53 protein-coding genes and 1 pseudogene (2 of these 54 running past the window's edge) are annotated in these 56,351 nt (G+C 61.2%); 26 read left to right on the top strand and 28 right to left on the bottom strand.

Annotated elements, in window-relative coordinates; all coding sequences use genetic code 11:
- The 4 genes from V1T76_RS22785 to V1T76_RS22770 form a co-directional block, all read right to left on the bottom strand.
- Positions 1-322, bottom strand: the 5' portion of a protein-coding gene (locus V1T76_RS22785) for a CopG family transcriptional regulator (RefSeq protein ID WP_330562982.1). The gene continues 95 nt to the left of window position 1, outside the view; only the first 322 of its 417 coding nucleotides appear in the window; its start codon is at positions 320-322; the stop codon falls past the left edge of the window.
- Between the two features lie 680 nt (positions 323-1,002).
- Positions 1,003-2,901 carry a TRAP transporter permease gene (locus V1T76_RS22780; protein WP_330562981.1) on the bottom strand — a complete coding sequence of 633 codons (1,899 nt, stop codon included), beginning with the start codon at positions 2,899-2,901 and terminating at the stop codon, positions 1,003-1,005.
- Positions 2,902-2,976: 75 nt separating this feature from the next.
- Positions 2,977-3,978: a TAXI family TRAP transporter solute-binding subunit gene (locus tag V1T76_RS22775; RefSeq protein ID WP_330562980.1), complete on the bottom strand. Its 1,002-nt coding sequence runs from the start codon at positions 3,976-3,978 to the stop codon at positions 2,977-2,979.
- Between the two features lie 63 nt (positions 3,979-4,041).
- A complete protein-coding gene (locus V1T76_RS22770; protein WP_330562979.1) occupies positions 4,042-4,983 on the bottom strand; it encodes a dihydrodipicolinate synthase family protein in 942 nt (313 codons plus the stop codon).
- A 157-nt stretch (positions 4,984-5,140) separates the two neighbouring features.
- Between V1T76_RS22770 and V1T76_RS22765 the strand changes: the two genes are divergently transcribed.
- The gene (locus V1T76_RS22765) at positions 5,141-6,160 is read left to right on the top strand and encodes a LacI family DNA-binding transcriptional regulator (RefSeq protein WP_330562978.1); all 1,020 of its coding nucleotides are present in this window, start codon (positions 5,141-5,143) and stop codon (positions 6,158-6,160) included.
- 404 nt (positions 6,161-6,564) lie between these two features.
- Positions 6,565-6,800: pseudogene (locus V1T76_RS22760) on the top strand (IS6 family transposase); the annotation flags it as partial.
- Between the two features lie 378 nt (positions 6,801-7,178).
- Here the strand turns inward: V1T76_RS22760 and V1T76_RS22755 are convergent.
- The 5 genes from V1T76_RS22755 to V1T76_RS22735 all read right to left on the bottom strand — a co-directional run bounded on the left by V1T76_RS22755 (position 7,179) and on the right by V1T76_RS22735 (position 12,501).
- Positions 7,179-7,859: an SGNH/GDSL hydrolase family protein gene (locus V1T76_RS22755; protein ID WP_330562977.1), complete on the bottom strand. Its 681-nt coding sequence runs from the start codon at positions 7,857-7,859 to the stop codon at positions 7,179-7,181.
- A 29-nt stretch (positions 7,860-7,888) separates the two neighbouring features.
- A complete protein-coding gene (locus V1T76_RS22750; RefSeq protein ID WP_330562976.1) occupies positions 7,889-8,845 on the bottom strand; it encodes an ABC transporter permease in 957 nt (318 codons plus the stop codon).
- A 2-nt stretch (positions 8,846-8,847) separates the two neighbouring features.
- Entirely contained in the window at positions 8,848-9,810 is a 963-nt protein-coding gene (locus V1T76_RS22745) for an ABC transporter permease (RefSeq protein ID WP_330562975.1), read from the bottom strand.
- 25 nt (positions 9,811-9,835) lie between these two features.
- On the bottom strand, positions 9,836-11,329 hold the full coding sequence (locus V1T76_RS22740; RefSeq protein WP_330562974.1) for a sugar ABC transporter ATP-binding protein: 1,494 nt from the start codon (positions 11,327-11,329) through the stop codon (positions 9,836-9,838).
- A gap of 98 nt (positions 11,330-11,427) precedes the next feature.
- Positions 11,428-12,501, bottom strand: a complete 1,074-nt coding sequence (locus V1T76_RS22735) for a substrate-binding domain-containing protein (RefSeq protein WP_330562973.1) — start codon at positions 12,499-12,501, stop codon at positions 11,428-11,430.
- Between the two features lie 379 nt (positions 12,502-12,880).
- On the opposite strand from V1T76_RS22735, the gene V1T76_RS22730 reads away from it, so the two are divergent.
- Together V1T76_RS22730 and V1T76_RS22725 are read left to right on the top strand one after the other, a co-directional pair.
- Positions 12,881-13,522 (top strand): SGNH/GDSL hydrolase family protein, encoded by a 642-nt coding sequence (locus V1T76_RS22730; protein ID WP_330562972.1) that lies wholly within the window; start codon positions 12,881-12,883, stop codon positions 13,520-13,522.
- 60 nt (positions 13,523-13,582) lie between these two features.
- On the top strand, positions 13,583-14,674 hold the full coding sequence (locus tag V1T76_RS22725; RefSeq protein WP_330562971.1) for an ROK family transcriptional regulator: 1,092 nt from the start codon (positions 13,583-13,585) through the stop codon (positions 14,672-14,674).
- Between the two features lie 121 nt (positions 14,675-14,795).
- On the opposite strand, the gene V1T76_RS22720 is transcribed toward V1T76_RS22725, so the two are convergent.
- Positions 14,796-15,749, bottom strand: a complete 954-nt coding sequence (locus V1T76_RS22720) for a LysR family transcriptional regulator (protein ID WP_330562970.1) — start codon at positions 15,747-15,749, stop codon at positions 14,796-14,798.
- 104 nt (positions 15,750-15,853) lie between these two features.
- Here V1T76_RS22720 and uraD point away from each other — a divergent pair, with 104 nt between their 5' ends.
- The gene (gene uraD / locus V1T76_RS22715; RefSeq protein WP_330562969.1) at positions 15,854-16,462 is read left to right on the top strand and encodes a 2-oxo-4-hydroxy-4-carboxy-5-ureidoimidazoline decarboxylase; all 609 of its coding nucleotides are present in this window, start codon (positions 15,854-15,856) and stop codon (positions 16,460-16,462) included.
- Positions 16,463-16,499: 37 nt separating this feature from the next.
- On the opposite strand, the gene V1T76_RS22710 is transcribed toward uraD, so the two are convergent.
- Complete coding sequence (locus V1T76_RS22710) at positions 16,500-16,880, bottom strand: hydroxyisourate hydrolase (protein WP_330562968.1); 381 nt, start codon at positions 16,878-16,880, stop codon at positions 16,500-16,502.
- A 128-nt stretch (positions 16,881-17,008) separates the two neighbouring features.
- On the opposite strand from V1T76_RS22710, the gene V1T76_RS22705 reads away from it, so the two are divergent.
- The 3 genes from V1T76_RS22705 to V1T76_RS22695 are packed head-to-tail and all read left to right on the top strand — an operon-like array spanning position 17,009 to position 20,016.
- A complete protein-coding gene (locus V1T76_RS22705) occupies positions 17,009-17,515 on the top strand; it encodes a tripartite tricarboxylate transporter TctB family protein (protein ID WP_330562967.1) in 507 nt (168 codons plus the stop codon).
- A gap of 1 nt (position 17,516) precedes the next feature.
- Positions 17,517-19,055 carry a tripartite tricarboxylate transporter permease gene (locus V1T76_RS22700; protein ID WP_330562966.1) on the top strand — a complete coding sequence of 513 codons (1,539 nt, stop codon included), beginning with the start codon at positions 17,517-17,519 and terminating at the stop codon, positions 19,053-19,055.
- Positions 19,045-20,016 carry a Bug family tripartite tricarboxylate transporter substrate binding protein gene (locus tag V1T76_RS22695; protein ID WP_330562965.1) on the top strand — a complete coding sequence of 324 codons (972 nt, stop codon included), beginning with the start codon at positions 19,045-19,047 and terminating at the stop codon, positions 20,014-20,016. The genes V1T76_RS22700 and V1T76_RS22695 overlap by 11 nt, the downstream gene beginning before the upstream one ends.
- Before the next feature lie 80 nt (positions 20,017-20,096).
- On the opposite strand, the gene V1T76_RS22690 is transcribed toward V1T76_RS22695, so the two are convergent.
- Positions 20,097-20,585, bottom strand: a complete 489-nt coding sequence (locus tag V1T76_RS22690; protein WP_330562964.1) for a nucleoside deaminase — start codon at positions 20,583-20,585, stop codon at positions 20,097-20,099.
- Between the two features lie 746 nt (positions 20,586-21,331).
- Between V1T76_RS22690 and bchI the strand changes: the two genes are divergently transcribed.
- Genes bchI through V1T76_RS22660 form a run of 6 tightly spaced genes read left to right on the top strand, consistent with a single transcriptional unit; the run spans position 21,332 to position 28,053 of the window.
- On the top strand, positions 21,332-22,381 hold the full coding sequence (gene bchI, locus V1T76_RS22685; protein WP_330562963.1) for a magnesium chelatase ATPase subunit I: 1,050 nt from the start codon (positions 21,332-21,334) through the stop codon (positions 22,379-22,381).
- Complete coding sequence (locus V1T76_RS22680; protein WP_330562962.1) at positions 22,374-24,254, top strand: VWA domain-containing protein; 1,881 nt, start codon at positions 22,374-22,376, stop codon at positions 24,252-24,254. The genes bchI and V1T76_RS22680 overlap by 8 nt, the downstream gene beginning before the upstream one ends.
- Complete coding sequence (gene bchO / locus V1T76_RS22675; protein ID WP_330562961.1) at positions 24,251-25,168, top strand: alpha/beta fold hydrolase BchO; 918 nt, start codon at positions 24,251-24,253, stop codon at positions 25,166-25,168. The genes V1T76_RS22680 and bchO overlap by 4 nt, the downstream gene beginning before the upstream one ends.
- A complete protein-coding gene (locus V1T76_RS22670) occupies positions 25,165-26,739 on the top strand; it encodes a phytoene desaturase (RefSeq protein ID WP_330562960.1) in 1,575 nt (524 codons plus the stop codon). Before bchO ends, V1T76_RS22670 begins: the two co-directional genes overlap by 4 nt.
- On the top strand, positions 26,736-27,902 hold the full coding sequence (locus V1T76_RS22665; protein WP_330562959.1) for a phytoene/squalene synthase family protein: 1,167 nt from the start codon (positions 26,736-26,738) through the stop codon (positions 27,900-27,902). Before V1T76_RS22670 ends, V1T76_RS22665 begins: the two co-directional genes overlap by 4 nt.
- A complete protein-coding gene (locus V1T76_RS22660) occupies positions 27,895-28,053 on the top strand; it encodes a hypothetical protein (protein ID WP_330562958.1) in 159 nt (52 codons plus the stop codon). Before V1T76_RS22665 ends, V1T76_RS22660 begins: the two co-directional genes overlap by 8 nt.
- On the opposite strand, the gene V1T76_RS22655 is transcribed toward V1T76_RS22660, so the two are convergent.
- Entirely contained in the window at positions 28,050-28,907 is an 858-nt protein-coding gene (locus V1T76_RS22655; RefSeq protein ID WP_330562957.1) for a carotenoid 1,2-hydratase, read from the bottom strand. The two genes, V1T76_RS22660 and V1T76_RS22655, sit on opposite strands and share 4 nt — an antisense overlap.
- A gap of 2 nt (positions 28,908-28,909) precedes the next feature.
- Complete coding sequence (crtD, locus tag V1T76_RS22650) at positions 28,910-30,478, bottom strand: 1-hydroxycarotenoid 3,4-desaturase CrtD (RefSeq protein ID WP_330562956.1); 1,569 nt, start codon at positions 30,476-30,478, stop codon at positions 28,910-28,912.
- 101 nt (positions 30,479-30,579) lie between these two features.
- Here crtD and V1T76_RS22645 point away from each other — a divergent pair, with 101 nt between their 5' ends.
- The 12 genes from V1T76_RS22645 to pufC all read left to right on the top strand — a co-directional run bounded on the left by V1T76_RS22645 (position 30,580) and on the right by pufC (position 41,666).
- A complete protein-coding gene (locus V1T76_RS22645; protein WP_330562955.1) occupies positions 30,580-31,449 on the top strand; it encodes a polyprenyl synthetase family protein in 870 nt (289 codons plus the stop codon).
- A gap of 2 nt (positions 31,450-31,451) precedes the next feature.
- Complete coding sequence (locus tag V1T76_RS22640; RefSeq protein ID WP_330562954.1) at positions 31,452-32,648, top strand: methyltransferase; 1,197 nt, start codon at positions 31,452-31,454, stop codon at positions 32,646-32,648.
- A 142-nt stretch (positions 32,649-32,790) separates the two neighbouring features.
- Positions 32,791-33,732 carry a chlorophyll synthesis pathway protein BchC gene (gene bchC, locus V1T76_RS22635; RefSeq protein ID WP_330562953.1) on the top strand — a complete coding sequence of 314 codons (942 nt, stop codon included), beginning with the start codon at positions 32,791-32,793 and terminating at the stop codon, positions 33,730-33,732.
- Positions 33,729-34,736, top strand: a complete 1,008-nt coding sequence (locus V1T76_RS22630; RefSeq protein ID WP_330562952.1) for a chlorophyllide a reductase iron protein subunit X — start codon at positions 33,729-33,731, stop codon at positions 34,734-34,736. Before bchC ends, V1T76_RS22630 begins: the two co-directional genes overlap by 4 nt.
- 15 nt (positions 34,737-34,751) lie before the next feature.
- Positions 34,752-36,329: a chlorophyllide a reductase subunit Y gene (gene bchY, locus V1T76_RS22625; protein ID WP_330562951.1), complete on the top strand. Its 1,578-nt coding sequence runs from the start codon at positions 34,752-34,754 to the stop codon at positions 36,327-36,329.
- A complete protein-coding gene (gene bchZ, locus V1T76_RS22620; protein ID WP_330562950.1) occupies positions 36,323-37,768 on the top strand; it encodes a chlorophyllide a reductase subunit Z in 1,446 nt (481 codons plus the stop codon). The genes bchY and bchZ overlap by 7 nt, the downstream gene beginning before the upstream one ends.
- Positions 37,769-37,812: 44 nt before the next feature.
- Positions 37,813-38,046, top strand: coding sequence for a hypothetical protein (locus tag V1T76_RS22615; RefSeq protein ID WP_330562949.1), 234 nt, complete (start codon positions 37,813-37,815; stop codon positions 38,044-38,046).
- Between the two features lie 119 nt (positions 38,047-38,165).
- Complete coding sequence (gene pufB, locus V1T76_RS22610; RefSeq protein WP_330562948.1) at positions 38,166-38,387, top strand: light-harvesting antenna LH1, beta subunit; 222 nt, start codon at positions 38,166-38,168, stop codon at positions 38,385-38,387.
- A gap of 12 nt (positions 38,388-38,399) precedes the next feature.
- Entirely contained in the window at positions 38,400-38,597 is a 198-nt protein-coding gene (pufA, locus tag V1T76_RS22605) for a light-harvesting antenna LH1, alpha subunit (RefSeq protein WP_330562947.1), read from the top strand.
- A 98-nt stretch (positions 38,598-38,695) separates the two neighbouring features.
- Positions 38,696-39,541 (top strand): photosynthetic reaction center subunit L, encoded by an 846-nt coding sequence (pufL, locus tag V1T76_RS22600; protein WP_330562946.1) that lies wholly within the window; start codon positions 38,696-38,698, stop codon positions 39,539-39,541.
- 11 nt (positions 39,542-39,552) lie between these two features.
- Positions 39,553-40,518, top strand: a complete 966-nt coding sequence (pufM, locus tag V1T76_RS22595) for a photosynthetic reaction center subunit M (RefSeq protein WP_330562945.1) — start codon at positions 39,553-39,555, stop codon at positions 40,516-40,518.
- A gap of 11 nt (positions 40,519-40,529) precedes the next feature.
- Positions 40,530-41,666 carry a photosynthetic reaction center cytochrome PufC gene (gene pufC / locus V1T76_RS22590; protein ID WP_330562944.1) on the top strand — a complete coding sequence of 379 codons (1,137 nt, stop codon included), beginning with the start codon at positions 40,530-40,532 and terminating at the stop codon, positions 41,664-41,666.
- A 115-nt stretch (positions 41,667-41,781) separates the two neighbouring features.
- On the opposite strand, the gene idi is transcribed toward pufC, so the two are convergent.
- The 14 genes in view from idi to V1T76_RS22520 are tightly spaced (at most 36 nt apart) and all read right to left on the bottom strand, a layout consistent with a single transcriptional unit that may run on beyond the window.
- Positions 41,782-42,306: an isopentenyl-diphosphate Delta-isomerase gene (gene idi / locus V1T76_RS22585; protein ID WP_330562943.1), complete on the bottom strand. Its 525-nt coding sequence runs from the start codon at positions 42,304-42,306 to the stop codon at positions 41,782-41,784.
- A 29-nt stretch (positions 42,307-42,335) separates the two neighbouring features.
- Positions 42,336-43,553 (bottom strand): 5-aminolevulinate synthase, encoded by a 1,218-nt coding sequence (gene hemA / locus V1T76_RS22580; protein WP_330562942.1) that lies wholly within the window; start codon positions 43,551-43,553, stop codon positions 42,336-42,338.
- 29 nt (positions 43,554-43,582) lie between these two features.
- Positions 43,583-44,434, bottom strand: coding sequence for a putative photosynthetic complex assembly protein PuhE (puhE, locus tag V1T76_RS22575; protein ID WP_330562941.1), 852 nt, complete (start codon positions 44,432-44,434; stop codon positions 43,583-43,585).
- 10 nt (positions 44,435-44,444) lie between these two features.
- Positions 44,445-45,554, bottom strand: coding sequence for a magnesium-protoporphyrin IX monomethyl ester (oxidative) cyclase (gene acsF / locus V1T76_RS22570; protein WP_330562940.1), 1,110 nt, complete (start codon positions 45,552-45,554; stop codon positions 44,445-44,447).
- Positions 45,551-45,856, bottom strand: coding sequence for a hypothetical protein (locus V1T76_RS22565; RefSeq protein ID WP_330562939.1), 306 nt, complete (start codon positions 45,854-45,856; stop codon positions 45,551-45,553). The genes acsF and V1T76_RS22565 overlap by 4 nt, the downstream gene beginning before the upstream one ends.
- Positions 45,853-46,347: a photosynthetic complex assembly protein PuhC gene (gene puhC, locus V1T76_RS22560; protein WP_330562938.1), complete on the bottom strand. Its 495-nt coding sequence runs from the start codon at positions 46,345-46,347 to the stop codon at positions 45,853-45,855. Before puhC ends, V1T76_RS22565 begins: the two co-directional genes overlap by 4 nt.
- Positions 46,348-46,356: 9 nt before the next feature.
- Positions 46,357-47,031 (bottom strand): photosynthetic complex putative assembly protein PuhB, encoded by a 675-nt coding sequence (gene puhB / locus V1T76_RS22555; RefSeq protein WP_330562937.1) that lies wholly within the window; start codon positions 47,029-47,031, stop codon positions 46,357-46,359.
- Positions 47,028-47,807, bottom strand: coding sequence for a photosynthetic reaction center subunit H (gene puhA / locus V1T76_RS22550; RefSeq protein ID WP_330562936.1), 780 nt, complete (start codon positions 47,805-47,807; stop codon positions 47,028-47,030). The genes puhB and puhA overlap by 4 nt, the downstream gene beginning before the upstream one ends.
- A gap of 36 nt (positions 47,808-47,843) precedes the next feature.
- A complete protein-coding gene (locus V1T76_RS22545) occupies positions 47,844-49,283 on the bottom strand; it encodes a BCD family MFS transporter (RefSeq protein WP_330562935.1) in 1,440 nt (479 codons plus the stop codon).
- Positions 49,280-49,999, bottom strand: coding sequence for a magnesium protoporphyrin IX methyltransferase (gene bchM / locus V1T76_RS22540; protein WP_330562934.1), 720 nt, complete (start codon positions 49,997-49,999; stop codon positions 49,280-49,282). The genes V1T76_RS22545 and bchM overlap by 4 nt, the downstream gene beginning before the upstream one ends.
- Before the next feature lie 16 nt (positions 50,000-50,015).
- The gene (gene bchL / locus V1T76_RS22535; protein ID WP_330562933.1) at positions 50,016-50,945 is read right to left on the bottom strand and encodes a ferredoxin:protochlorophyllide reductase (ATP-dependent) iron-sulfur ATP-binding protein; all 930 of its coding nucleotides are present in this window, start codon (positions 50,943-50,945) and stop codon (positions 50,016-50,018) included.
- Positions 50,942-54,712, bottom strand: a complete 3,771-nt coding sequence (locus V1T76_RS22530) for a magnesium chelatase subunit H (protein WP_330562932.1) — start codon at positions 54,710-54,712, stop codon at positions 50,942-50,944. The genes bchL and V1T76_RS22530 overlap by 4 nt, the downstream gene beginning before the upstream one ends.
- On the bottom strand, positions 54,687-56,234 hold the full coding sequence (gene bchB, locus V1T76_RS22525; RefSeq protein WP_330562931.1) for a ferredoxin:protochlorophyllide reductase (ATP-dependent) subunit B: 1,548 nt from the start codon (positions 56,232-56,234) through the stop codon (positions 54,687-54,689). The genes V1T76_RS22530 and bchB overlap by 26 nt, the downstream gene beginning before the upstream one ends.
- A protein-coding gene (locus V1T76_RS22520) for a ferredoxin:protochlorophyllide reductase (ATP-dependent) subunit N (RefSeq protein ID WP_330562930.1) crosses the window boundary here: on the bottom strand, positions 56,225-56,351 show its 3' end. 1,181 nt of this gene lie beyond the right edge of the window; the window shows 127 of its 1,308 coding nt (coding positions 1,182-1,308); the start codon falls outside the window, past its right edge; its stop codon occupies positions 56,225-56,227. Before V1T76_RS22520 ends, bchB begins: the two co-directional genes overlap by 10 nt.

The raw sequence follows: 56,351 nt of genomic DNA, 5'->3' as shown, positions 1-56,351 counted from the left end.
CCGGGGTGACGTCGGGAGCGATCCGGGCAAGTCCCACGACTTTGACGTGGAGCATCTCTCCGGCATCGCGGACAGCTTCAAGGTCGGACTGGCTGTAGTTTCGGAGACCCAATTCCATCGTATGGCGCTCGATCACTTTGTTTACCGTCTCGCCGTGGCCGTCGAGGTGGTTGCGGATCGCGGTTCGAATGAAGTCGCTGCGGTTGGAATAGAACCCTTCTTGAACAAGGAGGTCGATCCTGCCGAGATCGACATAGCCCAGATTGATCGTGACCTTCTCACTGTCCGGGGTCGTTGCGCGCAGCTGCCGAATGCTATTCATCTTCCATACTCCATCCAGATGGATGGTATATGGAGGTCGACAGGCCTCCGTACAAGTCATCAAAAATCTTTTTCAGGGGAGCGCGATCTGTTCGGCCGGCCATGGCTTGCGGTGCCGCAAAGGGCCGCTTCGTCCCGCGCAGCCGGCATCTGGCAGCAACGAAATTTCCCGTCGCAAGGAATAGCGGCTTCGACGGGCCGCATCGGAGCATCCTGTCAGCGGGCGAATGCCCGCTTTAGGCCGTTTCTGACTGGCACAGCCCAGTAGCGTGCGCTGGCAGACAGGGAGGTTGTGCCCGTGGCAGCACCAACCGTTCCCGCCTTGCGCATTTGCGCGCTGCCGAAAGCGCCAGGGTTTCCACCGTGCCGTCCAGCGGTGAACCCCGTTTACCCGACGAGTAGGTTCACGCACCGTCCTTTGACGGGATCACGGACCATTCTGCAACGGACGGTTCGTCGGTCAGCTGCATAAAATCGGCACCGAGCTATGGCTCGATGTAGATCTGAGCCTTTCCGGTCCGATGCGAGACGAGGCGCAGAAAACTCTGCGCCTCGTCCCTTGCGTTCACAAAGAAGAACGGATGACGGTGGTGCGACGGGAGGTTGTCACCTGCCGGACAAATACCCCGTTTGCGCCCTGGATGATGTTCGCTTCGGTTTTGTGAGCGATTGTTGCCACGGCTATTCCGCAGGATTGGTGATTGATTGACCAGACCCGCGGCGGGCGACGACCACCACGGCGGCAACAAGGCTCCAGCCGATGGCAAGCGCTGCCAGCCAGATGGTGGAACCGGAAGGGGCAATCACAGCGATCAACCCCGCTGCGCCGATGGGAAGGCGCGCTCCCCAACCGAGAGGCCGGCCGGCCCACCCCCCGAACGCAACGGCCCACAGCGCGGTAGAAACCAGTAGCGATGCCGCGCTGAACGCGATCTCCGCCGGGAGGCCTTGGGCCAGGATGCCTGAATCGAAGACAAACGAGAACGGAATGAAGAAGGCCACAAGACTGAGGCCGAAGGCAGACAGGCTTGTGCGCACCGACGAAGCCTGCCCCACCGCTGCGGCGGCGAACGAGGCCAAGGCGACAGGCGGCGTTACCATGGAAAGGACACAGTAATAGAAGATGAAGAAATGCGCTGCCAGCGGCGGAATGCCGAGATCCTCGATCGCCGGTACGAACAGGACGGCTCCGATGATATAGGCGGCCACCGTCGGCAGCCCCATGCCCATGACGATACAACCGACCATGGCCATGGCGAGAGACGCGTAGATCGATCCCTCGGACAGCGACAGCAGAGACCCTGCGAATTTCAGCGCAAGATTGGACTGAACCGCCACGGCAATGACGATGCCGATGGCCGCGATTGGCACCGCGACTTCCGCCACCTGTTTCGGTGCGTCTCTGAGCGCGACAACCAGTTCTTTCCGGCCAATCCGGGTGCCGGACCTCAGGAACGGCACGATCAGGCACGAAATGGACGCGATGACGGCTGCATAGGCTGCGGAGAACCCGTTGACCAGCATTGCGATCAGAATGAGCGGCGGCAGGATCAGGTGAAGCCGCGGGCCGATGGGGCTGACTTTTTCGAACTCCTGTGCCGTCATCGGACGAATGCCGTCCCGCCGAGCCGTCAGGTCCACCACAAGCATGAGCGCAAGATAGAAGGCGATCGCCGGTATCAGTCCGGCCAAGGCGATGTCCCCGTAGGGAATGCCCAGAAGTTCCGCCATGATGAATGCGGCAACCCCCATGACCGGCGGCATGAGCTGTCCGCCAGTGGAGGCAATGGCCTCGATCCCGGCTGCACGGTGCGCTGGTACGCCTGTGCGCTTCATCAGAGGGATCGTGAACACACCGGTGGAAACCACGTTCGCAACGGCGGAGCCAGATATCGAGCCCATGAGCGAGGAACCTACGATAGCAGCTTTTGCAGTGCCCCCGGTGGCACGGCCAGCAGCCCGAATTGCGAGGTCGATAAAGAGCTGACCACCCCCGACCGCTGCATAGAACGCTCCGAAGAGAACGAAGTAGAAGATGAAACTGACCGAGGTGGACGTGGTGATACCCAGGACCCCTGCCGTCGTCATAGTGGTGATTTCGATGGCGGCATCCAGATCGAAGCCGCGAAAGTTAAGCCAGCCCGGCAGAATGTTGCCCCAGAAAGCATAGGCGATGAAGGCCAGAAGCACCCAGACTAGGACCCAGCCGACTGCTCGTCGTGCACCCTCCAGAAGCAGGAATACCAGCAGCGCCCCGAACAGGATGTCCAGATCGAAAACCGGTGAAACGTTTTCCATCCGCGTCGTCAGCCGCTCGTAGCCGATCAGATAGTAGCCGAGAACCGCCAGGGAGCCGGCAATCATCAGCACATCAATTGCGATCCGCGCCACTTTCGGAAGCCTTTCGGCTCTCAGCGGCTTGTAGAGAAACAAGAGCACCAGCGCCGCACACAGATGAACCGGGCGCTCGAACAGGGGTTGCTGCGGATCGAACAGAAGCCAGACCTGAAACGCGATAAACGCCAGACCGATTACGAATGCCAGAATCTGGACCGGATCGCGGGTTTGTGAGGGTGTCATGATCATATCCCGGAGAACTGGTGGCAGCGAAAAACGAAGGGTGGCGCCGCCGGTCTTTGCAGCGGCGCCAACGGCTTACATCAGTCCGGCTTCCCGGTAATAGCGAGCCGCTCCAGGGTGAAGCTCGATGCCGGTGTTCTCCGGCGTCATCGCGGTTTTGGGGTCGAACCCCGACCAGGCCGCATGCGATCCCTTGATCTTGTAGGCGTTCTCGAGAATTGCCTTGGTGATCTTGTATGCGGTTTCCTCGTCAAGCGAGGCGTTTGCGATCAGAACCGTACCGAGATTGGCTCCCTTGGTGCTGCCCGTCTGTCCCTTGAACCATTCAGGGCCGTAGGTTCCCGGGGTCAGACCATTCTTTTCAAGCAGGGCCATCGCCTCATCGGGTACGTCGAGGAAGACGGCATCGGAGGTTACGGAAACTTCGGTGATCGTCGGATGACCCTTGATCATCGTATCGATGTAGATATCCGCGTTCGCGTTTCGAATCTGGTCGGGGATCTGCCCGGTTCCGACCTGGATGATGTCGCCGCCGTTCTTCTTGATCTGTTCGGCCGATGTGCCGAGGCCTTCGAAGATCATCTCCGCGACTGGAACCGCCGAGGACCCGACCGGCTTCATGAGAACACGCACCGGTTTTCCCGAATTCAATATCTCGGCAAGGTCGCTTGTGCCCATCTCTTCGACGAAGGCCTTGCGTGCGATCACGCCGACATAGACCTTGTTCAAACCTCCGACCAGGGCACGAATGTCGGGCGCTTTCATGCCGTTGTAGATATCGTCTCCGTTCTTGGCCCAGACAGCCGATGCCACGTTGGAAAGAGCAATCTCCGCCTTGCCGCCCTGAACGACCATCGGATTGGCAACACCACCACCGCGCGCGATGACCTCGACGGAGTTCTCGCCGATGATAGGCTCGATGATCTGTTCGAGGGTCGCTGCGAAGACATACCAGGACGATCCTTCGCGCATTGCACCGATGCGGATATCCTGTGCGGCGACCGGCGACGCTGACATCAGTCCGGCAACGACTGCCGTAACAGCAAGAGACAGCCGCGAAAATGCAAAGTTGAACATGATTTCCTCCCTGGGGTTCAAGATGCCCCCGGTCCTCCACCGGGGGCAATCAGATTCTGACGCTTATTCGGCAGCCATCGCCAGACTGACGCGGCCTATGCCGGCAGCTTCGAACGCCGCTTCGATCTCCCGTTCGGCGGCTTCGCCAAGATCCTTGAGCGGCTCGCGGATCGTCGCATGCTCCAGAAGGCCGCGATAACGCAGGCCAATCTTCAGGGCAACGGTGCCTTCCATGTGCGATCCGCGGTGATAGACCGCCCGCGTAACCGGAAGAAGCTGTTCGAACACTTTGCGGGCTGCAGGATAATCCTGGGCCTTGCCGGCGGCGATAAGATCAATCAGTAGCTCGGGCGTGATATTTCCGTAGCCGACCAACAGGCCGTCGACGTCGAACATCGTCGGCAGCAGCCATTCGTCGTGGCAGGAAAGGATCTGAAGGTCGGGCTGGGCCTTCTTCAGTTCCGGAATTTCAACGTACCAGCGCTTCATGTTGCGCACGCCGTTTTTGGTGGCGAAGCACCCCGGCTGGGCAGCGATCTCCAGCTGTGTATCGAGATCGTAGGACGCCTTGGTCGCATCCGGATACTGGAACAGGATGGTCTGAAGGCCACCTTCTTCGTAGATCGCCTTGTAGCGATCCTGCGGAGCCCCTTTCTGAAACCCGAAACGCAGCCAGCCGTGATTGGGGTAGACCAGTGCGCCGGTCGCTCCCGCGTCGAGCGAGCGTTTGGCTTCTTCCGCCGCAACCATCGTGCCTTCGCCGGTGATGCCGGCGATGATCGGCACATCGACAGCATCCTTGTACGCACGGATCAGTTCAAGGCGTTCGTCGGCCGTGAGAAATGTGCCTTCGCCGGCATGGCCGAGAATAACGAGCGATTTCACCTCGTCGAAGCTTGCCAGCCATCTGGCAATGCGCACGTTGGCCTCGATATCGAGCGAACCGTCCCGATTGAAAGCGGTGACCGGGGCCGGATTGAGGCCGCGAAGATCCATGGGTTGCATGTCGAAAACTCCTCCAGATGCGTGATTTGATCGGTTCACACACGCCCGATCCATAAAATGGGAACGATTGCGGGAACGTTCCCAAAAATACGTTGCCAGCCTCCCATGTCAAGTGATAGTTTTCGTCGCACAAAGAAACGGGACTGGAGAAATGGCTATGTCGGGCGACGAAAGCTCTACTAAATCAAGAGCTCGGGTGACACTTCACGACGTCGCACGGGAAGCCGGGGTTTCGAAATCCACGGTATCCAGAATGCTGGACGAGCGTCTGCCAAGTTCCGCTTCACCTAAGGCGCGGAAAGTGCAGGAGGTGGCCAGGCGCCTCGGTTATGTGCGAGACGTATCCGCTGCCAGTCTCAGGCGTGGCTCCACCGGAACGATTGGTGTGATCGTGCCCCGCCTGACGGATACGGTAATGGCCATGTTCTACGAAGAAGTCAGCAAAGCCGCCGCCCGTGAAGGCCGCTTCGCTATTGTCGCCACGACGGACGATAATCCCGATGCCAGCCGGAAAGCCGCCGAAATGCTGATCCGCCGCGGGGTCGATGGCCTCATCCTCACGACTGCGCGCGAAAACGACCATTTCGCGGATGAGCTGCGGGACTGGGGCATTCCGTTCGTATTTGCCCTCCGGCACAACGGATCGAGCGCGGCCTCGGTTGGTGACGATCAGTTAGGCGGTTACCTGGCAACACGGCATTTAATCGATCTCGGCCATCGCCGGATCGGAATCATTGCCGGGCCGGATTATGCAACCAGTTCGCTTGGACGCCTCTCAGGGTATCTCCAGGCGCTCGAAGAGGCAGGGATCGACAAAGAGCCCGAGTTGGTCGTGCCTTCCAGTTTCAGCATTGAATCAGGAGAGACGGCTGCGGATGCTCTCCTGGCGCTGAGTGAACCGCCAACCGCGATTTTCGCGATCAACGACAACACTGCGATAGGCAGCATGTCAGCTATCGCCCGAAAGGGTCTCTCCGTTCCTAACGACATCTCGCTGGTGGGATACAATGACATCCCAATAGTTAGCCACCTCCCTGTCCCCATGACCACCGTCAGGGTGCCCTTCGACCGTGTTGCGGAGGTTGCGCTACAGCTATTGTTTGATGAGCAGATCCCCAAATCCATTCACAAAATCACCCCAAGTCTAATCCCCCGGAAGTCGACAAAAGGGGTGTGAGCGATATCTGAGGTGCGAGTTCTGCGGTTTGCAAGGGTAGGGGGGCCTACCAACATCTCTCAGCCATGTTTTCCAATGACTGCTTTGCACCGCCATTTGGGACTTTCGCAGGATTTCGGCAACACCGGCAACCCGAGAGAGGCAAGCAACGGCGTTATCAATTTGCTCGCGACGCCGGAGGGGGCCCACCTGCAAAACAAGCTCAACGAGTTGCATTGACAGCCCACGCGCTGCGAATACCAAATTTTAATGGGTAGTCTCTGACCAACAACCTCGCCAGCGCCTGCGGCCGCTGATGGGGTTTCATTTTGTTCAAGTGCCTAGCGACTTTCCTGGTGTTGCGCTTCGTTTTCGCATTTTTCCAACATGCTCTCGTGCACATCGATGATGTCGAGCAACGGTAAGTCAATCAGCTTATCCGGCCGGTACGCGGCTTCAAGACCATGAGGTCCACCTATGAAACCATCAAGTGTTTTGAGGTCATGCGTGCCCTGCGCGAGGTCCAGGCTGGTATCTTCAACTTCTCGAACGCTGTCCTCGGTGAGGCCGCATTGTCGAGAGGGCGTTCGACATCAGTCCGTGCGCGCTCACCGATGCGATGGCTATGCTCCAAATCCATCCTCAGGATGCCAGAACCTGAGCAGACGACCCGGCAAAGGTTAGAAACTGCCCGATCTCAATAGTCGCAACAGAGCCAAGAACCAAGTCATTTGGCCGAATTACCGGTCAAATGATCCGCTTATCCTGATACTGCAAACAGAAGAACCTAGGACGGTAAGTGCGTTTGCGGTCGACGGGTTTATCGAAAGGCATAACTGCCACTATTGAGGAATCCGCTGGCATAACTCTGCGATTCCGACTTGCAACCAAGGTGCGGCCATTTTTGGCCGCTCCTCAGCTCAAGCAAAAACGTATTGATTTTCAGCTGCCGGCTCGTTGGGTTTGGCTTTCGACCGAAATATCTTTCTATCCGAAAGCTAATTCTCGTCGACACTTATTACAGCGTGAAAGCCGGCATTCAGGCCGCTTCGGCCTTCTGCCGGCTCAGGATCTCCCGAACCTTTCCGGCAATGGCCTTGCCCAGGTCGATGTTGTTCTGGGCAGTGAAATGAATGCCGTCGCAGCCGTCAGTGGTGATATAGTCAGCCGCGCTGAGGAAATCGACCTTCATGAAATCGGCCATGTTCCGGTATTGCTCGGCCAGCGCCGCCGACTTTTCGTGGGCCCCGCCGAACATGCCCTGGAAATAGGGATGCGGCATAGGCGTCAGGGGCGGCGGTGCGACGACCAGGCACTTTGGCGCCGGATAAGACGTGCCGATGCCGCCACCGCTTGTCAGCACCTGCGCGACCAGTTTCGACATGCCATAGGCAATGTCGTAGGGCGTGCGATTGAAGAACGGCTTGGTGTCGTTGGTTCCCAGAAGGATGATCGCGAGGTCGAGCGGCAAGTGGCTGGCCAGGGCCGACGGCAGGTACTGGCTTCCGTTCAGACGGGGGTCGTTGGGATCGTCCGCGCTCGTCGTGCGGGCACTGAGGCCTTCCTCGATGACGCGGTACCCTTCGCCCAGCTCGGCGGCCATTGCTCCCGTCCAGCGCTGTTCATACGGATAGCGCAGGGTCGGGGCCCCTTCGACGACGGGGATCCAGCCCCATGTCAGCGAATCCCCAAAGCAAAGTATCGATTTTTCGTTTGCCATTGTTTCCTCCTCAAATTTTACGGAAAGGCTCAATTGGATCTGGACGTTCTGATGCCGTAGAAGATGGCGGCGAGCAGGATGATCAGCCCCTGGGCAATGAGTTTGCCCGGGTCATCGATGCCGAAGGTGGTCATCACGACGAACAAGAGAGCGAAGGACAGAACCCCGAAGAACGGGCCCCAGACACCGCCTTCGCCCCGGCCGAAGACGACACCGCCGAGAATGGTTGCCGCCACCGCCAGAATGGGCAGGTCGAGACCGACGCGGACACTGCCGACCGCGATGGACGCGGTTTGCACAAGGGCTGCGACTGCCGCGATGAAACCGGCCAGCGTGTGGGCAAGAATGACGGTTCGCTCGACCGGAACACCCGAAAAATGTGCCGCTTCCGGGTTTTCGCCGACCGAGGTGACATACCTGCCGAACACCGTCTTTGAGAGAAACAGCGCCATCGCCACGGTCAGCGCAAACCAGAACAGCACCGGAACCGGAGCCGGGCCCCATTTGATGTTGTAGATGTCGTTCAGATAGGAAGGCACATCACCGGGTGGCTTGCCGCTTGAAAGATACTGCACGAACCCGACCAGAATGATGCTGACGGCCAGCGTAACGATGACTGCGGAAACCCGGCGCTTGCCGATCATCCAGCCGTTGAAGAGACCGATTGCGGTACCGATCGCCAGACTGAGTCCGATGAAGAACGGCATCGACGCTCCGGGAAAGATGCCCGAGGAGATGACGTAGTTGACCAGGAGGATGATGCCGCCGCCAGACAGGTCGATACTCTTCACGCGCATCACCAGAAGCTGCGCCAGAACCAGTACGCCGAGCGGCGCCACCTGGCGTATGAAGATGCCCATGATATTGGCGTTGAGCATGTGCGGCCTGGCGATCCAGAGCGTTATCAGCAGGATGGCGAACACGTAATACGCCGGCGGAACGCGCAGCAGGCGCTGCAGGAAAGGATGCTTCACGATCACTGACATGATCAAAGCCCTATCTTCTTGCGGGTCTGGAGCCCCACGACCAGAAGCAGGAGACCGCCTTTGATCGCGGTCTGGATGAAGGGCGACACATTAGTGAGGTTCATGCCGTTGGACAGGAGCGCCAGAACCAGCGCGCCGATCACCGTGCCCTGCAGGCTGCCGATCCCACCGGAAAGCTGGGTTCCGCCGACGGCGACAGCGGTAATCGCATCCAGTTCGAACAAAAGACCGACATTGGGATCGCCCGAAACAATCCGGCCGGCCAGGAAGACACCGGCAAGGGCCGCGAAACACGAACAGGCGACATAGGCGAGCAGAATGTTGCGGCGGTCCGGAACGCCGAAGTTGCGTGCAGCATCCGGCGTACCGTTTGCAACGCCGCCACCGATGGCGAACAGATGCAGGCCGAAACGCGATCCATGCAGCAGCTTCCAGGCTACCAGAACAACCGCAATGCCCCAGAAAACGGGCATCGGCACTCCGAAAAGCGAACCGCCAACCGACTGGATAACGATATCGGGCACAGTGCCTCCGGAGACCGGACGCAGGATGCGCGTGATGCCCAGAATGATATACTGCATTGCCAGCGTTGCGATGATCGGGTGGACATTGAGACGTGTGATCACCAGGCCATTGCTGAGGCCGACCAACACGGCGAACAGGAATACTGCCGGTATCGTCACATAGCCCGGTGCATCGAGCGCCAGAATGGCCGTCGTGAAGCTGATCAGGGACCCGACCGACAGATCGAGGCCGCCCACCACAACCACAAACATCTGGCCGATGGCCGTGATGACCAGCGGCATCGCCTGAGCAATCAGGTTGAAGAGGTTTTCAGAACCGAGGAACTGATCGGTTCTAAGACCGAGATAAACGCTGATGACGATGGCGATCAGCAAGGGCAGCGTCCACAAACCCTGCCGGCCTTTCGACTGCGTCAATCTCGCGAGAAATGCTTGTGTCATGATCACTTCAATCTTGAGGGCAGGGTCAGGCGCTCAGGGCGGCGTTGAGGATCTGGTGCTCCGTCGCAGTCGCGGCGGGCAACTCAGCGACAATCGCCTTGCCATGAACGACATAGATGCGGTCGCACAGGCCGATGAGCTCAACAGTCTCGCGGGAAAGGACCAGAACCGCGCCGCCCCCGTCCGTAAAACTGCGCAACAACTTGTAGATTTCCGCCTTCGCCCCGATGTCCACACCGCGGGTCGGTTCCTCGATGAGCAGCAGATCCAGACCGGCCGCCAGATAACGCCCCAGAAGAACCTTCTGCTGGTTCCCTCCAGAAAGCGTGCCGACCGGTGCGGACGGGCCGGACGCCTTGATGTTCATGCTGGTCATCGTCTCGGCAATCGCCTCGCGAAAATCGCGTGCGATGGAAAGTTCGCCATGCACGGAAGACAGGCCGACGGCAATGTTATGAGCTATGGAAAGCCCCAGAAAGAGACCCTCTTCCTTTCGGTCCTCGGGAACGAAGCCGACTTTTCTGGCCTGAAGCTGCCGGATGCCGGATGTTTTCGGCACGGGGAGTGGCAAGGCCTTGCCCTTGATGGACACGGTGCCGATCGAAGCCTTGTTAAGTCCGGCGAGCGATCTGAGCAATTGCTGCTGCCCCTGACCTTCCAGTCCTGCAAGGGCAACAATCTCGCCCTTGTTGACATGAAGCGACAGCGGTGTGCTGTCCGGATCGATCCTGAAGTCTTCAAGTTCGAGGACTTTCTGAGATGTTGCGGTTCCACGTACCGGAAAAAGATCCTGCAGCTCGCGGCCGACCATCAGGGCAATCAGGCTGTCCGGTGTCATACCGCTCAAGGGCCTGGTTTCCACCAGCTTGCCGTCCTTGAGAACCGTCACCGTGTCGCAGATGCCGAATATCTCGTCCATGCGGTGCGAAATATAGACAATCGTCTTGCCTTCATCGCGCAAGCGCCTGATCTGGGCATTCATCACCTCGACATCGGCCGCATTCAGCGCGGCTGTCGGTTCGTCCAGAATGAACACCGAGGCATCCGCCTTGATGCCATGCGCGATTTCGACGAACTGGCGCTCTGCAATCGACAGCTCGGAAACCAGAATATCGGGGTTCAGTTCCAGCCCCAACGCGGCAAGGGCCTTTCTGGTTTCACGCCGCATCCGTGCCCTGTCGATGGTTCCGAACGCTGTAACTGGTTCCCTGCCGAGGAACATGTTTTCCGCAATTGACAGGTTGGCGAGCAGAGACAGCTCCTGAAACACGGTGGATATGCCTGCTTCAAGAGCTTCCCTCGGCGTCTCGAAATCGACTTTCCGCCCATCGCGGAAGATCTCTCCGGCGTCCGGCTGGTGAACACCGGCAAGGATCTTCATCAGCGTCGACTTGCCGGCACCGTTCTCACCCATCAGGGCATGGACCGTGCCGGGCATGAGTTTGAGCGATACGCCGTCGACTGCTTTGCTTCCGCCGAACGACTTGGAAACATTCGACATTTCAACGAGGCAAGTCATTGCCTTCTCCCCCGGATCAAATGCTGGATCTATGCTGTCGGCGACCAGCCGGTGCGCGAAACTGCGACACCGGCAGGTCTTCCGGCCTCGGGAGGAGGCTATTTCTTGCCGTAGAGCTCCTGGAGCTTTTCCTCCTGCAGCTCGGTCGGCCACCAGACGTTGGCGGACAGGTCTTCGCGGTAATATTGCTTTGCCTTTTCGACGTCCCAGCCTGCCGGGTTGTAGTCGTAATGTTTCTTCAGCTCCTTGCCTTCCAGCAGGGCGACGGCAGCACGCACACCAGCAGCTCCCTGGGCAGGCGCGTATTCCGCGGAGACGGATTTAAAACCGTCCCGGATCCACTGACCGAAGAAGCCATTGTTGCCTTCACCGGAAATCGGCGGAATTTCAGCGCCAAACTGCTTGAACACGTCAACACAGGCACGAGTCATGTCGGCACCGGAAGACCAGATACCGTCGACAGAAGGGTTGTTCAGATAAAGCGTCTCACACAGGTTCTTGGCCTTGTCGTACTGCCAGTCGCCATGTTCCTCGGCAATGATCTCGACATTCGTGCCTTCCAGAGACTGCAGCAAGCCGTTGTAACGGTTGGTGTCTTCGGGGTGTCCGGCGAGACCGCGCAGAACCCAGATCTTGCCGTTATTGCCGACCTCGTTGACGAGCCAGTCGCCCATCACCTTGCCGAAGTGTTCAGCGCCGCCCTGGATCTCGGTCGTATAGGCATCGCTCTCGATACGACCGGTGTGCAGGACAACCGGAATGCCGGCGGCCACAGCCTTGGCAATCGACGCGTCCGCGGACGTTGACGTAACCGGCTGGACGATGATCGCATCGACGTTCTGTGCTACCAGATCCTCGATATCGGCCACCTGTTTTTTCTGGTCGAAACCGGCGTCGAGCAGAATGAACTTGGTGATGCAGTCGTTCTTGGCAGCTGCCGCTTCGGATTCATGCGCCACCTGAACGGTCCATGTATTGGCGTTCACGCCGAAATGGCTCATGCCGATGGTCCAGGGGCAATCCTTCTTGTATTTGCCCGCTTCGACAACCGGATTGTCGCCATCCCTGGCCGTAACGCCATCCATCAGGAAGGTGTCTTCGGCGAACGCCGGGTATGACGAGATGGCGACGGCCAGGCAGCCCGCCAGCGTGGCAGGTTTGAAATAAGTCATCGAAATTCCTCCTCCAAGGTCAGGCCTTTTATCTGCTTGCAGGATGACTGCCGAGCGCCTGACCTCGGCGAACAGCCTTCCTTTTCGCATAGGTCCGCCGTTCCGGCAGCGACAACGGGTTGCCGGCCGACAGACAAGGCGATGCCGTTCGCCGAAACGCATTCCGGCGGCGGGTAAACGCAACTGCGATGGGTGGGACCTCCTCCCAGGACCATAAAAAAATCATGGCGAGACTTGGCTGTCAATAGTTATTCATATTGAATGATTAATTCTAGAACTTGTCAGATCTGGTGAGCGATGCAATGTATGGCGCTAACGCTTTCGGTCGGCCTTCGGGTCAACCGACTGTTTTCAATGATTAAATCTGGATGCTGCCAACATGCGCACGATCTTGTGTTACGGCGACTCTAACACGCACGGACAAATTCCAGGCGGGACACCACTGGATCGCTACACCCTGATGCAGCGGTGGCCGGGTGTCCTTGCGCGTGAACTCGGTACCGGCTGGCACATCATCGAAGAAGGGCTTAGTGGCCGGACAACGGTGCGTGACGACCCTATCGAAGGCGCATTGAAAAACGGCCGCACCTATTTGCGCCCCTGCCTCATGAGCCATGCTCCGCTGGACCTTGTCATCATCATGCTGGGCACGAACGACCTGAAGGCCCGGTTCGGCCAGCCCGCGTCCGAAGTGGCAATGGGCATCGGCTGCCTGATCCATGACATCAAGGAACTCTCGCCCGGACCTGGCGGCACCGTTCCCGAAATCATGGTGGTTTCGCCGCCACCGATGCTGGACGACATCAAGGAATGGGAAAACATCTTCAAGGCTGCCCAGCAGAAGTCCCATGAACTTGCCCTTCAGTTTGAGATCATGTCGGATTCGCTTGAAGTGCATTTCTTCGACGCAGGATCTGTCTCGACCTGTGATCCGCTGGACGGATTCCACATCAACGCGGAAGCGCACGAAAATCTCGGTGTCGCGCTGGCGCGGGAAGTGGAGGCGATCGGGTGGAAATGATCTCGCAGCGCGCAGACCTGCCGGCTGCACTTTGTGCGGCAGCGTACCGGAGGGGTGCCCATGCCTGACATGAGGTTCGCTCCGCCCAATCCGTTGCGCATAGCCGACCGTGCGTCCGGTCTGAACGCTGTCAGCGTGCGAAGCTACAATGAACGGTTGGTGCTTTCTCTGCTCCTCCAGCATTCTTCGACAACACGGCTGGAAATCGGCGAACAGACAGGCCTGTCGGCGCAGACTGTGTCCGTCCTCGTCAGGTCGCTGGAGCAGGAAGGGCTGGTGGCAAAGGGAGAAGCGCAGAAGGGCCGCGTGGGCCCGCCGACCGTGCCGCTGACCCTCAACCCCGAAGGCGCCTACTCCATCGGCATCAGTGTCGGCAACCGGCACACCGATATCGTCCTTATCGACTTTGTCGGCAAGATCCGCTTTCACAAGACCTTGCCCAATCCGCAGCTCGCCCATGGCAGCAATCATTCGGAATTTCTGGAGACGATTGCGAGCGCAGTGAAGCTGCTGCCGGATGCGGAACGCGAACGTCTGGCGGGCGTCGGTCTCGCCCTGCCTCGCCGACTTTCGGGGGGCATGGACGAAGAGGCCTATTTCAAGGCCTTGCAGGCGGAGATCGAGGAACAGCTCGGCATCGCGGTTTTTGTCCAGAACGACATCACCGCAGCCGCCAGCGGTGAAAGCATGTTCGGTGCTGCCAAGACGCTTTCGGACTATATGTTCTTCTACCTCGGCGCCGACCTGCACGGTCGCCTTGTCCTCAATCACCAGATCTACAACGGCAATTCCGAAGTCAGTTTCGATGTCGGCATTGCGGCACTGGAGAGGGACCTGTCGGCACAGGGCAAAGAGGTCGATCCGCTCTGGGACCGGTCGGGATCCTGGCCAGATTACGGGGCTCCGGTGACCGATTGGGAAGAACGGCTGATTTCCCAGATGCGCGCCTCCCTGCATGGGGTCGGTCAATTCGTGGAAATCGAAACGGTCATCCTGTCGTCCTATGCGCCGGAAAGCATTTGCCAGGATATCTGCCGGAAACTGGAAGCAGCCACCCCCGACATCAAGGCAATCGCCGGCAACATCGTGCCGGCACCGAAGGCGATCGGCGCGGCCAGTCTGCCGTTCAGCTCCAGGTTCATGGTCAGCTAAACCGGCAGGCTCTGCTTAACAGACTGAATACCATGGCGATTTTGGAGCGAAATAAAACTCTGAATGAAGCAGTAGCCGTTTGAAGAAGTCAGCATTATTTCTGTCGGAATTCGGGTAGGTTTTATCTGGAAATGTCTGCCCGGGGTTCGCCGATTGCCCGGACCGCTGCAAGGGTCCTGGACGCTTCTTCTGCGAGGCAGTTTGCGACTTCGTTTGCAATACGTGGAAGGGTCCTGCGTGCACTGACGGCAACGCTGATTGACTGCGCGGCAATTCCCCTTGCCTTGACCTCAAGCGCGATCATGCTGCCGTTCATCAGTTCAGGGGCAGCGTCCATTTCGGAGGTCAGGGCAACATGGCTTCCCCCGATCACGAGCTGCTTAAGAAGCTGAAGCGAATTGGTGACGACGGGGGGAGGGCCGTCCTCGAAGACCCAGGCATGCTGCTCATCCAGCATACGGCGGATCGAAAGGGCCCTGCTCTGAACGACGATGGCCTGTTTGCGCACGTCCGCAAGCTTCACGGAGCGCTGTTCCGCCAGCGCATGTCCAGGTGCAACGACGCAATAGAGCGGCAGGTCGGCAGTCCAGATGACGTGCACGTCCCGGAGCCGGCGAAGATTGAAGGCGAGGATCAGATCGCATTGACCGTCGTCCAGAAGCTCCGCGGCGCCGTCAGGGGTCGCAACTTCCACATCGACGCGCACGCGCGGGTACCTTTCGCCGATGACTTCAAGAAAACGCGGTATGACGCCGTTCACCTGGCTGTCCATTGTCGCAAGGCGGATGTGGCCGAAGTCGACACCCTGCATGCGCTTCACATCGGACTGGATGCGGGTTTCGTCGGCGCGCCACCTCTGCGCCAGGAGGACGAACATTTCACCCGCGGGGGACAGCTGCATGCCCCGCGTCTGGCGGTCGAACAGCTGAACACCGATCCGGTCCTCGAGCAGCTTGATCTGCCTGTCGATCGCCGAGGCGGAAATGCCGATGGCGCGGGCCGCCGCCTGAATCGACCCGTGTTCCGCGACAGCCTCGATGTAGTGCAGGCTGCGGGGCACAAGATGGAGGTGCATCGTGCATCATCCTAATTTTTAGAATGCAATGTTGCCTATTCCATCATGGATTGCAACGGAAACGCCGAGTAGCCTGACTTGGACAGCCACGGAGAACGAACCGAATGTCCAAGGCCGGAAGCCTTCAGGAACTGAACGTCGCGCCACGGGAGACAGCGCTCCGGATGCTGGAGCGGATTGTCGAAAGGTCGTCCTGGGTGGCGGAAATCGTGGTCGATCAACGCCCCTTCGCTTCCGACCAGGAAGTTGCCCGGCGCTTGGTCGAAACGATCCTGTCGTCAGGGTTCGACAAACAGGTCCAGCTCTTCCGTGCCCATCCGGAACTTGCCGGCCGAGAGGCCACCGAAGGCACGATGACCGAGGCCTCGACGGACGAACAGGGCCGTCTCGGGCTGACGGCATTGGCGACCGAAGACGCGGCGCGCCTCAAACGCATGAATGCGGCCTATGCGGCACGTTTCGGCCACCCGTTCATCCTGGCGCTGCACCGCATGCCTGATCTGGAGGCGGTGTTCGACACCTATGAGCGCCGGCTGGCTGCTTCGCCGGTGGAAGAGCACGTGTCGACGCTGGCGGAAATCGCTTCGGTTATCGGGAACCGTGCCGCGCAAGCCTTCGGATTGCAGTCAGGGCAAGACCCGGTGGAAACGCAGGCTTCCGCGGTGGAGACCGACAGTTTGCGGACAAAAACCAGCGAGGCGCGCAATGTCTGAACGCCATCTTTCCGGAACGTTGAGGCCTTTGTCGCGTCTAGGCTCCACCTCTGAAGAGCGAAAAGCCCCAGGGGGTGAACTTGAACGGCAGATGGAAATGTTCGTGAACGGCATCGATGCCGAAGCGAAACACCGCGACGTCCAGAAAAGACGGGTCGGGAAGGGAAACGCCGCCCGCCCTGAAATACGCGCCGACGTCGAACTCCACCTCGTAGGTGCCGCGCAGGACGCCTGTTCCTTCCGCGACAGGATGAATGAAATGCCCCGTCGCCGTGCAAGCGCCTTCCGCGACCAAGGCCGGGTCTGGCGACAGGCGCCGCAACCGGACCGTCAGGCCGGACGCGGGTATGCCGCGCGCAACGTCAACCGCGTGGATGGAGATGCCCCCGGCCTGTGCTGCGGTTTTTTCATCTGTCATCCTGATGCCTCATCTGATCTCGCGGTGTCACGTCTTCGGGCAAACTTTGTCACGCCGCATCAAACGATGCAAAGGCCACCTCAGCGGCATTTCGAACGCAGGTATCCCTGCGTGAAAGCGAGGCAAGGATGAACCAACACTCCAACGACCCCGAAGATAATGGTCAGGCCGAACTGGCTATCGAAAGTCCGGCCGGGGCTTTGGGCTGGGGTGGTGAAATTGGCGGGGTGCTTCTTCTTGTCCTCAGCATCATCTTTATGGTGGGCGGATGGCAACTGGGCCTTGGCGTTCCGACACGTCTTGGGACCGGCGCCTTTCCCTTTGCAACGGGCGCCGTATTAGCCGTGCTCGCGCTGGCCATCGTGATTGCGGAGCGAAAGGGCGACGGACTTGCGGAAACGCCGGACTGGATCGGGCTGCTGGCCATCTCCGCATCGCTGGCCGTCTTCGCGATCGTCGTGGACCGGCTGGGTCTGGTGCCTGGGGTCTTTGCGACTGTCGTCGTCGCAAGCCTTCCCGACCGCAACCTTTCCCTGCGGGGCAAGGCTCTTCTGGGGATCATCGTCGCCTTGGGATGCTGGGGCGTCTTCATTGAGCTCCTGAACTTGCCCATCAAGCCTTTTCTGGAGTTCTAGCATGGACATTCTTGCCAACTTCAGCCAAGGCCTGCTCGTCGTGCTGCAGCCCGAAAACCTGATGTACTGCTTCATCGGGGTCTTTCTCGGCACGTTCATTGGCGTCCTGCCTGGAATCGGCTCCATGGCGGCGATCGCGATGATCCTGCCGATCACCTTCTATCTCGATCCCACGCCGGCGCTGGTGATGATTGCCGGTGTCTTCTACGGCGCCGAATACGGCGGCTCGACGGCGTCGATCCTGCTGAACGTTCCCGGTACGCCGGCGGCCTCCATCACGGCAATCGAGGGGCATCAGCTGGCCAAGAAGGGCCGTGCGGGTGTTGCCCTGTTCTCAACGGCGACGGCCTCCTTCGGCGGCGGTATCATCGGCATGGTCGTCATCGCTCTCTTGTCGCCGTTCCTGGCAAAGCTCGCCTTGTCCTTTGCTCCGGCAGACTACTTCGCCGTCATTCTGCTTGGTCTGATTGCAGCCTCCGCCGTCAGCAACGGCGGTGCCCTGAAGGGGATTGCGATGGTCATCACGGGGTTGATGCTGGGCACCATCGGGATCGATCTCACCACCGGGGTCACACGGTTCACCATGGGTGTTCCCGAGCTCCGTGACGGCATCCATATCGTCATCGTCGCGATGGGACTGTTCGGTGTTGGCGAGGTGATCGCCTCGATCCGCGCCACACGCAGCGGTACGGCAACCCAGACCGTGGACTACTCCGATTTCTACCCGTCGAAGAAGGAATGGAAATCGCTGTTCGCTCCCATCCTGAGGGGCGGGGCCATCGGATCCTTCATCGGCGCGCTGCCGGGCACCGGGCAGACCATCGCGGCCGCCCTTGCCTATGCCGTGGAAAAACGGGTCTCGCCGCAGCGCAAGGACTTCGGAACCGGCGTTGTGCCGGGTGTTGCCGTTCCAGAGGCGGCCAACAATTCGGCAACCCAGACTGCATTCATCCCGACGCTGACGCTGGGTGTGCCGGGCAGCCCGCCGATGGCAATCGTCATTGGGGCACTCATGATCTACGGCATCACGCCGGGCCCGCGCCTGTTGACGGAGCAGCCCGACATGTTCTGGGGGCTGGTTGCGAGTTTCCTGGTCGGCAACATCATGCTTCTCATCCTGAATGTGCCGCTCATCGGCATATGGGTGAGGCTTCTGAATATCCCGTACAAATACATGTATCCCACCATCATCGTTCTGATCTGCATGGGGGTCTACAGTCTCAACAACAACGTTTTCGACATTTGGCTGACACTCGTCATCGGTGTCGTCGGATACGTGATGCGCCTCTTCCGGTTCGAGCCGGCGCCGCTTCTTCTGGGGTTCGTTCTGGGCCCCCTGATGGAAGAGCACCTGCGCCGCACGATGCTGCTTTCGCGCGGAGATCCCATGGTTTTCGTGACGCGTCCCATCAGCGCGACGCTTCTGGCAATCACTGCGCTGATTATCGTTTTCGCACTCTACTCCACGGCACGAACGCACCGCCGCGCATTGGCGGCCCGTCTCGGATCAAGCAGAAAGGAACAGCCAAATGAACTATAAGGCCCAATTTACCGGTGCGGTGATGGCAGTCGCCGCCGCCATGACGTCCACGGCGGTGCTGGCGGAGCCGGGCGCCTGGAGCGATGAACCCGTCCGCATCGTCGTGACCTTTCCCCCTGGCGGAACAAGCGACCTCGTCGCCCGTCTTCTTGCCCAGCAACTCGATACCGGTTTCGGGCAAAAGGCGGTTGTAGACAATCGCCCCGGCGCCGCCGGAACCGTGGCGGCGGACTATGTTGCCCAGCAGCCTGCCGACGGCACGACGTTGATCTTGTCGAACAATGCGCCGTTCACCATTTCGCCGACGCGCTTCAAGTCTCTGCCTTACGATCCTATCGAAGACTTCACGCATGTCGCCTACATTGGCGCATCCGCGCCCGGGCTCTTCGTGCAGCCATCGTCGGGCATCACGACGCTTGAAGCGTATGTCGCCCAGGTGAAGGAGACACCAATGACCTACGGATCGAGCGGCGTAGGCTCGATCTCCCACATCCTCGGCGAAGCCGTGGACGCGGCGTTGTCGGTCGAATCCATCCACGTGCCCTATCAGGGCAGCGCGCCCGCGATCCAGGATTTCCGGGCCGGCGCGCTGGATTCTTTCTACGATATGGTTGTTCAGAACAGTGACATGATCGAAGACGGCGAAGCCGTCGCGCTCGCAATCGCGTCACCGGAACGCAATCCGCAGCTGCCGGATGTGCCGACATTCAGGGAGCAGGGATATGACATCGTGATCGAGAACTGGGTCGGCCTGTCCGCACCCGCAGGTCTCGACCCAGCACTCCGGGAAAAGATCCATGAAACGGTCCTTGCGGTATTCGCCAAACCGGAAGTCCAGGAAAAACTCACCGATCTCGGCATCACCCACGTGGCCATGTCGTCGGAAGACTACGAGGCCCTTGTCAGTGAGCTCATCGGTGTCTGGGCGCCATTGATCGAAGCCGCCGGCATCAAGGAATAATGTAAGAGTTCCTCCGTCCCGCTTTCCGGCGGGGCGGCCCCGGTTCTGCAACGGGGGCAAGGATCGCAGCGGCCACGTGGTCAAGCACGTTGTTTGGCCCAGGCGCACAGCACCTTCATTGCGTCCTCGAAAAGAGCCTGACGTGCCGGCATCGCCCGTTCCTCGACCGTCTTTCCGCACTGTTCACGGAGCGTGTCCACGTCTACCGTGAAACGTGCCGACAAGGGCAAATGCTGGAGGGCCGCATTGCTCTCGGCAAGACCCGCCGCGTAGTACAATCGCCGGATTCCCGAGATCTGCATTGCGGCGACACAGAGCGCACACGGTTCGCAGCTCGAATACAGATCGCACTCGCGCAGATCGACCGTGTCGAGGTTTCGGCAGGCATCGCGGATCGCTTCCGTCTCTCCATGCGAGGTTGGGTCACGCTTTTCCAGAGACCGGTTGATGCCTTTCCCAACGATCTGTCCGTTCCGGACGACAACCGCGGCGAACGGCTCGGTTCCCGGGGTCTCGAGGGCCGTTGCCGAGAGCTCAATCGCCAAACGAAGGAAATTCTCTTCGTACATTGCCGAACCTTTGCGCCAGTGATCTTCCAGGGTGTCGACCCATAAACCTGTTGCGAGAGTTTGACACGCAGAGGCGTTGAAGAGAAGACAGCCTCCTTTATGTTTCGCAGGCGAGGGAGGCGGCCGGTGGTGGCGGTGAGTGCCCCGCAACCGAGCTACAGCGACTTCCGTAATTGCCCTGTGAGCGATATCTGAAGTGCGACTTCCGCGGTTTGCAAGGGCAGGTGCTTGCCACCTCGTTCTCGTCCAGGATCAGCCGCTTGCGCTCGCAGGAAACCGCAAGCTGTGCCGCTTCTCCCAGTGTTCTTGTCAGAACGGGAAGTGTGACATTCCTGAATAGACCAACCCCCCTGACATTCTAGCCGGGCGCCTACACGCATAATTCGCATAATTTGGATTATGGAACATTTATCCGTGCACTGGTTTGTCTCGGCATCTCAACGCGTTAGCTGCTCCATGCGATTGACGTTTCAGCAGCGGGCGAAGCGTTTAGTGCTGCAACCGCTTCTGATACTGTACTCCTCTGTCCGTTGCTGGCCACGCAGTCCATGGTTCTCCAATTCGGCTCACCTGCCGAATGAGCTTGAAAAAGTCGCAGGAAGCCGTTCTCACAATTCACTGGTGACCTTCTGGGAGATGCCAAGACTAACCATCAGATCTGTTGAACTCATCAAAAAAGCGATACCCCCTTCTCTCCGCCAGCAAAATGTGTCAACTTAAATTGACACTCATGATTGGTGGTTCCCATGTCCAGACCGTTTCCCTTTTCGGCGATCGTTGCCCAGGAGGACATGAAAAAGGCTTTGTTGATGGCGGCGGTCGAGCCGCTTCTGGGCGGTGTCCTGATCTTCGGCGACCGCGGCACCGGCAAGTCCACCGCTGTGCGCGCCCTCGCCGAGTTACTGCCCAAGATCGACACAAGGCAGGGCTGCCGATTCAATTGCGCACCAGCCAGTCCGCAGGAGGCCTGTCCGGTCTGCAGCCCGAAAAACGGCGAGAAACAGGGAAAACCGATCCAGATCCGCACCCCGATGATCGACCTGCCACTTGGTGCGACGGAGGACCGCATCTGCGGCGCGCTCGATCTGGAAAAGGCGCTTGTGGCCGGAGAAAAGGATTTCGAACCCGGCCTCCTGGCGGCGGCCAACCAGGGCTTTCTTTACATCGACGAGGTCAATCTCCTGGAAGACCACCTGGTGGATCTGCTGCTGGACGCAGCTGCCTCGGGTGTCAATGTTGTTGAACGCGAAGGCCTCAGCATCCGCCATGCCGCGCGCTTTGCTCTGGTCGGCAGCGGCAACCCGGAAGAAGGCGACCTCCGGCCGCAACTGCTCGACAGGTTCGGGCTCAGTGTGGAGATCCGGACCATCAACGACCTCGGCCACCGCATCGAGGTTATTCGACGCCGGGACGCCTACGAAGCCGATCCGGACGGGTTCTGTAGCCGCTGGTCGCGCAAGGACGCCGCCATCCGCAACAAGGTCGTCAAGGCGCGCAAGATCCTGCGCCAGATCGACATTCCAGACAGCGTACTCTCGCGCATGTCGCAACTCTGCATGAGCCTCGGCATTGACGGCATGCGCGGCGAACTGACCTTGATGCGAGCCTGCCGCGCCGCTGCCGCGCTTGCAGGACGGCCGGAAGTCAGCTGGGAGGACGTTTCGGAAATTTCGCCAATGGTGCTCTGTCACCGGTTGCGTCGCGACCCGCTAGACGACGCGGGGAGCACGCCGCGCATCGAACGGGCCGTCGCCGCCCTCGACATTGCTGTGCAGGCCGGGGCCGGTCATGGATGACCTGAGTGCCATCAACGCCCTTGAAACGGCGTTCGGGATAGAACCGTGCCAATCCGCACCCAACCCTTGGCAAGATGCTCTTCTTGCCGCGAGGATTTTTGCGTCAGGTGGCCCCAGTGTTGGTGGCCTTTGGATCAAGGCCCGCGCGGGTGGTGTGGTTGACGCCTATCTTGATCATCTCCGCGCCCTTCTTCCCTCAAGTCACCGTTGGGTTCGAGCGCCCGCCTCTGCTCCGCTTTCCGCCTTTGCTGGCAGTATAGATGTTCCCGCGACGGCTCTTGCAGGACACCTTGTGTACCAGCCTGGCTTGCTTGCGAAGGCGAACCTCGGCGTCTTGCTCTTGCCCATGGCCGAACGCCTGGAAACACCGGCCGCTGCCCTTATCGGTGCGGCAATGGACACGGGCCGCTGTCCATCTGGCAAACGCGCGGACCAGGACGCGGCGCGCTTTCAGGTGGTAGCCCTTGATGAAAGCGCCACACCAGAGGAAGGCTTGCCCGAAACCCTCGCGGACAGGCTTGGTCTGATTGTCGACCTGAATTCCGTCGCCTGGAGCCAGGTCGGGTTTCCCGAGACGGCCTCAGACATCTGCAAGTCAGGCTATCAGGACGTTGTGCTCAATGACGAACTGCTGCGGTTTCTGTCGGCAGCGGCAAGTGCCGCTGGTGCGCCGTCGCTGCGCGTGTTGCAGCTTCTTGCCAGAATCAGCCGCCTCCTTGCGGTGCTCGACGGAAGGCGTTGCGTTGGCGAGACGGATGCCCTGATCGCGCTGCGCCTGTCTCTTGGCGTGGCGCTCTCGCCACCACAACAGGATAGGGCCAACCAGGAGGACACGCCGGAACAAGACAAGGCAGCCGCAGAAAGGATGCCCTCACCGGGCACTGAGACAGCTCCACCGCCGGAAGCGGGCTGCGACACAAGCGACGCTCTTTCATCACCGTCGACCCTCAGCGAGTTTCTCGCAACGGTAGAGGCGGGATCGATTGCCGGCATGCCTGACTTCACCAGCACCCGGGCCGCCGCCTCTCCCCGTGCCAGGTCTGGAAAGTCCGGCAAGTCGGGATCGGTGAGAAAGGATTCCCGTCGCGGCAGGCCGGTCTCCACCTCCCGCTCCGCCCCCTACCCGGACGCCCGGCCGCATATCATCGCGACGCTTCGTGCCGCAGCGCCGTGGCAACTGATCAGAAGTCGCAAGCGGCAACTCCTGGCGGAACGGCTGAACACGTCATCCGCCGCGCCCCGCCGTCAGCCGCACACCCTGGTCATGCGGGACGACTATCGCTATCAGCGCCTGCGTCATGAAACGCCGTCGACGGCGATCTTCCTGGTGGATGCCTCCGGCTCAACGGCCCTGGAACGCCTCGGCGAGACCAAGGGCGCGATCGAGCAATTGCTTTCCCGCTGTTATGTGCGTCGGGACGAAGTCGCCATGATTGCCTTTCGCGGCACTGTGGCCGAGACAGTGCTGCCGCCAACACGCTCTCTGGTGATGGCCAAGCGCAAGCTGATCGGCCTGCCCGGCGGCGGACCGACTCCCCTTGTTGCCGGCCTAGAGCGCGGCCTTGAGATGGCTCTTGGCGTTCGCCGTCAGGGCAGCACACCGGTTCTGGTGCTTCTGACCGATGGCCGGGGCAACATCGCGCTCGACGGCAGTGCGAACCGCGTCCTTGCCGCCGAGCAGCTGAGCCACGTTGCAACCTGCTGCCGACGCCATGAAGTCCGTTCAATCTGCATCGACATCGCCCGTCGCCCGCGCGAAGCAGTTGCCAGTCTTGCCGAGGCAATGGGCGCGGATCTCCATGTGCTGCGCCATGCGGACGCACGGCACATGTCAGACGTCGTGAATGCATCCCTAGAGGAGGCGCGCGGATGAGCTCCGGAGGCGCCTGGCTCGATTGGGAAACGGACGGCCGCACCTGGCCGCATCGTGCGGCAAGCCGGTTTGTCGAATGCGGCGGGTATCGTTGGCATGTGCAGGTTCTGGGGCCGGAAAATGCTCCCGCATTCCTGCTGCTGCACGGCACGGGCGCCGCATCCTTTTCCTGGCGCACGCTGGTGCCCTTGCTGGCGGATCGCTTCTGCCTGGTTGTGCCGGACCTGCCCTGCCATGGCTTCACCCGGCCCCTCGGGGTTTCGGACCTGTCGCTTGACGGCATGGCCCTGGCGGTCCGCGGTCTCTTGCGGCATCTCAAGATCACGCCGCAGCTCGTGATCGGCCATTCCGCTGGCGCAGTGATCGGCCTGTCCCTGGTCGCGTCTGTCAGGTCTGAACCGGCCACAACGCCGCAAATGGTCTTCAGTGTGAATGGTGCCCTTAAGCCGATCCGCGGCAACCGGCTGCTGTCGCCAATGGCCAAGGCTCTGTTTGCAAATCCGTTGTCGGCTTCGATGTTCTCGATCCTTGCAAGGTCTACACCGCTTGGCGACAACCTGCTGGCCGCAACAGGATCAAGGATCGACCCGGAAGGCGAAGCAATCTACCGGCTGTTGCTAGGCTCATCCGGTCACGTGCGTGGTGCGCTTGGCATGATGGCCTCCTGGGACCTTGAAAAATTACCGGCCCTGCTGCGCCGCCTGCCGGTGCCTTTGGCTCTGCTGGCGGCACGGGACGACCCGATGGTGCCCGCAAAAAGCTCCGAGACCGCCGCCACCCTTTGCCGCAACGCAGATCTAACCTTCAGCGATAGCGGCGGACACCTGCTGCATGAATGCGACCCGGACCGCGTGCGGGTCTGGATCGAGGAAAGCCTTAACAATCAGCGGACCAATGGAGTGAATGCGGCATGAACATCGCGCAGAGCTTCAACGATCCGAGACCACTTGCCGATGCCGGCGGCAAACCTCATGCGGTGATCATCGGTGCCGGTGTCGGGGGCCTCACGGCCGGGGCGTTACTTTCCGCGCGCGGCTACCGTGTCACGATATTCGACCCACTCGACAAGCCGGGCGGCCGGGCCTACGCCTACAGGCAGGAAGGGTTCACCTTCGACGCGGGGCCAACCATCATCACGGCGCCCTGGCTGTTCGAAAAGCTCTGGGCCGAGTGCGGCGGATCTTTAGGGGATGATGTCGAAATCCGGCCGAACACACCCTTTTACAAGATCCGTTTCGATGACGGCACAGTGTTCAGCTATTCCGGCGATCCGGCCGCCATGGAAGCCGAGGTCGCAAAGATTTCGCCGGAGGACGTCGCCGGCTATCGCAGTTTCATGGCGGAAAGCAAGAGGATCTACGACGTTGCTTTCCTGGAGTTCGCGGAACAGCCGTTTCACAGCAAGAGCATTACCGCCACTGCGCTGGCAAAACTCGTCCGGCTGGGCGGTTATCGCTCGGTCCATTCCGTCGTCTGCAAGCATTTTCGGCACCCGAAACTGCGGACGATCTTCTCTTTCCATCCGCTGCTGATCGGCGGCAATCCGTTCACGGCAACATCCTTCTACTGCCTGATCGCCCATCTGGAGAGCAAACATGGCGTGCATTATGCGCTCGGCGGTACGGGCGCACTTGTGGAGGGCATCGCAGGCCTGGTCCGGCGCAACGGTGGCAGGCTTCGTCTCGGGGAAACTGTCGAGACCATCCTGACAAAGGGGCGCCGCGCAACCGGTGTCCGCCTGGCCAGCGGGGAAGCGGTTCCGGCAGATATCGTCATCTCGAACTGCGACCCGGCCATGACCTATGGAAGGCTGCTGAAGGACCTACCGCGCAAGCGCTGGACCGACAGGAAAATCCGGAACAGCGATTATTCGATGAGCCTGTTCGTCTGGTACTTCGGAACGAACCGGCGTTATGACGACGTTGGTCACCATACCATGCTGTTTGGGCCGCGCTATCGCGGCCTGCTCAAAGACATCTTCAGTACAAAGACGCTTGCGCGGGATTTCAGCCTCTACCTGTACCGGCCTTCCGCGAACGATCCCTCTGTCGCACCTGAAGGCTGCGATGCTTTCTACGTGCTCAGCCCCGTGCCCAATCTTGCGGGCACAACCGACTGGGCGGAGAAGGCCGAAAGCTATCGAGCCCGGGTTGCAAGCCACCTGGAGGAAACCCTGCTGCCGAAGCTCGGCAAGCACATTGTCACCTCGCGTGTCACGACCCCGATCGACTTCCGCGACCGGCTTCTTTCCTGGCAAGGCGCGGCCTTCTCGCTGGAACCCAAACTGTTCCAGAGTGCCTGGTTCCGGCCGCACAACAAGAGCGAGGAACTGGACAATCTCTATCTTTGCGGCGCCGGCACGCATCCGGGCGCGGGTCTGCCGGGCGTTGTCTGTTCTGCCCGGATCGTCGCCGACTTGGTACCGGACCCGGCAAGCTTCACGTCGATGCCGCCAAAAGCGCAGGAAGGAGACGGCAAGTCATGACCGATGTCAGACTGGACACGTTTGCAGGTCTTCAAACTGTTGTCTCGCATCGGACGAGACGCACACCGCCGTGCGGTGAGGCTTATGGCTTCTCCGGACATCAAACCGATCTCGCGGCTTGCGCCGCGGCCATTCGGAAAGGCTCGAAGTCCTTTCACCTTGCCGCGATGATCCTGCCCCGGGAGACCCGACAGGCCGCCCAGGCGCTTTACGCCTTTTGCCGCCATGCCGACGACCTGATCGACGATGCGCGCGCGAACCAGAAGGCGCTGGACCAGCTGCACGACCGTCTCGACCAGATCTATCTGGGCAGACCGGCCGCCTATCCCTGCGACAGGGCCTTCGCGCGCACCGTCAAGACCTACGCGATCCCCAAGGCCGTGCCGCTGGCGCTGCTGGAGGGGTTTGCTATGGACATCTCCAACCGCTGCTACAGGACCATCGCCGAAGTCAAAGGCTACGCCACCTGTGTCGCCTCGACCGTGGGCCTGATGATGTCGCTGGCCATGCGAACGGGTGATCCGAACGCGCTCGCCCGTGCCGCGGATCTCGGCATTGCCATGCAGCTCACCAACATCGCCCGCGATGTCGGTGAGGATGCGCGCAACGGCCGGCTATATCTGCCCATGGACTGGCTGGAAGACGCCGGTGTGGATCCCGAAAATTTCCTGAAGTCGCCGCGCTTCTCCCCTGCCCTCGGCACCGTCGTTCGACGGCTTCTGGCAGAGGCAAGCCGGCACTACCGGCTGGGCCACGTGGGAATTGAGGTCCTGCCCCCGGACTGCCAACCGGCCATCCGGACGGCAGCGCTGGTCTATGAAGAAATCGGCGTGGCCGTAGCAGAAAACGGATATGACAGCGTCAGCCATCGCGCGCGCACCGGCCTGACCAAAAAGCTCTCCTTGATGCTGCGAGCCCGCCGGGTCACGCTCGGTGGACCGACCTGCAACACCGGACTTCTGGACGAAGCTCCCGATCCCGCTACAGCCAGTCTGGTGTCGATGGCAGCCCGGTCCTTTGCCGAGGCTCCAAGGGCGGCGGGTGTGGGACGCGCGGACCCGGACCGCTTCCTGAGCATCATGATGCGTCTGCAGAGCGACGCTCGCGATGACCGGCGCTTCCGCCGCCTGACTGCCCGGGAAAAGGCAGCCAGCCTTGTTTGAGAATTATTTCGGATTGATCGAGGCCCTGCTTGTTTTTGGTCTCGCCATTGCCTTCTTCCTCTGGCAACGGCACGACCTGAAAAAGGCCCGGCAGAAGACGCGGGCCAGAGAAGAAGAGCTCAAGGCCAACCGGGAACAGGCGGACGATTAGACGACCACCCTTCGCGGCATCCGGAACGGCAGCATCAGCCGCACCAGCGGATTGGAAAGCCGTCTGCAATTCAGGGTTTCCTGAACCATCGTGACGGCCTCGCCTGCCAGCCGCGTTTCAACGAGGCTGCGGCTGTAAAACGGACTGTCCTCGAATTTGCGCAGCTGTCTTGGCGTCGCATCCGCGTCACAGCAAATACCACCCTGAACGCCCCAGAACCCGCGCGGCAAGCGGCGCCGGTGCGGAGGTGAAAACCGGACCGACCGGCCGTCCGCCAAATAGGAAAGCCCAAGGGTGCGCCGTGTGGTGTCGGTCAGAACAGCATCATACAGGATCGTTGCAGTGCCTGTCCCGCTGCGCCCGCGCGCCCAGTCCCACCCAAGAAAGTCGGCTTCCGGTGGCCGGTCTCCGGCGTTGAAGTCGTGATAGGCCTCGCCCTGCCAGCCGCCATCCGGCAGATGTTCGCTGACGACCCGGACCCGCGCACCGGGAAACACCGGCCACCAGATATGCCGGCCATTCGGATCGAGCCGATGTTCGGTGGTGTTATGGATTTCCGGCTGAATACGGATATGGCCCCGGATCCGTTTTGGCAGCAGTCGCTGTCCGGGCCAGGGCAAAGCCATTTCGTCGAAATGAATGTCCAGTCCGCCTCCGGCATAGACAAGACGACTGCCACCGATTTCGAGACAATCGGGCGTGCGGCTCAAACTGGGCTGCCCGCGTTCCGTCATGGACCAGCTGTTTGCCTGCGGGCCGTAGAGGGCGACATTGACCGCGACATGGTTCTCGGGCCTGTTGCGACCGGACCAGTGGTAATAGGGCGAAAACACCGAGCCAACAAAGGCAATCACCGTCAGGGCGAATTGTCCGCAGTCGCTGGTGGCGTCGACATACCACCAGCAATAGCCACCGGGCGGAACCGGCCGGTCAAAGGCTGGTCGGCCATCAGGCACTCCGCCGCGATCTTGCCCGACAGGGCCGCCATCGGCACGCCCGGCCCCGGATGCACGCTGCCGCCGGCCAGATAGAGCCCCTTCAGGGGGCCGCGGGCTCCCGCCCGGCTGAACGATGCCCGCCAGCCGTGCGAGGCCTGGCCATACAGAGCCCCGCCTGTCGCCGGATAGAGCGTTTCGAACGTATCCGGTGCCACCAGCGCCAGGGCCTCGCGGTTCCGCGTTAGCATCAGTCCATTTGCCGCCAGCCGGCGGTCCATCGCTGTCAGGCATCGGTCCAACTCTTTTCTGGAATAGGCATGGTGGTCACCATCGGCCGGCAGGTTCATCAGGCAATAGATCCGCTCGTCGTTGCCCGTCTTGCCACACGTGCCGGACGCGGACCGGTCCTGGGCACAGACATAGACCGTCGGATCACCGGGTGGCTGACAGCGGTCGAAAACCGCCTTGAACTCGTCTTCGTACCTGTCGGAAAAAAACACCGTGTGGTGCGCAAGTTGAACGCCCTCAGGCCGTGCCGGACCGCAGGCCACCAAAGCCGATTGCGAGCGCCGCGCCTCACCCCGACGTTCCACACGGCCAAGAAGCCTTGAAAGCGCGGCCACGTCCCCGTTGAAGATCACCTGGCTGGCGGGAATGCAGTCGCCATCCGCCAGGCAGACGCCAGCAACAGACCGGCCGTCCGTGCTGGTCAGGATCGACTCGACCCGGCAGCCAAAACGCAGATCGGCGCCCTGCCCCACGGCCAGATCCGCCAGTCGCCGTGCCAAGGCCTGCATGCCGTCCTTGGGGATCCAGACCCCTTCCTGTTCGACATGCGCGACCAGCATCAATGTCGCCGGTGCAAGATAAGGCGACGACCCGCAATAGGTGGCGTAACGGCCAAAAAGCTGCCTGAGACGCGGGTCGGAAAAATAACCGCCAAGCGCGGACCAGAGCGTCGAGAAGGGTTTGAGGGCCAGCATTGCACCGGGATTTGACAGGCCTATCCGTCTGGTCAGGCTGACCGGGTTGGGGCGGGACGCATCGATGAACGTGTCTTTCAGGAGTTCGTAGATCCGCCGGCTGTCCGCTGCAAACCTGCGGTATCCGTCCGCCTCACGGCGCCCGGCAAGTTCGGCAACGGCGTCCACATTTGCCTGGTGATCGGCCTGGAGATCGAACCGCTCTCCCCCCTGCCAGTAATGCCTTGCCAGAAGGTCGGCCTTTTCCAGGGTCATCTGATCTTCAAGACAGGTCTCGACGTCACCCAGAAGATCGTCAAAGACCCATTTCATGGTCAATACGGTTGGCCCGGCGTCAAAGACCCGACCACCGGCCGTCACCTGGCGCAGCTTGCCGCCGGGCTCATCGGCCGCTTCCAGAAGAAGCACGGACCGCCCGGCCGCAGCCAGTCGCAGCGCAGCAGCCAGCCCGCCCATGCCGGCACCAACGACCACCACCCTTTTTTCCGGCGACCCGGTTGCCATGTGCCGTCCTTCAAGTTGACTTTCGGATGCAATGTGTCACTTTATGTTGACAGTATAGCGTCAATTAAATTGGACATCCATGCCAAATCAGGGAGAGCCCCATGGACCTGTCGGATCGGATCGAAACCGGAATGCAAACCGCCATCCGTTACGCAACCGCGAACGGTTGCCCGCAGAAACTCGCATCAGCCCTGCGCTATGCGGTCTTTCCCGGCGGCGCCCGCATCCGTCCGCGCCTGTGCCTCGCGGTTGCTCTCGCCTGCGGGGACCGGGATCCGCGGGTTGCCACAGCTTCGGCAACGGCGATCGAGCTGCTGCATTGCGCGTCCCTCGTCCATGACGACCTGCCCTGTTTCGACAATGCCGCGACCCGGCGCGGCAAGCCGACCGTTCACGCGGAATATGGCGATGAAATTGCCCTTCTGGTCGGCGACGGTCTGATTGTCGCCGCCTTCGAGACGATCGCGCGCGAGACACTGCATGCGCCGCAGCTGACGGCGCGCCTGATTTCCACTGTTGCCAATGCCGTCGGCTCTCCCTACGGGCTGGTTGCAGGCCAGGCTTGGGAAAGCGAGCCGAAAATCAACATCACCGCCTATCATCGCGCCAAGACCGCTTCGCTCTTCACCGGCGCGGTCTCCACCGGCGCCCTTTCATCGGACGGCAACCCGCTGGAATGGTACGGCCTCGCGGATTCACTCGGTGCGGCCTATCAGGTGGCTGACGATCTTTATGATGCCATGGACGAAACCGGCAGCATGGGCAAACCGGCCGGCCAGGACGCGCTGAACGGCAGGCCCAACCTGGTTGCTGAACTGGGCGTCGAAGGCGCCCTGAAACAGCTTCTGGCGCTGGTCGACGAAGCGGCCGGCAACGTGCCCGACTGCGAAGGCGCCGAGATGTTGCGCGCCATGATCCACAAGGAAGCCAAGCGGCTCATGCCCGCTAAACTGGCCGCAAGCGCGGCCTGATCATGTCGGACCTGGTCGACAGGGACAGCGCTGACGAAACGTCTGCTTCACCGCAGCCGGCAGCGCCCCCGTCGACGAACGGCGGAGAGCGGCACATCGGACTGCGTGTGCGCCAATGGCGCAACCGCCTGATCGGCTCGCAGGGATTTCGCAGCCGCGCCCTGCGTTTTCCCGGCACGCGCTGGCTAGTCAGGCGAAAGGCAAATGACCTGTTCTGGCTGACCGCAGGCTTTGTCTTCAGTCAGGTACTGAGCGCATGCGTCTCGCTCGGCGTCCTCGACCGGCTCCGGAATGCCAGTCTCTCCACCAAGGACCTGGCGAAAGAGTGCGGCCTGCCGGAGGACCGGATGCAACTGCTCCTGGAACAGGCAGAACGGCTGGACCTTGTCAGGCGGGCGGGCCGATCCCGCTGGGTCCTGGACGATGCAGGTGTCGTGGTGGCTTCCGACCCCGGCCTGACAGCCATAATCGCACACCATTCCCTTCTTTACCGCGATCTGGCGCAACCTGCCGATCTCTTCAAGTCACGCAAATGCACCACGCAGCTGAGAAAATACTGGGCTTATGCGCATGGGCAGAACCCGTCCGGCATCGATCCGGAAACCGCTCAATCCTATTCGGCCCTGATGCGGAGCAGCCAGGCCATGCTGGCAGACTGCATTCTCGCCGCGCACGATTTCGGTCACTACGATTCCATCCTGGATGTCGGCGGCGGCGATGGCGCCTTCCTGGTCACCGCGGCAACGGCCTATCCAAGCCTGCATCTGCAACTCTTCGACCTCCCCGCCGTCACCGAGCTGGCGCGCACGCACCTGACCGACAAATACCTGATAGACCGAAGCACACTGCATGCCGGCGACTTCACCAGAGATCCCGTGCCGGACACTGCGGATTGTGTGTGTCTGATCCGGGTTCTGTGCGACCACGACGACGACCGCGTTCTCGATATCCTCGGCAACCTGTACCGGTCTCTGAAGCCCGGCACGCGGATCATGATTGCCGAGGCGATGGCGGGTGATAGCGAAGGCGCTCAGCTCTCAGCCGTCTATTTCAGTCTCTATTTCCTCGCCATGGGGTCCGGTCGTTGCCGGACCGACACTGAAATCAAGAACCTCCTGGACGAAGCCGGTTTCCGGCGCCCGCACACGGTCGCGACCCCCAACCCGCTTCTGGCGACCCTGGTGTTCGCCGAACGTTGAAACCAGCCCGGGAATAGTACCTTCCCAACAAGGCCTTGCCGCTTCGCACCAACAAAAGTGTAAATTTTAATTGACACTCAATTGCGTCAACTTACAATGACACTCCAAGAGACGCCGAACCCCTTGTGCGGGAGGCACACAGATGAACACCACGGCAATTGTTTTCGAAAAGCCCGGCTCGCTGCAGGTCAAGCGCCTTACCTTAACCGCGCCCGATGACGCCGACGTGGTTGTCGAAACCCTGATGAGCGGGGTCTCCACCGGCACGGAAAAAATGCTTTTCGACGGCTCCATGCCAACCTTTCCCGGCATGGCCTACCCGCTTGTTCCAGGATACGAATCCGTTGCGCGCATCGTCGAAGCCGGATCTCAATCCGGGCAAAAAGAAGGCGACACCGTCTTTGTGCCCGGTGCGAGCTGCTTTGAAGGCGCTACTGGCCTCTTCGGTGCAACTGCCGACCGGCTCGTTGTGCCGGGGTCACGCGTCATTCCTCTGGACGAGAACCTTGCCGAAGACGGTGTTCTTCTGGCTCTTGCCGCAACGGCTTATCACGCGGTCCAACGCGCGAGCCGTCCGGTTGACCTTGTCATTGGCCATGGCGTTCTGGGAAGACTGATTGCCCGAATCGTCTGTGCCCATGGACTGACACCGCCTCAGGTTCTGGAAACTTCCAAGGGCCGGCGAAGCGGCGCGAATGGCTATGACGTTCTCGACCCATCCTCCGAAGCCGTTCGCAGGTCCTGCAACTGCATCATCGATGCCAGCGGCAATCCAGCGGCACTCGATCCCGCGATCGCAAGACTTGGCAAGGGTGGCGTGCTGGTGCTGGCCGGCTTTTACGGCAAACGTGTCGGCTTCGACTTCCCACAAGCGTTCATGCGTGAGATCTCGATTTCCCTCGCCGCCGAATTCAAGCCTGAAGACACCCGTGCCGTACTCAAGCTTGTGGCCTCCGGCAGGTTGTCGCTCAAAGGCCTCATTACCCACCACGCTCCGCCGTCCGACGCCGGTAGCGCCTACCGGACAGCATTTGGCGATCCGGCCTGCCTGAAAATGGTTATCGACTGGAGGAAAACCGCATGATCCTGGAGAACCCCACCAGCCGGCCTTATCGGATGCAGGACTTTCTCAGAGAGGAAGCTGCGATCGAACCGGATGCCCCAGCCACCGGCCCGGTCACCAAGGAAACGCAGATCATCGCCATTTACGGCAAGGGCGGCATCGGCAAGAGCTTCACGCTCGCAAACCTCTCCTACATGCTGGCCCAGCTCGGCAAGAAGGTGTTGCTGATCGGCTGCGATCCCAAAAGTGACACCACTTCACTTCTCTTCGGCGGCCGGGCCTGCCCGACTATCATTCAGACCGCTTCCGCCGCCAAGGAGGCTGGTAGCGAAGTCAGCGTCTCGGATGTGTGTTTCAAGCGCGACGGTGTGTTCGCCATGGAACTCGGCGGTCCGGAAGTCGGCCGCGGCTGCGGCGGCCGCGGCATTATTCACGGCTTTGAAACGCTGGAAAAACTCGGCTTCCACGACTGGGATTTCGACTACGTGCTACTCGACTTCCTCGGCGACGTGGTCTGTGGCGGCTTCGGTCTGCCGATCGCCCGGGACATGTGCCAGAAGGTGGTTGTTGTCGGCTCGAACGACCTGCAGTCGCTTTATGTCGCCAACAACGTCTGCTCGGCGGTCCAGTATTTCCGCAAGCTCGGCGGCAATGTCGGTGTGGCTGGCCTGGTGGTCAACAAGGACGACGGCACCGGCGAAGCTCAGGCCTTTGCCAAGGCCGTCGGCATTCCGGTTCTGGCCGCGATCCCGCAACACGAAGACATCCGCCGCAAGAGTGCCAACTACCAGATTATCGGCCGGCCGGGCGGCGAATGGGCGCCGCTGTTCGAGGCGCTGTCGGTGAAGCTCGCAGAGGCGCCTCCGGTGCTGCCTGAACCGCTCGATCAGGACGGTCTGCTGGGGCTGTTCGATTCCAGTGAAACCGGCGCCGACTATCAACTGACGCCAGCGACACCCGAGGACATGTGCGCAGCTGGAGCTGTGAACAAGCCTTCCCTCGAAGTGATCTACGACACCGTTTGAAGACCGGACAGGATTATGGACACCCACACCAAGGAACTGGAGCTGGAAGCCGTCGGACCCGCAACGCGGTCCGAAGGCGCGCCTGTCGGTTCAGCGGGTAACACAACCGCGGAGGCCTCCGGCTGCCATGGCGGAACGGAGCTTTCGAAAGCCTCCGCACGGGCCGCAGGCAATGATGCCCTGATGGACCGTTACGAAAACGACTACCCCAAGGGACCGCACGACCAGCCGCAATCCATGTGCCCGGCCTTCGGCTCCCTGCGCGTCGGTCTGCGCATGCGCCGCGTGGCGACGATCCTGTCCGGATCGGCCTGCTGCGTCTACGGCCTGACCTTCACCTCGCATTTCTACGGGGCCAAACGCTCGGTTGGCTACGTGCCGTTCAATTCCGAAACGCTGGTAACGGGGAAGCTCTACGAGGACATCGTCGAGGCCGTCCACAAGATGGCCGATCCGGCGAAGTTCGACGCCGTCATCGTTACCAATCTATGCGTTCCGACTGCCTCCGGCGTACCGCTGCAAATGCTGCCGAAACAGATCGACGGCGTGCGCATTGTCGGCATTGACGTGCCTGGGTTCGGCGTCCCGACCCATGCCGAGGCCAAGGACGTGCTTTCCGGCGCCATGCTGGCCTATGCCCGCCAGGAAGCGATGGATGGCCCGGTTTTGCCACCGCGTGACGGCTTGAACGACAAGCCGACCGTCACCCTGGTCGGCGAAATGTTCCCGGCCGACCCGGTCGTCATCGGCGGCATGCTTGAGCCGATGGGGCTGGCGGCCGGCCCGACCGTGCCTGTACGCGAATGGCGCGAGCTTTATGCCGCGCTCGACTGCGCCGCCGTGGCCGGCATTCACCCGTTCTACACCTCCGCTTTCCGGGAATTCAAAGCCGCGGGCCGCAAGATCGTCGGCTCGGCGCCGATTGGTCTGGAAGGCACCGATGCCTGGCTGTCGGCCATCGGCGAGGCCTGCGGTGTCGCAGCGGACAGGATCAACATCAGCCGCAACGCCATGTATGGCGCCATCTCGGCGGCGCTGGACGGCAACCGCATCAACGGCCGCATTACGCTATCGGGCTACGAAGGCTCCGAGCTTCTGGTCGGCCGGCTTTTGAAGGAACTGGGCGCGGATCTGCGCTATGTCGGCACCGCCTGCCCCAAAACGCCTTATAGCGCCGCAGATGCCGAATGGCTCGAGGCTCATGGCGTCGAGGTCCGGTTCCGCGCTTCGCTGGAACAGGATCTGGCGGCCTTCGAGGAATTCGAACCTGACCTGGCCATCGGCACCACGCCGGTCGTGCAAAAAGCGAAAGAGAAGGCAACACCGGCGCTTTATTTCACCAACCTGATTTCCGCCCGCCCGCTGATGGGACCGGCCGGGACCGGCTCGCTGCCGGGCATGATCGCAACGGCAATTGCCAACAAGGACCGGTTCCTGAAAATGCAGGACTTCTTCGAGGGCGTCGGCCAAGGCGACACTGCCGGCATCTGGCAGGACGTGCCGGAAGACAAGAGCGGCTACCGGGCGAAATACGCCAGAACGGTCCAGAAATCGCACAACGCGGTCGACAACGGGGAGAGCGTCGGATGCTGATCCTCGACCACGACCGGGCCGGCGGCTACTGGGGCAGCGTCTATGCCTTCACCGCCATCAAGGGATTGCAGGTGATCATTGACGGCCCCGTCGGCTGTGAAAACCTGCCGGTGACCTCGGTGCTGCATTACACCGATGCCCTCCCCCCGCACGAATTGCCGATCGTCGTCAGCGGTCTCTCCGAGGATGAGCTTGGCCAGCACGGCACGGAAGGTGCGATGAAACGGGCCCACCAGGCCCTCGATCCCGATCTGCCGGCCGTTGTCGTGACTGGATCGATCGCCGAGATGATCGGCGGTGGCGTGACGCCGGAAGGTACCAACATCAAGCGGTTCCTGCCCCGGACCATCGACGAGGACCAGTGGCAGAGCGCTGACAGGGCCCTCAAATGGCTCTGGACCGAGTTCGGCCCCAAACGCGTACCCAAAGCGCGCAAGCGCAAGGACGGCGCCAAGCCGAAGGTCAACATCATCGGTCCGATCTACGGCACGTACAACATGCCGTCCGATCTGCACGAGATCCGGCGTCTGTTGGAAGGTATCGGCGCGGAGGTCAACATGATCTTCCCGCTCTCCAGCCACGTTGAAGACGTTCGCAAGCTCGCCGATGCGGAAGCCAATGTCTGCCTCTACCGTGAATTCGGGCGGATGTTATGCGAGACCCTGGAGCGGCCTTACCTGCAGGCGCCGGTCGGCATCCATTCGACGACGGCGTTCCTGCGTACCCTCGGCGAAATCCTGGATCTTGATCCGGAGCCGTTTATCGCGCGGGAAAAACACACCACGCTGAAACCGCTCTGGGACCTGTGGCGCTCGGTGACCCAGGACTTCTTCGCCACGGCCAATTTCGCAATCGTCGCCAACGAAACCTATGTGCGCGGTGTCCAGAATTTCCTGGAAGAGGAAATGGGCCTGCCCTGTGCGTTCGCCGTCGCCCGAAAGGCCGGCGCGAAAACGGACAATCCGGAAGTGGCCGAACTGATCGCCAGGACGCCGCCCATGGTGATGTTCGGCTCCTTCAACGAGCGCATGTACATGGCCGAGGCCGGTGCGCGCGGCAAGTTCATCCAGCTTTCCTATCCAGGCGCCATCGTGCGCCGGCACACCGGCACGCCGGTAATGGGCTATTCGGGCGCGTGTTGGCTGATCCAGGAAGTCTGCAACGCCCTGTTCGACATGCTGTTCGAGATCCTGCCGCGGGCCGGAGAGCTCGACGCCATAGAGGCAACGACAGCCAGAGCGCGCACGGAAATGCCCTGGCGGGCCGACGCCCAGGCGGCGCTGGACAAATTGATCAACAGGGAACCGGTGCTGGTGCGCATTTCCGCCGCCAAGCGCTTGAGAGAAGCGGCCGAGCACGAAGCGCGCCGCGACAATTCAACAGATGTCGAGCTGACACATGTCGAGCGGGCTTCACGCCTTTCGACAGCGCCGGTCTGATCCCGAAGGGGGCCGGCACCGGCACATATGAGGGAGGGAGAGGAATGCTTTCCACCATGCAGGATACGGGTCCAACCCGCCGGCATCAGGAGCGGCGATCAGAAAAACTGATGATGAAACGGTTGTTCATCGTCGTTTTCCCGCTCTGCCTCGCGGTCGTCGTACTGGCGCGTGTCGTCCAGATCTTCGGTCCACGTGACGGCACCGTCGAAGGGTCCGTTTTTGCCGAAGCCAAGGCGTCGGCCTACGCAGCTTTGGGTTACGCGTTCCACGCGTGACCTGAGAACTTTGCCGGTGTTCTCGACATCGGCAAGACCCCAGTGAGACTGCTCATCCGGCTTCACTGGAACCCGGCCGCGGGGGCGCCGCGGCGTTTCGAGACTACGAGGTGAATTTGATGGCTGATTCATCAAATGTCTCACTTTCGGGTCTGACCGAAAGCGAAGCGCAAGAGGTCCATGGATTCTTCATCCAAGGCTTTTTGATATTCACGGCGATCGCTGTCGTCGCGCATATCTTGGTCTGGTTGTGGCGTCCCTGGATTCCCGGTCCGGATGGCTATGCCTCACTTGAAGGTGTCAACCAGACGGCTCAGGCGCTTTTGCCGATGCTTGCATAGGGAGGTCGCAACATGTGGAGAATCTGGCTCATGTTCGATCCGCGCAGGGCACTCGTTGCTCTGTCGGTCTTCCTGTTCACGCTCGCCATTTTGATCCATTTCATCCTGCTGAGCACTGATCGATTCAACTGGCTTGAGGGGAAACCCATCACGACCGGTTCTATCGAACAATCCGTCACGGTGGGCGAGGATCTGAGGCTAATCGGCTGAAAAACAGGCGGCGGGCGCGGCTCTTCATGGTTCCGTCCGCCGCCAAATCGCAAGACAGCCCAATCGCCATCCGGCTGATCACCTGTGGAGGAGAGACAATGGCGCTGCTGAGTTTTGAACGCAAATATCGCGTGCGTGGCGGGACGCTGATCGGCGGCGACCTCTTCGACTTCTGGGTCGGCCCGTTCTATGTCGGTTTTTTCGGTGTGACCACTGCGTTTTTCGCAAGCCTGGGCACCGCCCTGATCATCTATGGGGCCGCCCTCGGCCCCACCTGGAACATCTGGCAGATTTCCATCGCTCCACCAGACCTCTCCTATGGTCTGGCACTGGCGCCGCTGAAGGAGGGCGGGCTCTGGCAGATCATCACCGTCTGCGCGCTCGGGGCCTTCTGTTCCTGGGCCCTGCGCGAGGTCGAGATCTGCCGCAAGCTGGGCATCGGCTATCACGTTCCCTTCGCCTTTTCCTTCGCGATCTTCGCCTACGCAACGCTGGTGGTAATTCGCCCGCTGCTGCTCGGCGCGTGGGGGCATGGCTTTCCATACGGCATCTTCAGTCACCTCGACTGGGTGTCGAACGTCGGCTACCAGTATCTGCATTTCCACTACAATCCGGCGCACATGATTGCCGTGTCGTTCTTCTTCACGACCTGTCTGGCGCTCGCGCTTCACGGCGGCCTGATCCTGTCCGCAGCCAATCCCGGCGAAAGCCAGGAAGGCGGCGGCAAGCAGGCCGAAGTCAAGACACCCGAATACGAAGACACGTTTTTCCGCGACATCATCGGCTACTCCATCGGCACGCTTGGCATCCACCGGCTTGGCCTGATCCTCGCACTGAACGCGGGTTTCTGGAGCGCAGTGTGCATCGTCATCAGCGGACCGTTCTGGAACCAGGGCTGGCCCCAGTGGTGGAACTGGTGGCTTGACCTGCCGATCTGGAGCTGAGGGGACCCGTCATGAGCCAATATCAGAACATCCTGACAATCGTTCAGATCAGCGGCCCCGCCGAAGACGGCATGCCGCTGCCCAGAGGAGACAGCGAGCGCCGCGGCACGCCGAAAATGTCGCGGCTGCTCGGCTGGATCGGCAATGCCCAGCTCGGACCGATCTATCTCGGTTATCTCGGATCACTGTCGCTTCTCTTCGGTTTTATCGCCTTTGAGATCATCGGGCTGAACATGCTGGCCTCGGTCGGCTGGGACCCGGTCCAGTTCGTGCGCCAGCTATTCTGGCTAGGCCTGGAACCGCCGCCGGCCCATTATGGCATCAAGGTTTTGCCACCACTCAATGACGGCGGGTGGTGGCTGATCGCCGGCTTTTTCCTGACTGCCTCCGTTCTGCTTTGGTGGCTCCGGGTCTACCGGCGCGCGCGCCAGCTCGAACTCGGCACTCACGTGGCCTGGGCCTTTGCCTCGGCAATCTGGCTGTTCCTGGTGCTCGGCTTCATCCGGCCGCTGCTGATGGGTAACTTTTCCGAAGCCGTGCCGTTCGGCATCTTCCCGCATCTGGACTGGACCGCGGCTTTTTCAATCCGCTACGGCAATCTGTACTACAACCCGTTCCACTGCCTCTCAATCGTCTTCCTCTATGGCTCGGTGCTGCTGTTTGCCATGCATGGCGCGACCATCCTGGCCGTCGGCAAATATGGCGGCGAACGGGAGCTGGAGCAGATCACCGACCGGGGCACCGCCTCGGAACGCGCCGCCCTGTTCTGGCGCTGGACCATGGGCTTCAACGCCACGATGGAATCCGTTCACCGTTGGGCCTGGTGGTTCGCCATCCTGACGCCGCTCACCGGCGGCATCGGCATCCTCTTGACCGGCACCGTTGTCGACAACTGGTACCTGTGGGGCATTGAGCACGGGCTCGTTTCGCCGCTGCCCGACATCTATCCGGATGTCGTTGACCCGGCCGCGCAGTAAGGAGAAGGAAAATGCAACTTTGGATACCGTTTGCTGCTTCCGCCGGAGCCTTGCTCGCTGTCGCCAGCTTTGTCGGTGCCGGCTGGGACGCCCCGCCGGTCGAATCCACCCAGATCGGCTACCGGGGCACCGGCATGTATCTGGAACAGGATGTCGAGAAACTTGAGGCGCTGAAGGTCGCGAACGTGGTTCCCGAAGCGCCCTGGGAGGCGGATCCGGAAGGAGATCGCGCGGGCGACCTTTACGAGAACGTTCAGGTGCTGGGCGACCTTTCGGATGACCAATTCAACCAGTTCATGGCCTCGATCACGGAATGGATCGCACCTGAACAAGGCTGCGAATACTGCCATGACCTGGAAAACCTGGCCTCGGATCAGATTTACCAGAAAGTCGTCGCCCGGCGCATGATCCAGATGAACCAGGCGATCAATGTCGACTGGGGCGACCATGTCGGTGCCACCGGTGTGACGTGCTACACCTGCCACCGAGGTCATGGCATCCCGCTTGACTACTGGGTCGACGACCAGGAACCGAAACCGGCCAGCAACATGAGCCGGGCCGGACAGAATGTCGCCGGCACATATTCTGGCAACACCTCTCTGCCGCAGAATGCGCTCATGGACTATCTGCTCGGTGACGAGCCGATCCGCGTGCATTCGCTTTCCGCCCTGCCGACCGGAACCAATCCGGCGGGTGTCAAGGAAACGGAGAAAACCTGGTCCCTGATGATGTACATGTCGGAATCGCTCGGGGTAAATTGCGTCACCTGCCACAATTCCCGAGCCTTCAACGACTGGGACCAGAGCCCGCCGCAGCGGGTCACCGCCTGGCACGGCATCAACATGACGCGGGCGCTCAACACGGACTATTTGACCGGCCTCGCTCCCGTCTTCCCCGCGCACCGCAAGGGTCCTGAAGGCGATGTCTTCAAGGTCGGCTGCGCGACATGCCACAACGGTGTTCAGAAGCCGCTCTACGGCGTCTCGATGCTGCAGGCTTATGTCGATGCCCTCGACAAGAAGGGCCCGACGGACGTGCCGGACTATTCGACTTATGTGCCCGGCGAAACCCAGGTGATGGGTGCGCAAGCACCGACCACCTCATCCGCGCTGCCTCCCAGGACCACAGTGGCGGATGCCAAAGACTGACGGCAAGCCAGTGCGCATCGAGGGAGCCTTCGGGCTCCCTTTTTTTGTGCAGGTGCAGGTGACGATCCGGTCGTGAGCGGGACAGAGACGACCGTTCGAATGTGTGCTTGTCCGTTCAGTCGAACTTCAGACCAGGAAAGCGCTGAAGGTAGATTTGAAACCAGGGCGTGAAGTCCTGCGGGGCAGCGCTGACTTCCTGATGCAGGTCTTCCGGAGTGATCCAGCGCACCGCATCGACTTCGTCCGGATCGGGAACGATCTCCAGAGACTTGCTGTCGACCTGGGCACTGAATAGGGTGACCCGTTCATGCTCGCTAAGGCCCTCGCCGACGCTTGCCGCATACTCCACCGTCTGATGCCGCATGAGCGGCAGGGTGAAGCCAAGCTCTTCGTCCAGCCGGCGCTCTGCACAGGCTTCCAGGCTTTCTTCCCAATGCGGATGGCTGCAGCAGGTGTTCGCCCATTGGCCGCCGCAGTGATACTTGGCGGCCGCCCGACGTTGAATCAACAGCCTGTCGCCATCGAAGACGAACACGGAAACCGCCAGATGAAGCAGGCCCTTCACATGGGCCTCCATCTTCTCGACGGGATAGAGGGTGCCGTCGCCGGCGATCGCCGGGATGATGATATGCCTGTTCATGGGTTCAGTGTCCGTTTCCTGGCGGAGTTTCACGCAACCGCGCGCGCCAGGGCGCATTGCGACCACAGCGCGCACAAGGACTGCGCCAAATGCCGAATATCAGCATCGCTGTGCAGCGGTGTCGGCGTGATCCGCAGCCTCTCTGTGCCGACCGGCACGGTCGGATAATTGATTGGCTGCACATATATGTTGAAATCGGTCAGGAGAACATCGGAAATCCATTTGCATTTCGATGCATTGCCGACCATCACCGGCACAATGTGGCTGGGATTGTCCATGTGTGGAATGCCACGTGCGTTTAGCGCGGCGCGGACCTTGGCGACGTTTGCCTGGTGCAAGCGGCGCTCTTGCCTGCTTTCCTTCAGATACCGGATCGAGGCCGTGGCGCCGGCAGCCAGCGCCGGCGGCAGGGCCGTCGTGAAGATGAAGCCGGACGCAAACGAGCGGACAAAGTCGATCAGCACCGCAGGTCCGGTGATGTAACCGCCCATGACCCCGAAGGCCTTGCCAAGCGTGCCTTCAATGACGGTCAGACGATCCATCAGCCCGTCACGTTCGGCAACACCGCCACCGCGCGGCCCGTACATGCCGACCGCATGAACCTCGTCGAGATAGGTGATCGCTCCGAACGCATCGGCCACGTCGCAGATAGCCTCGATCGGCGCCATGTCGCCATCCATGGAATAAACACTCTCAAAAGCCACCATCTTGGGCGCGTCCGGATCGTCAGCTGCCATCAACTCGCGCAGGTGTGCCGGGTCGTTATGGCGGAACAGGCGCTTTTCACAACGGGAATGGCGGATACCCTCGATCATCGAGGCATGGTTGAGCGCATCCGAATAGACGATGATGCCCGGTATCCTGGAAAGAAGCGTGCCAAGCGCCGCCCAATTGGAGACATAGCCCGACGTGAAGATCAGCGCCGCTTCCTTGGCATGGAGATCAGCAAGCTCACGCTCCAGCAGGACATGATAGTGGTTGGTGCCGGAAATGTTGCGGGTACCGCCGGCGCCGGCGCCGCATTTTTCGATGATCTCGGTCATGCGGCCGGTCACGACCGGATTCTGCCCCATGCCGAGGTAATCGTTGGAGCACCAGACCGTCACTTCCCGGATCTCGCCGGTCTCTTCGTAGAAGGTCGCTTTCGGAAAGTCGCTGCATTGGCGCTCCAGTTCGGCGAAGACGCGGTAATTGCCGGCGGATCTCAAACCGGAGAGAGCGGTTTCCATGTGATCGAGAATATCCATTGTTTTGTCCTCTTCCCTCTCTGGAGCCGTCAAGGCGTTTCAGCCGGACGATCTGCGCCGGCCGCCACGGGCGCCAGCTTGCGTGGTTGTGTCTTGGGTGCGCCGGCAGGCGCCGCGCCGGGAACGGCCCACCGCCAAAGCGCGGTGTCGGAGACCGGCAGCACGAGAATGAGATGCTCGACGATGGCGAGTGCCATGAAGCTCGCCAGCAGGATATGGCCGACGACCGAATAGTCCTGATGCGCCCGGAGCGCCCCGGCCACCAGCACCGCGAACAGGCCGACCGCAATCGCCAGCAGCAGCGGGAAAAAGGGCGTCGTCCGGCCGGTATTGAAATAGGATTTCAGATGCAGGATGGCGGGCGGCATCAGACCGCTGACGGAATGACGCGCCCCCAGGAAGATCAGCACTTTGGCCGAAATGCGCATGCCCCAGAGCAAACCGAAGGTCGCAAGGCCAAAGAGATTGACGCTGTCCCGGAACATGAACCACAGGAAGACCCCGGTGATCAGCAGCGCGATTTCATGATCACACACCGCCTTCCAGGCCGCTTTGAAGCGGGCGAAGCCGCTAAGCCCCGGCGGGCATTCCACCTTGCGCCGGCCGGTGACCATCCCGGTCAGAAACGTGGTCTCGTGCCACGCCCAGACCAGCAGGGCCCCGAAGAACCCCGCATAGGAGCCGAGCGGTGTGTGCTCCCTGCTGCCATAAAGCATCAGCAGGAAACCGATCACGCCAACCAGCGTGATTGCCGGCAACAGTTGCCAGGGGCCCAGACGCTTCTTGCCCGCCCAGTGCACCATAGCCAGCACGAGTCCGGTCGAGAGCCACCAGATGCCGATGGCAATCAGGACAGCAATGACCGGAGCCGCGAGGTTCATGGAAGCCGCCTCACCAGACCGGCTGCAGCCGGGAGGTCTCGGGCAGCTCGTTCTTTTTGGTCGGGATCATGTACATGCGCAGGAAGTTCATTCCGGCCGCACATCCCCACCAGGCCTTGCCGAACCGGCCGCTCAGGCCTCCCCTTGCGCCTGCCGCCTGCATTTTGCGGTTGATCCGCTCCATACGGCGGAAACTTTCCACCAGAGCCGGATTGTCGAGATCCAGCTCAAGCGGGAAGCATTGCCTGGAGATTTCCGAGGTCAGCTTGAAGACCCGCATGTCATAGTCATCGATATCGACGCCCATGGCCTTGTGAAACGCCGGACGCATGTGATCGCGCACATACATGGTCGCGAACACTGCCAGCAGGAAGAACTTGATCCAGAGCTTGTTGCGACCTTCCAGAAGGCGGCGGTCCGAACGGATGATCAGCGAGAAGGCTTCCCCATGGGAGAACTCGTCGTTGCACCACTGCCGGAACCATTTGAAGATTGGATGGAAGCGGTGCTCGGGATGCTGTTCCAGATGCCGGAAGATGGTGATGTAGCGGGCATAACCGATCTTCTCGGAGAGATAGGTGGCGTAGTAGATGAACTTCGGCTTGAAGTAGGTGTATTTCTTTGCCTTGGCGAGGAAGCCCATGTTGACCCCGATGCCGAAATCTTTCAGAGCGTCGTTGATAAAACCCGCGTGACGGCTTTCGTCCCGGCTCATATAGCCGAACAGTTCGCAGATCTCCTTGTTCTTGCCGCGGCGCTTCATTTCCTTGTAGAGCACGCAGCCGGAAAATTCCGAGGTCAGCGAAGAAACGAGAAAGTCGATCAGCTCCTCCCGGAGGTCGTCCGGCAGGGCATCTATATCGATGTCGTTCCACTCTTCGTTGCGCTTGAAATGACCCTTGTTGGGATCGCTTTTCATCTGGGCTATCAGGGCATCCCATTCTTCGCGGACCGGTTCGACATCGATCTTGTCCATCTCGTCGAAATCGGTGGTGTAGAACCGCGGTGTCAGCATGGTCGAAACCAGGGCGCTTCGGGTGGTGTCATTGACGGCGGTCTTGCGGTCTTCGACCGTCGGCTTGGGATCGGCCAGATCGGCTTTTGAGACTGGCTTGTTCATGACAGCGCCCTTTCCGTAAAGCTGAATTCACAAAGTTCCATCATCTCGAAATCACCGGTCGCACGCGTCCAGGCGCGTTCCAGCGGTCCGGCGCGCCGGATCGTCGCTTCGCGGCGGAAGCTCTCGCTCTGGCCGTAAGGGATCGATACTGGAGCGCCATGCACGAAGACCTCGTCTCCGGGATGGACAACAATGCCGTTGTCGAAGCGCACGTGGGCGCCGAGCTGGTCGAAGGTGTTGTTGATTTCAACGGTGCAGTCGACTGTCTCCCTGCGCCGCATCAAGGCAAAAATGGGGTTCATTGGCTTGCTCCTCCCTGAGCACCAAGCAGCGCCTCGAAAGCCGCCGCGTTGTCCTTGCCGAAGGCTTCCAGATAGATCCGCTCGCCCGTCGCCGTGTCGGACAGGCTGACGGTGCCGGCCTGCCACTTGATGAGACGATAGGGAGCGGTTTCGGGAACCTTGGCGACCATGCGCATGCGTTCGAACGCGCGCAGCGAGCCGCGCACGAATCCGCCTGTGTCTTTTTTGTAAATCGCAATTTCGCTGCCCGTGGCAGCATCCGTCACGATGACCGTATCCTGGTCACCGCGCGAAAGGATGATGTCGCGAATGGCTACGGGTGCACCGGTCCGGTGCTTTATCACGCCGATACCGGTTGCCTGTCCGAAGACGACCGCTGCAGCGGCAAAGCCCAGAAGCAGAGCCGCGCCTATCAGGATCCCCGCCGGGAACACATTGGCGCGCCTGCCTTTGCGCTCAGAAAAATACCCAAGGTGGGATGCCGACGCCATGATCTCCTCCTATTCCGCCGCCATGACTGCCGGTGGAACGGCTGCCAGCTCGGGAGCGCCTTCCTCAAGACGGGCGTGACCGGAATTCAGCGATGCATACTGGGTAATCGCGAGCGCAAGGATGTCAGCTGCCTTCTTTGCATCACCCAGGCAGATCAGACTCGGCTCGGGATCGGCGAACCGCCAGGCACGCACATGTGGCCATTGCAGCAACCAGGACAACCTGTGCCCGGGCAGCAACTCGATTGCAACATGCCCCGCGCCACCGCCCAGATCCGCCAGCGACAGCGCGTTCATCTGCTTGAACGGCAGGTTGAGGGTCATGGAGAAGGCCACGCCAAATCGGATTACCACCCGGCGGGACGTGATCGTATAGAGCGTCGTTTTCCCAACTGCCCACGCGAACAACTCCAGCATGCCTATGAGGACGGTCGCCAGCGCCGTCAGTACGGCGACCGAAAAGACGATTCCCGCAATCGGACGTCCGTCGTAAAACCCGCCGACGATTGCCCAGACGGCCAGCAGGGCGAAATATCCTGCAATCCAGCGGGTCTTGAGAACATGACGAGCGACCAACCGCGCCGATGGCCGGCCTTGCCAGAGCATCTCCTCGCCCTCGGGCAGATAACCTGGCAGGCCCGGGACGGGCTCGATCTCGTGCTCACGGGCGACAAACTGTTTCACAGCAGAGCCTCCCGGCGGTTCCTTAGGGCATAGAGCAGACCGCTCCCGTAATAGGCTGCGATCTTGTCTTCCTCGAGCCGCGTGACTGTTTCCGCCTTGGCCCGGGCCGGCACATCACCGAACTGTTGCGAAGTGACGGCATGGACATAGAGATATGGCTTGTTGCCCCTGCCTTTCTTTATGACGACGAAGTTGTTGGGCAGGAGTGCGCTGGCGGGGCCACCCTCGACCTCGATCTCGTAATAGCGGATCAGGTGCTCGGAGCGATCGACCCAGACATCCCTGACCGTGGCGCCTGTTTGACCGTCGCAGCCGACCACCGGCAAACCACGCGGGTCGATCTCGCCCTCGGCAATGTCGAAGCCTTGGGCCATGCGCAGCGGCACGATCCGGGCTTCGCCATGGGCTGTGAGATCGGGAACGTCATCACGCTCGGCCCAGGAACCCGGACCAACCCCGGCCAGCATCGGATTGCCGGTCGGCTCCACGGGATACCCAGGTGCGCGGGATATCCGCTCGGCGTTCAGCGGCCGCTCGTCGCGCTTGAGATCGGGCACTTCTCTCGTGCCCTGGCCATGGGGCAGGACAAAGGTTTTCTTGTCCGGCACGAAGAGCCAGGGGCTCTTGTTGTAGGCGCCGGAGACGTCATCCTCCAGCGGGTAGCCCTCGCGCCGGTCCTCCTTGCGGATGTACCAGATGAGCCCGGCGAAAAAGACCCAGAATGCATAAAGCACCACCTGGGCGACATCTATGCTGCCGACGACGGAACCGGTCATGGTCATTCCTCCTCCACATGGCGGCCTTTTCCCGGATCAACCGGGCATTTCGGCCAGCCCAAATCGCATGTCTTTGCCGCTGTCCTGCCGGTAGCGGTGTCCGGTGAGCGGGCCGAGAACTGCCAGGCAAATGAAAAGCAGCCCGATCTCAAGGTGATAGACGACGAGATATCCGCTCGACGCCGTGTCCATGGCGGTCCCGAGCGCACCATCGAGCGCAAACCCATTGACGGCGTTCTTGATGACCCCGCCCAGTAGAAGACTGACCCCGATGGCGGTCGCCTGAACCGCGCCCCAGGCGCCGACCAGAATGCCGCTGTCGGCGCGTTTCGAGATGCCCATCGCCGCCAGCATGGTGCCGACCGCAAACAGACCGCCGCCGAGACCCACGCCCGCTGCGCCCGCATAGAAAAGGCCATCGAGACCGAGCGGCGATGCGAAGATCACACCAAGGAAAGCGGCGATGCCGATCAAGAGGCCGCGCGCTGCAACCCGGTACATATGCGCCCCGTGATTGAGACTGCACGCAGCCCAGCCGAACCCTGCCATGGTCCCTGCCGCCCAGAGGCCGGTAAGCAGCGTGGTCTGGCCGACGCTCATGCCGAGGATCTCGCCGCCATAGGGCTCCAGCAAAATGTCCTGCATGGAAAAGGCCGCTGAGCCGACGGCAACGGCGAGCAACAGACGAAGCGTGCCGGGGTCGCGCCGATAGTCCGCCAATGCCTCCCGGAAGCCGATCAGCTCGCGGTCCTTCGACGTCCGGTTGGGATCCCGGGATTCCTGCTTCCACATGGCGATCACATTGAGCGCTATGGTGAAGACCGCCGTGCCCTGGATGACCTGGATCAGCTGCTTGGACGAAAAATCAACCAGGAAGATGCTGTAGAAAACAGATGCGCCGATCATACCTGCCAGCAGCATCACGTAGAGAAGAGCGACCACCCGGGGACGTTTGTCCCGAGGCACGATATCGGTCGCCAGCGCCAGGCCAGCCGTCTGGGCCATGTGCAGGCCGAACCCGGTCAGCAGAAATGCGAGGCTTGCGCCCGCAGCACCCGCCCAACTGGGGCCGAGTGTCTGGGACTGCAGCAGCAATAGCGCGAAGGGCATGATGGCAAGGCCGCCAAACTGCAACAGGCTTCCGAGCCAGATGTAAGGCACGCGCCGCCAGCCGAGCACGGATTTATAGGTGTCGGATCGGTACCCGAAGAAGAGACGAAGCGGTGCCGCCAGAACCGGAATGGCGACAACGGCCGAGACCAGCGCGACCGAAACGCCAAGTTCAACGATCAGCACCCGGTTGAGCGTGCCCGTCAACAGAACCAGCACACAGCCAGCGGAGACCTGGAACAGCGCCAGCCGCAACAGTCGAGAAAGCGGCACATCTTTTGTGGCGGCATCCGCAAACGGCATGAAGCGCAGTCCGGCTTTTTGCCAGAGCACGATCATCTTGCGGTTTGCGGCGCCGAACATCATTTCCGGGTCACCTCCACGGCTTGAGACGTGTAGAAGCCGACCGAAATCCTGTGGCTGCGGCCAACCTTCCACTCGCTCATGTGTGGTTGCGTGACCAGTTGGGAGGCGAGACGCTCCGGCTGTGTGGGATAAATGGCCGGCGCCCGGTCCGAGCGCGGAAAGGCCTTGCCGATCATCAGCATGGCACGAAGCAGATGAGAGCTTGGCGCCAGCGTGAAGATCAAGCGCTCGCGGGTGCGTTCAGCGAATTGCTCCAGCACACGCTTGGCGTCTTCCGGCGCGTAGTGGATCAGGACATCCATCGCGATAACGGCATCGAACATACCCAGATGCGGGTCGAGCATGTCGCCGCTATGGAATTCGACAGAGCCGGAAGCCGGCACGCTTCTCTTCGCCTGAAGCTCCAATGCGCGTTGGCGGGCAAACGTAACCATTTGGGCCGATAGATCGATGCCGACGACCTCTGCCCCCCGCGCCATCAGGTCAAAGGACAGAACGCCCGAGCCGCAGCCTGCGTCGAGGATGCGCCAGCCGGTAAGATCCTGCGGCAGCCAGCCGGACAGGGTTGCGCGCATGTCTTCCCGGCCCTTGCGAACCGTCGCCCTTATGCCGCTCACCGGCTGGTCGCCGGTCAGGCGCTTCCAGGCTTCCAGCGCCGTGCGGTCGAAATAGTGTTCAATTTCACCGGTGCGTCTGATGTAGCTGGCCCGTGTCATGCTTGCTCCCAAAGCCTCATTCAAAGCCGAGAAATTCAAAGATCTCCCGGTCCTTCATCGGTTCCGCGTTCAGGGCCTCCGTGCCCGCCCAGAGTTGCTCGGCAAGCTGGAGATACTCGTTCTGTATGGCCTTGATGTCCGGCGTGTCGCCCATCTCGAAGAGCGTTGCCTTTTTCAGGCGGCTGAGGCGCACGTGATCACTATCGGGTACATGTGCCAGGCGCTTCAGGCCGACCGCCTCGTTGTAGCGGTCGATCTGATCGGTCTCGCGGGACCGGTTGGCGATGACGCCGCCAAGGCGCACTTCGTAGTTCTTGGCCTTGGCCTTGATCGCGGCGACGATGCGGTTCATGGCAAAGACGCTATCGAAATCGTTGGCTGCGACCACGACCGCCCGCTCCGCATGTTGCAGCGGCGACGCGAAACCACCGCAGACCACGTCGCCGAGCACGTCGAAAATGACCACATCGGTATCATCGAGAAGATGGTGCTCTTTCAGGAGCTTCACGGTCTGGCCAACGACGTATCCGCCGCAGCCAGTGCCGGCGGGCGGCCCGCCGGCTTCAATGCACTGCACGCCGTTGAAGCCTTCGACCATGTAGTCTTCCGGGCGCAATTCCTCGGTGTGAAAGTCCACTTGTTCCAGAATGTCGATGACAGTCGGGATCAGGCTCTTGGTCAGGGTGAAGGTGCTGTCGTGCTTGGGATCGCAGCCGATCTGCAGAACTCTTTTGCCGAGCTTGGAAAATGCAACCGAGAGGTTTGAAGACGTGGTCGACTTGCCGATGCCGCCCTTGCCGTAGATGGCAAAAACCTTCGCGCCTTCGATCTCCATCGTCGTATCGAGATGCACCTGGACGCTGCCTTCCCCGTCCGCCCGTTCGCGCAGCTTCTGGGCCGTGCGCGCTTCCTGTTCGGCGGTCTTGGGATGGGTGTAAATATTCATTCGGCTGCCTCCGTTACCAGGCCTTCAAGCCGGTCTTCGAGTTCTTCTCCCGCCCGACGCAGAGCCTCGAGCGTTTCGGCATCCGGCTGCCAGTAATCGCGTTCCTGGGCTTCCAGCAGGCGGGCAGCGACCCGCGCGGCGGAGGCCGGATTGAGCTCGGAAAGCCTGCGGCGCATGGCTTCGTCGAGCACATAGGTTTCGGTGATTTTCTGATAGACCCAGGGGTCCACACCGCCAGTCGTTGCCGACCAGCCAAGGGTATTGGTTACGTTCGCCTCGATGTGGCGCACGCCCTCATAGCCATGTTGAAGCATGCCCTCGTACCATTTCGGATTGAGCGTCCGGGTCCTGGTTTCCAGCGCTACCTGCTCGCCCAGCGAGCGAACTTTGGCTTCGCCCTGTGTCTGGTCGGAAATATAGACGGGCAGATCGACACCGCCCCTGGCCTTGGATACCGCCTTGGACAGACCGCCAAGCGTGTCGAAATAGTGTTCGATCGTCGTGACGCCGATTTCGACCGACTCCAGGTTCTGATAGGCCATGTCGACCTCCGACAGGACGGCATTCAAGAGCGCCGTCTGGCGGCTGGTCTTGCCCTTGCGGCTGATCGCGAAGCTCTTGCGGTTGGTATAGGTCTCTGCGATTTCCTCGTCGTCGGTCCACGCGGAGGACGCGATCAGCATGTTGACGTTGGAGCCATAGGTGCCGTCCGCGTTGGAGAAGACGCGGTAGGCGGCCGCTTCAAGGTCGCAGTCATTGGCTTTGCAATAGGCAAGCGCATGTTTGCGGATGAAGTTTTGCTCAACAGGCTCGTCTGCGGTGGCGGCGAGATAACTCGCTTCGGCCAGCATGCTCGCCTGGATCGGAAGGAGATCGCGAAAGATCCCGGAGAGGGTCATCACCGCATCGATGCGCGGCCTATTCAGCTCTTCCAGCGGGATCAGTTCGGCACCGCAGACCCGGTTATAGGCATCAAGACGCGGCCGCGTGCCCATCAGGGCCATCGCCTGGGCGAGCGGGGCGCCACCGGTCTTCAGATTGTCGGTCCCCCAGAGAACGATGGCCACGGTTTCGGGCAACTTTCCGTCGCTCTTCAAGGTTCTTTCCAGAATCCGTGCTGCTTGCCGCGCACCGTCTTCCAGCGCGAAGCGGCTGGGAATGCCGAAGGGATCGAAGCCGTGAATGTTGCGACCGGTCGGCAGAAGATCTGGCGTGCGCATCAGGTCGCCGGACGGAGCCGGCGGCACGAACCGGCCGTCAAGCGCAAGCACCAGGCCGTCCAGTTCACGGTTGTTAGCAAGTTCGCTGTTGATGTCGCCGAGCCTGTGTACCGCTTGCAGGGCATCTTCGCCGAGGTCCCGGCACAGGGCTTCCAGAGCGCTGCCGTCGGAAGCCGCAATCGCCCGGCACAGAGCTTGATCGGCGATGAAGCCGGTCTCCGTCACAAGGCCGGCCGACATATGCGCCAGCATTTCCGCGCGTTCACCTTCCGCCATGCCGCGTCCAGCCACATGAAGGCCGTGCGGGATCAGCGCGTATTCGGTTTCGGTGACCGCCGAGACCAGATGCTGCACGAAGGCTTCTTCTGACAGATCACCGGTCTCGCCGGTCAGGTCGAGCTGGTCGGCCTGTACCCGAATGACCTCCAAAAGCCTTTCACGCTCGCCTCTGGCGCCGGGGTCGGTCGTGCGGTACTGGTCGAGGCTCGCCTTCAGGCTGTTGAGGCCCTTGTAGAGACCGGCTTCCGTGATCGACGGGGTCAGGTAGGAAATCAGGGTCGCGGCGGAGCGTCGTTTGGCGATCGAGCCTTCCGACGGATTGTTGGCCGCATAGAGATAGAAATTCGGCAGACTGCCAAGCAACCGGTCCGGCCAGCAGCTGCCGGACAACCCGGTGTGCTTGCCGGGCATGAATTCCAGCGCCCCGTGGGTGCCGAAATGCAAGACTGCATCCGCGCGGAAAGTCTCGCGCAGATAGGTGTAATAGGCGGCAAACGCATGGTTCGGCGCAAAGCCCCCCTCGAACAGGAGCCGCATCGGATCGCCCTCGTAGCCGAAGGGCGGCTGGATGGCGACCAGCAGGTTGCCGAATTGCCGGCCAAGCACATGGATGCCGCTACCGTTCGACAGGATCCGTCCCGGCGCAGGCCCCCATTGCGTCTCGATCTCGCCAAGATGCCTTTCCTGGCGCACATGATCGTCAGCCGCCACGGTTACATGGACATTCGCTTCCGTGCCGAAACGGTCGGCATTGCCTTTCAGGATCATGTCCTGCAATGCGCCGGCATCGGCCGGCACCTCAATATCATACCCCTCAGCTGCGAGCCGCTTCATCGTCTCCAGCAGGCTTTCAAACACCGACAGGAAAGCGGCCGTACCGATATTGCCGCCATTGGGCGGATAGTTGAACAGGGTGACGGCGATCCGACGGTCTTCCCGCGGGGTCTGGCGCAGCCTCACCATGGCGGCGAGGCGATCGGCGAGGAGTGCGACCCGCTCGTCATCGGGGCGCATACAGGCCCGTCCGGACGGGCAAGTGCCGAGCTGGCGCGCACAGATGCAGGCCTCTTTCCGACTGCTAGTTCCGGAACGGCCGCCGATCACCATCGAACCGACGGCCCCGTCGAGCTCGGGAATCGCGACCATCAGCGTGGTCTCGATCGGCGTCAGCCCCTGGGTTGAGGCCTGCCAGCCTTCCCGGGTCTGAAACTCGGTTACGCAGGCCGACAGATATGGCACATCAAGTTTGGTGAGCGTTTCCGCGGCCGCGGCCGCATCGCTGTAAGCCGGACCACCGACCAGCGAGAAGCCTGTCAGCGAGCATAGTGCGTCGACCGTGGCCTTGCCGTTGGCGTCGGTCATGAAATCGTCGATAGCCGCGCGCATGTCGAGCCCGGAACAGAACACGGGTACGACGTTGAACCCCCGTGCCTCCAGTGCCGCGATGACATCGTCATAGTGGCCGGTGTCACCAGAGAGAATGTAGGTGCGCAGCAACAGGATGCCGATCGTGCCTTTCGGCTTCTTCACCCTGGCGAGGTCCTTCAGCCGGGTCGCGACCCGCGGGGTTGAGCGCGGATGATAAAGCCCCCGTTCCGGGTATTCCCTCGGGGCCGCCGCCGCGATCTTGCCGCGCAAGTCCTTGCGCGCGCCGGAAGCGTATTTTCCGACAAGCAGACGCACCATATTGGCGATGTTCTCGTCAGAAGCCGCGATCCGGTATTGCAAAGTCAGGAAATAGGTGCGCACGTCCTGGGCCGTGCCGGGAATGAACTTCAGCAGTTTCGGCAGGCGGCGCAGCATGGCGAGCTGGCGTTCACCCGCAGTCTTGCCGCTTTCCTTACCGCCACGGCTGCTGCCGCCACGCAGCTTCTTCAAGAGCGCCAGCGGACCTTTCTGCTCGCCGCTCATGCGGAAACGCCCCATGGCGGTGTATTTCATGATCGTGCCGGCAGACATGCAGCAGACCATGGCGTCGCAGGAAAGGTGCCGGGCCTCCAGTGCATCGGCAATCGCCGTGACATGCTCCTCGACGAAGATCATCGACACGATGATGATGTCACCGGTGCGGATCGCCTCGCGGCACTCGGCCAGACGGTCCGCATTGTCCGCCCAGTCCGTCGCCGCATGAACGCTCAGGGTCAGCCCCGGCAGATCCTTTGCCAGAAGCTTGCGCGCATCGTCGACTGCCGCCGCGACATGATTGTCAAGCGTCACCAGAACCACCCGGATCGGGAGGTTGCTATCGGGCGAAATGGGCTTTCGCATCGTATAACGTCTCCACGGTGATCGGGTGAATGCCGTTTTCGGCGGCGAAATGTTCGGTGTTGCGCCGGGCTTTGCCCCTGACAAAAAACGGCACTTTCTTGAGTTCGCGCTCGGCTTCCTGCGTCCAGAGCGTTTCGACGTCCGTAAGCACGATCGGCGCATCGGGTTCGGCCTTGGTGGACGCCGCCGCCGCAGGACTGTGCGCATGCAGATGCGAGGCCGCTGCCTCATCGTTGAATTCGAAATCGTCCCGGAACATCGCCAGCAGATGTTCTTCAAGGCCCATCATCAGTGGATGCACCCAACTGTCGAAAATGACGTTGGCACCCTCGAACCCCATTTGCGGCGAATAGCGGGCCGGGAAATCCTGGACATGCACGGGCGCGGAAATCACCGCGCAGGGAACCCGGAGGCGCTTGGCGATATGCCGTTCCATCTGCGTGCCGAGCACCAGTTCCGGACGGGCCGCGATGATCGCGTCCTCCACTTCAAGATGATCGTCCGTGATCAGCGCCTCAACACCGTGCTCCTTTGCAGCGGCACGAACATCGCGCGCGAATTCACGCATGTAGGTGCCGAGGCCGCAGACCTTGAAACCAAGTTCGTGGGCGGCAATCCGCGCAGCCGCGATCGCGTGGGTCGCATCGCCGAAAATGAAGACGCGCTTGCCGGTCAGATAAGTACTGTCGATCGACCTGGAGTACCAGGTCAGCCTGTCCTGGTCGGCAGATCCAACAGCATGCGCTTCCAATCCGGCCAGAGCACGAGCTTCGGCGACGAAACGCCGGGTCGCGGCAACGCCGATAGGGGCAGTCGACGTGAAAGGCATGCCATAGGCTTTTTCCAGCCAGCGCGCGGTGGTCTCGGCAACCTCCGGATAGAGCACGATGTTGAAAGCCGCCTCCGGCAACCGGGAAAGGTCTTCGGGCCGCGCCCCGAGCGGCGCCACAACACGCACGTCGAGACCGTTTTCCTTAAGCAAAGCCATGATTTCGCGGACATCGTCACGGTTGCGGAAACCGAGCGACGTCGGGCCGAGCAGGTTGCAGCTGTTGGCAGCAATCGCCTCTGGCCGGGTCCTGTTGCCCGCGCAGGTGCGCACCAGACGGTAGAAGGTTTCCGAGGCGCCCCAGGTCTCCTTTTTCTGATAGGAGGGCAGTTCCAGCGGAACGACCGGGATGTCGAGCTCCAGTGTCTTGGCCAGACCGCCCGGATCGTCCTGCAGGAGTTCCGCCGTGCAGGAAGCCCCGACCAGGAGCGCCCGCGGCTTGAAACGCTCGACGGCGTCTCGGCAGGCGATCTTGAAGACATCGGCAGTAGAGCCGCCGAGGTCGCGCGCCTGGAAAGTCGTATAGGTAACCGGCGGACGCGAGTTCCGACGCTCGATCATCGTGAACAGGAGATCGGCATAGGTATCACCCTGAGGGGCATGCAAGACGTAGTGTACGCCCTCCATCGAGGCGGCGATGCGCATGGCACCCACATGGGGCGGGCCCTCGTAAGTCCACATGCTCAGCTGCATGGCCTGCCCTCCCCGGATGTCAGTCCTTCGGCCAGCAAGGCGCTGCGCCGCAAGGGGCGGGCAAACAGTTCGGCCAGATCGCCGGCCTGCTCGTAGCCCTGGATGGGTGTAAAGGCG

The sequence above is a fragment of the Roseibium sp. FZY0029 genome (genome assembly GCF_036350355.1).
GTDB lineage: Bacteria > Pseudomonadota > Alphaproteobacteria > Rhizobiales > Stappiaceae > Roseibium.
The sequence above is the reverse complement of the archived record's forward strand: the minus strand, read 5'-3'. Positions and strand labels throughout refer to the sequence as shown.

Bases quoted from the DNA above. Each gene is read 5' to 3' on its own strand.
- pufL (WP_330562946.1), top strand. From the start codon at position 38,696: ATGGCGCTGCTGAGTTTTGAACGCAAATATCGCGTGCGTGGCGGGACG.
- crtD (WP_330562956.1), bottom strand. From the start codon at position 30,478: ATGGCAACCGGGTCGCCGGAAAAAAGGGTGGTGGTCGTTGGTGCCGGC.
- V1T76_RS22710 (WP_330562968.1), bottom strand. From the start codon at position 16,880: ATGACAGATGAAAAAACCGCAGCACAGGCCGGGGGCATCTCCATCCAC.
- V1T76_RS22755 (WP_330562977.1), bottom strand. From the start codon at position 7,859: ATGGCAAACGAAAAATCGATACTTTGCTTTGGGGATTCGCTGACATGG.
- V1T76_RS22545 (WP_330562935.1), bottom strand. From the start codon at position 49,283: ATGATGTTCGGCGCCGCAAACCGCAAGATGATCGTGCTCTGGCAAAAA.
- bchY (WP_330562951.1), top strand. From the start codon at position 34,752: ATGGACACCCACACCAAGGAACTGGAGCTGGAAGCCGTCGGACCCGCA.
- puhE (WP_330562941.1), bottom strand. From the start codon at position 44,434: ATGAACCTCGCGGCTCCGGTCATTGCTGTCCTGATTGCCATCGGCATC.
- V1T76_RS22775 (WP_330562980.1), bottom strand. From the start codon at position 3,978: ATGTTCAACTTTGCATTTTCGCGGCTGTCTCTTGCTGTTACGGCAGTC.
- V1T76_RS22720 (WP_330562970.1), bottom strand. From the start codon at position 15,749: ATGCACCTCCATCTTGTGCCCCGCAGCCTGCACTACATCGAGGCTGTC.
- puhA (WP_330562936.1), bottom strand. From the start codon at position 47,807: ATGACCGGTTCCGTCGTCGGCAGCATAGATGTCGCCCAGGTGGTGCTT.
- V1T76_RS22645 (WP_330562955.1), top strand. From the start codon at position 30,580: ATGGACCTGTCGGATCGGATCGAAACCGGAATGCAAACCGCCATCCGT.
- bchB (WP_330562931.1), bottom strand. From the start codon at position 56,234: ATGCAGCTGAGCATGTGGACTTACGAGGGCCCGCCCCATGTGGGTGCC.
- hemA (WP_330562942.1), bottom strand. From the start codon at position 43,553: ATGGATATTCTCGATCACATGGAAACCGCTCTCTCCGGTTTGAGATCC.
- V1T76_RS22670 (WP_330562960.1), top strand. From the start codon at position 25,165: ATGAACATCGCGCAGAGCTTCAACGATCCGAGACCACTTGCCGATGCC.
- V1T76_RS22745 (WP_330562975.1), bottom strand. From the start codon at position 9,810: ATGACACAAGCATTTCTCGCGAGATTGACGCAGTCGAAAGGCCGGCAG.
- puhC (WP_330562938.1), bottom strand. From the start codon at position 46,347: ATGGCGTCGGCATCCCACCTTGGGTATTTTTCTGAGCGCAAAGGCAGG.
- V1T76_RS22695 (WP_330562965.1), top strand. From the start codon at position 19,045: ATGAACTATAAGGCCCAATTTACCGGTGCGGTGATGGCAGTCGCCGCC.
- pufB (WP_330562948.1), top strand. From the start codon at position 38,166: ATGGCTGATTCATCAAATGTCTCACTTTCGGGTCTGACCGAAAGCGAA.
- V1T76_RS22690 (WP_330562964.1), bottom strand. From the start codon at position 20,585: ATGTACGAAGAGAATTTCCTTCGTTTGGCGATTGAGCTCTCGGCAACG.
- pufM (WP_330562945.1), top strand. From the start codon at position 39,553: ATGAGCCAATATCAGAACATCCTGACAATCGTTCAGATCAGCGGCCCC.
- acsF (WP_330562940.1), bottom strand. From the start codon at position 45,554: ATGAACAAGCCAGTCTCAAAAGCCGATCTGGCCGATCCCAAGCCGACG.
- bchO (WP_330562961.1), top strand. From the start codon at position 24,251: ATGAGCTCCGGAGGCGCCTGGCTCGATTGGGAAACGGACGGCCGCACC.
- V1T76_RS22725 (WP_330562971.1), top strand. From the start codon at position 13,583: ATGCCTGACATGAGGTTCGCTCCGCCCAATCCGTTGCGCATAGCCGAC.
- V1T76_RS22730 (WP_330562972.1), top strand. From the start codon at position 12,881: ATGCGCACGATCTTGTGTTACGGCGACTCTAACACGCACGGACAAATT.
- bchZ (WP_330562950.1), top strand. From the start codon at position 36,323: ATGCTGATCCTCGACCACGACCGGGCCGGCGGCTACTGGGGCAGCGTC.
- pufC (WP_330562944.1), top strand. From the start codon at position 40,530: ATGCAACTTTGGATACCGTTTGCTGCTTCCGCCGGAGCCTTGCTCGCT.
- V1T76_RS22640 (WP_330562954.1), top strand. From the start codon at position 31,452: ATGTCGGACCTGGTCGACAGGGACAGCGCTGACGAAACGTCTGCTTCA.
- V1T76_RS22765 (WP_330562978.1), top strand. From the start codon at position 5,141: ATGTCGGGCGACGAAAGCTCTACTAAATCAAGAGCTCGGGTGACACTT.
- V1T76_RS22770 (WP_330562979.1), bottom strand. From the start codon at position 4,983: ATGCAACCCATGGATCTTCGCGGCCTCAATCCGGCCCCGGTCACCGCT.
- V1T76_RS22680 (WP_330562962.1), top strand. From the start codon at position 22,374: ATGGATGACCTGAGTGCCATCAACGCCCTTGAAACGGCGTTCGGGATA.
- bchL (WP_330562933.1), bottom strand. From the start codon at position 50,945: ATGAATATTTACACCCATCCCAAGACCGCCGAACAGGAAGCGCGCACG.
- V1T76_RS22780 (WP_330562981.1), bottom strand. From the start codon at position 2,901: ATGACACCCTCACAAACCCGCGATCCGGTCCAGATTCTGGCATTCGTA.
- V1T76_RS22630 (WP_330562952.1), top strand. From the start codon at position 33,729: ATGATCCTGGAGAACCCCACCAGCCGGCCTTATCGGATGCAGGACTTT.
- V1T76_RS22615 (WP_330562949.1), top strand. From the start codon at position 37,813: ATGCTTTCCACCATGCAGGATACGGGTCCAACCCGCCGGCATCAGGAG.
- V1T76_RS22665 (WP_330562959.1), top strand. From the start codon at position 26,736: ATGACCGATGTCAGACTGGACACGTTTGCAGGTCTTCAAACTGTTGTC.
- V1T76_RS22735 (WP_330562973.1), bottom strand. From the start codon at position 12,501: ATGACTTATTTCAAACCTGCCACGCTGGCGGGCTGCCTGGCCGTCGCC.
- V1T76_RS22530 (WP_330562932.1), bottom strand. From the start codon at position 54,712: ATGCGAAAGCCCATTTCGCCCGATAGCAACCTCCCGATCCGGGTGGTT.
- V1T76_RS22565 (WP_330562939.1), bottom strand. From the start codon at position 45,856: ATGAACCCCATTTTTGCCTTGATGCGGCGCAGGGAGACAGTCGACTGC.
- bchM (WP_330562934.1), bottom strand. From the start codon at position 49,999: ATGACACGGGCCAGCTACATCAGACGCACCGGTGAAATTGAACACTAT.
- bchI (WP_330562963.1), top strand. From the start codon at position 21,332: ATGTCCAGACCGTTTCCCTTTTCGGCGATCGTTGCCCAGGAGGACATG.
- idi (WP_330562943.1), bottom strand. From the start codon at position 42,306: ATGAACAGGCATATCATCATCCCGGCGATCGCCGGCGACGGCACCCTC.
- V1T76_RS22700 (WP_330562966.1), top strand. From the start codon at position 17,517: ATGGACATTCTTGCCAACTTCAGCCAAGGCCTGCTCGTCGTGCTGCAG.
- V1T76_RS22750 (WP_330562976.1), bottom strand. From the start codon at position 8,845: ATGTCAGTGATCGTGAAGCATCCTTTCCTGCAGCGCCTGCTGCGCGTT.
- V1T76_RS22740 (WP_330562974.1), bottom strand. From the start codon at position 11,329: ATGACTTGCCTCGTTGAAATGTCGAATGTTTCCAAGTCGTTCGGCGGA.
- V1T76_RS22705 (WP_330562967.1), top strand. From the start codon at position 17,009: ATGAACCAACACTCCAACGACCCCGAAGATAATGGTCAGGCCGAACTG.
- pufA (WP_330562947.1), top strand. From the start codon at position 38,400: ATGTGGAGAATCTGGCTCATGTTCGATCCGCGCAGGGCACTCGTTGCT.
- uraD (WP_330562969.1), top strand. From the start codon at position 15,854: ATGTCCAAGGCCGGAAGCCTTCAGGAACTGAACGTCGCGCCACGGGAG.
- bchC (WP_330562953.1), top strand. From the start codon at position 32,791: ATGAACACCACGGCAATTGTTTTCGAAAAGCCCGGCTCGCTGCAGGTC.